Consider the following 54,758-nt stretch of genomic DNA (forward strand, 5'->3'; position numbering starts at 1 on the left):
TCTCCCCGATGGAGTTCGAACAGCAGCACCACGCAGCAGCTAAACTCTCACTCGCAGCATGAACCCCTGTGTCCACAATCCGGGGGTCACCTCACTTTGTCACGAAAACCAAGTGCGCGTGAAGCACGAACGCACAGTGCCTGCCTGTACGGATCTCCTGATACTCAGCCATAAACCAACTGTAGTACGGTGATTGTCATGCAGCTCCGGTACAGCTTCCGCATCCACCCGACGATAGGTCAGCGCGTTTCGCTGGCCCGTGCGTTCGGGTGCGCGCGGACCGTCTGGAACGATGCGCTGCGGCTGGTCCAGCCGGTCAAGGCGGCCAACAAGCTGCTCGGCAACCCGCGCAAGCGGATCGCCGAAGGCCCGTACCAGCGGATACCGAAGAGCGCCGATCTGTCGAAGCTGCTGATCACCGAGGCGAAGAAGGCCGAGGAACGGGCCTGGCTGGCCGACACGTCCCCGGTCGTCCTTCAGCAGGCCCTACGGGACTTCGACAAGGCTTGGGCCGCGCACGAGGATTCCAAGTCGGGTAAGCGCACCGGCCCGCAGATCGAAGAGCCCCGCTTCAAATCCCGCAAGAACAACCGGCAGGCGATCCGGTTCACCGCCAACGCGAGGTTCTCGATCACCGGTCAGGACCGTCTTCGCCTGCCGAAGATCGGTGACGTCAAGGTCACCTGGTCGCGTCGGCTGCCGTCGGACCCCACGTCGGTGACGATCATCAAGGACCCCGCCGGACGGTACTGGGCCTCTTTCGTGGTCGAGACCGAGCCGCAGATCCTGCGCGAGACCCTTGTGGACGTGGGCATCGATCTGGGGTTGACCCACTTCGCGATCCTGTCCGACGGCCGGAAGATCGACAGTCCGAAGTTCCTGCGCCGGGCCGAGAAGAAACTGAAGAAGGCCCAGCGCCAGCACGACCGAAAGGCCAAGGGAAGCAACAACCGGGCCAAGGCCCGCGTCAAGGTCGCCAAGATCCACGCCCACACGGCCAACGCCCGACGCGGCTTCCACCACAAGCTGAGCACCGAGATCATCGGCGACAACCAAGCCGTCTATCTCGAAACGCTCACGGTGCGCGGACTCGCCCGGACTCGCATGGCCAAGTCCGTCCACGACGCCGGATGGTCCAGCTTCGTCAGCATGCTGGAGTACAAGGCGATCAAGCACGGCCGGACCGTCATCCGGGTGGACCGGTTCTTCCCTTCGTCGCAGATCTGCGCGGACTGCGGGCACCGCGACGGCCCCAAACCGCTCCACGTCCGGACGTGGACCTGCACCAACTGCGGCACCGCCCACGACCGGGACGTCAACGCGGCCCGCGCCGTCAAGTTCGAGGGACGCCGTATCCGGGCGGCCCAGCAGCACATACCGGGGGACGTACCGGCCCTCACCGGGTGACCGGGTGAGGTAAACGCCTGCGGAGCCTGGTAAGACCCACCGGTCGGCAATCGGAGGGCACGGGCGCGACTCCCCACCAGGGGAAGGAACCAGGAACCAGGTAGCACGCCCTCGCGGAGCGGTTGCGCGGGACGCGCTAGGAATCCCCGACGTTCACGCCGGGGAGACTGGGAGTCAAAACTCCCACCCGCGTTTCCTCGGCCACTACCACGATGCCGCGCAAGGCCACCGAGATTTCGTCGCGTACCTTGACGACGGCCTGGAGGCGTACCTGCGCGGCTACCTGTTCTGGCTCGACCGGCAGCGCGAGCCCCGGCCCGGCGAAGCCCTTCCCCGCCTCTAGTGTCCACTGCCTGAGTGATCTTGGTTGGTACGTCATGATGCGGTGATACGTCGCCATGAGTTGTCCGACGTCCGGCGGGAGTTGGTGCGGCCATTGCCGCCCACGTCCGTGACGGGCTGTCCGTACTCCTCAGGCGGGCGTGACCCTTTGACGATGCCTAGGAGGTAGCCGTGGGTGAGGAATTCGAAGAGCCGCTGGAGCTGTGGGCGGCGCGGCGCGAGGCACTGCGCCGCCCGGTCGGCGAGCGCCGTGTGGTGCGCGCCGACGGCCTCCGGCGGGCCGCGCACGTCGACCCCGCCGTGCCCCGCGTGGTGGAGGAGTGGGACGGCGTCCAGTGGGTGATCGTCGCCACCGCCGAGGACTACGCCGCCGGGCAGCGCGCCTCCCACGGCATCCGGGATGCCCACACCCGGACGCCTGCCGGGAACGGGCCCGGAACCGGTGGCAGCATCCCCGCTGCGGGGACCGGCCGGCACCGCAAGCCCTGACAGAAGTCCTCGACGCTCCGCACTTGGTACGGGGGCTTCTCCGGTATTTCTGACGGAGCGTCAGAAATGAAACACCTGGCTCTTTGCTGGCCGGCTTTCGTCCACTCCTGGCAGCCCTGCGACTCGAGACGGGGTTCGACCTCAATCAGGGTGCGGTTGCCTACCACTGGCAGGTCAACAGGTACGACACCTGGGGCTCGGACTCCCATTCGTGGAGCGGCGGCCTGGGGTTGACACCTCCTGGACCGGCGAGTGGGAAATCGCACTGCTGCACGACCGTGAGGACCACCTCAGGCGAGTCATCGCGTACGTCGCCCCAAAACCTGGTTGAGCGCACGACAGCGGTGGTCAGCCGACCGTTCGTTTGCCGGGACCCGACGGTTGGGCAGCGGGCGATCGGGGTCGAGGCCCGTCGCTTGAAGGTTCGGATGGAGAGTCCTGGACGGCGGTCTGCCTGGGGGAAGAAGTCCGTGCTGGTCTCCCGTCGGAGCGGACGGCCGTCGTCGCCGTGCATTCCGGAGAGGGCAGAGCTGTCTTCCCGTCAACTCTGCGCGACTGCTGAGACGGTAGGGAGCTGGGCACGACCGCGACAATGAGGCCCGCGTCAGTCTCAACGCCGCCGGATTCCACCCGGAGGTCGTCACCGGCGACGGCGCCAAGGGCTGGGGCAGGCGAGCCCCCTACGCGCGTACCGTCGCCACCTGCGCAGTCCGGCGCGTCCCACTCCCGTGGATCGAGCAGACGCGCCCCGGCGGCATCATCCTCACGCCGTGGGACAACCCGTGGATGTGCTGGGGCCTGCTGCGCCTGGTAGTTGGTCGGAATGACGTCGCGGTGGGCAGGTTCTCCCCGTACTCCGCGTTCATGCTGATGCGCACCCAGCGCACCTCGCTGCGCATCCACGGCGACGTCGTCCGCGAGGAGCACGAGCCGGACGGGTCGACGTCGACACTGCCGCGCCGGGATGTGGTCTGGGGTGACGCCGGGTTCGCCGTCGGCATGCGCCTGGGCGACGTCGCCCACACCTGGGAGGACGCGCCCATGGAGGGTGTCCATGACCGGCTCTGGCTGACCACCACCGACGGGACGTCCTGGGCTGCCGTGGACCACGACGGGGGCGACGACGACGTGTTCACCGTCTCCCAGCACGGCCCGCGCCGGCTGTGGGACGAGGTCGAAGCGGCGTACGCCTGGTGGGTGGAGAACGGCCGTCCCGGTCCCGGCCGGTTCGGTCTCTCGGTCGCGTCCGACGGTGGTCACCGCGCATGGCTGGACCGGCCGGTGGATGACTGGCAGCTGTAGCCGGCGCTCTGTGGTCGGCGCCCGGCTCAACGGCCGCCCGCGCAGGCGCTCGGCCGGGAACCCCGGCCGAGCGCCTGTGGACTGACCACGTGGTGCAACGGCCCCTGGAGACCGCCCTGTTGCGGGGGCCCGCAGCACATCTGACGGAGCGTCAGGCCGCGACGGCCTCCAGCGCGTAGTACAGGAACGGGCAGGGCAGCGGCGTGACCTTGGTGAGCCGCAGGCCGGAGGCCGCGAACAGCTGCTCGAACTCGGTGAGGGTGCGCTCGCGGCCGGTGGTGACCACCATCATCTCGATGTCGAAGATGGCCGCGCCCAGGGCCTCGAGCGGGTCCTCGTTCTGGCGGCCCTCGGACAGCACCGAGGAGAACACCACGACCCGGCCGTTCCTGGCCAGGCCGGACCGGATGTTGTCCAGGATCTTCTTGCTCGACGCGTCGTCCCAGTCGTGCAGGATGTTCTTCAGCAGGTACCCGTCGGCGCCGGCCGGGACGGAGTCGAAGAACGAGCCGGCGGTGATCTCGCAACGGTCGGCCACCCCGGCGTCCTTGAGCACCCCGGGGGCCTCCAGGACGCCGTCCGCCGTGTCGAAGACCGTCCCGCGCAGGGCGGGGTTGGCGGCCAGGATCGCGGCCAGGTGGGTGCCGTTGCCGCCACCGACGTCGATCACGTGCCCGAACCCGGTGAAGTCGAACCCCCTGGTGATCGCGGGCAGTTGGACGGCGCTGCCGGCGCCCATCGCCGCGTGGAAGCGCCCCGCCAGCTCCGGGTCGCCCCCGAGGTGGTCGAAGAGGCCCTTGCCGTGCACCAGGTTGAACGCCGGCTTCCCGGTCCGCACCGACTCCTCCAGCGCGCCCCATGCCTGCCAGACGGCCGGCGCCGCGTGCATCGCGTCCAGCGGCGCGGCCTGCACCGGCGAGTCGCTGCGGTACATGCCGCCCAGCACGGTGAGCGAGAACCGTCCCTGCGCGTCCACCGCCAGCAGGCCCGCCGTGGTGGCGGCCCGCAGCAGGCGCAGCAGGAACCCGGCGTGGGCCCCGGTGGCGGTGGCCAGCTCGTCGGCGGTCAGCGCCGAGGCGGCGAGCGCGTCGGGGATGCCGAGCCGGGACGTGACGCCGCCGATCTGGTTGATGGCGAAGCCGAAGAGCACCGGCAGGTACTCGGCCGGCGTGGGCTGGTCGGTGCTGGAACTGCTCATGGCGCTCCCTAGGTGTGAGATGGCCGGCCCCCGGGGCCGGCCCGGTCGGTCCGGCCGGTCGCTCCGGTGAGGTCGGTCCGGTCAGTCCTTGTGGCAGATGACGAGCGTGTCGAAGTCGGCGAGCGGCCGGTGCGTCACCGTGCAGAACCCGGCGATCCGTGCCTGCCGGCCGATCTCGGCGACGGTGTACTCGCCGCCCCCGTCGGTGACCAGCAGCATGTTCAGGCTGGCGACCAGGTTCTCGGTGTTGTCGCTCCGCTCGCCGAGCATCCGGTCGTAGACCAGCAGCGTCCCGCCCGGGTTGACCGCCCGGTACGCCTTGGCCAGTAGCTCCTGGCGCTGCTGCGCGTCCCAGTCGTGCAGGATGTGGCCGAACACCAGCACGTCCGCGCCCGGCAGCGGGTCGCGGAAGAAGTCGCCCGGGTGGAAGACCGCCCGCCCGGCCTGGACCGGCCCGGCCAGGTACTCGCGGAAGAACGGCTCAAGCTGCGGCAGGTCGAACAGGTGCCCCTCCAACTCTGGCCGTGCGACCAGCAGTTGGCCGAGCAGGTTGCCCCGGCACCCGCCGACGTCCAGTAGCGAGTGGTACTCGGTGCCCTCCAGCGCGGCGATCAGCTCCGCGCCCAGGCCCTGCGTCAGGCCGTCCATCATCCGTACGAAGTGGCCGAGCGCCACCGGGTCGTCCAGCAGCGCGGTGAAGTCGCCCTGGGCCTGCGGCTTTCCGGTGCGCAGCGCCTCGGCCAGGCGCCCGTACACCGGGTAGAGGTTGAGGTGGGCCCCGCGCAGGAAGCCGCCGACCGCGCCGGGCCGCCCCGGGACGAGATAGCGGCTCGCGCCCTCGGCGTTGCCAAAACGCCCGTCGCTCTCGCGCCGCAGCAGGCCGAGCGCCGTCAGCAGGCCGAGGAAGTCGCCGAACCCCCGCCCGTGCAGGCCGAGCCGTCGGCGCAGCTCGGGTACGGTCGCCGGGCCCTCGTCCAGCACGGCGAACAGGTCGAGCTCGACCGCGGTGAGCAGTGCCTTGGCATCACAGAACTGATTGCCCAGCCGGAGGATACCGGCCGCGGTGCCGACATCCGGAGCGGTTGCAGTCATGCCGGGTCTCCTTTTCCAGGTCGCGCCATTCCGGCCGCGAATCTCGCAGCGCCGGATGGAGGATGACTAGAACCGGGCTCGTCCCCCGCCCGCGTCCCGGACCCGGCCCGTCCCCCCGGCACCCCGGGCTCGACCCGGCGTCGAGCCCGCCCCCACCGCCCCCGCCCAGAGTTGGCCCGGCGAAGTCCCGCCACGCAGACGAGAGAGGTGCCAGGTGAGTCCGAAGTGCCCGGTCAGCTACCCCTTCCCGTGGGCCCCCGCACCCGACATCCCGCAGGACTGGCGGACGATGCGCGAGGGCCCGCTGCTGGAGATCACCCTCCCCAGCGGTGACCCGGCCCTGCTGGTCACCCGCTACAAGGACGTCCGCCGCCTCTTCGCCGACGAGCGGCTGAGCCGCAACACCGCGCGCTACCCGGCCTCCAGGATCTCCGCCAACAACGACCTGTTCGGCGACCCCGAGATCGACAACGACCCGCCCCGCTACCTCGTCGAGCGCAGCATCGTGATGCGCGCCTTCAGCGCCCGCCGCCTCGAGGCGCTGCGGCCCGTGGTCCGGCAGATCACCGCCGACCTGATCGACGAGATGGAGGCGGCCGGCACCCAGGGCGAGCTGATGGAGGCCTTCGCCTTCCCGCTGCCGATCCTGGTCATCTGCCACATGCTGGGCGTCCCCCCGCAGGACCGGGACAAGTTCCGCTCCCTGATCGACGGTTTCCTCTCCGTCAGCCGCCTGCCCGACGAGGAGGTGGAGCGCTGCCGGATCGAGTACTGGGACTACCTGACCGAGCTGATCGCGGCCAAGAAGGCCGACCCCGGCGACGACCTGATCAGCGAACTTCTCCGGGTCAGCGCCGAGGACCCCGAGAAACTGACGGACTATCAACTCCAGCACTGGATCAAGACACTGCTGATCGCCGGCTACGTGACCACCGCCTCGCAGATCGGCACCGGCATGGCCGTCCTGCTGCACCGCCCGGCGGTCGCCGACGAACTCAAGGCCGACCTCTCACTCGTCCCCTCGGCGGTCGAGGAACTCCTGCGCTACCAGATCATGGGCACCTCGCTCGGCTCCCTGCGCTACGCCGTCGACGACATCGACCTGCTGGACGGCACGATCATCCCCAAGGGCTCCACCGTCCTGCTCTCGGTCGAGTCCAACATGGACGAGGAGGTCTTCGCGGACCCCACCGAACTCGACATCCACCGCGAGGACAACCACCACATGACCTTCGGCGCCGGCATCCACTTCTGCGCCGGCGCCGCACTGGCCCGGATGGAACTGCAGGAGGCCACCGACGGCCTGCTGCGCCGCCTGCCGGGCCTGCGCCTCGCGGTGCCCGGGGAGAAACTGGTCCGCCCGGTCGGAGGATTCCTGGCCGGCTACGACGACATCCCGGTGAGCTGGTGACCTGCCGTGACTGAACTGCGGGTGACGGCCGACAACGAGACCTGCGTGACCAGCAGCCTGTGCGTGTTCCGGCTGCCCCAGGTCTTCGACCAGGACGCCGAGGGCCGCGTGGTCGTCCTCGACCCGAACCCGCCGGCCGAACTGCGCCGCGACCTGCTGCGCGCCAGGCGCGGCTGCCCGACCCGCTCGATCAGGGTGGAGGGCGAGGGCGTGCCGCAGGAGGAGCCGCTGGGCTGAGGGGCCCGGCGGCGGTTACCCCTGCGGGGGGACGAGGGTGGGGCGTGGCCGGTCGACGGCCACGCCCCACCTGCGTACGTCCCCCTACGTCCCCGCTCGTCCCCGCTCGTCCCCGCACGGGCACGCCCGCCCGCTCAGCCGCCCTCGGCGAGCCGGGTGGCGTGCTCGTGCTGCTGGCGGGTGGCGAAGCGCAGGAACTCGGTCATCCGGGCCAGCGTCGGGACGTCCAGTCCGCGCAGGTACTCGGCGCCCTCCTGGGCGATGGGGGCGAAGATCTCGGCGACCATCGCGTAGCCCTTCTCGGTCGGCTCGACGGTCACCCGGCGCCGGTCGGCGGTGTCCCGGGTGCGGGCCGCGAAACCGGACCGCTCCAGCCGGTCGATGGCCGTCGTCACGCCGCCGGTGGTCAGACCGGCCGCGGCCGCCAGCTCGCCGGGGCTCATCGGGGTGGGGCTGAAGAGCAGCTCCAGGCAGCGCAGGTCGGTGCGGTTGAGCCCCAGCCGGTCCGCGACGCGCTGGTCCAGGGTGTCGCTGGAGCGCTGGAACTCCTGCATGACGTGCCCGAACTCCTCGATCAACTCCTCACGGGCGTCGGTCACCTGCTGCTCCTCGTGCTGCTTGTTGCGCTGCTGCGCTGCCACGGCGGGTCCCCTCCAGGATTTGTCTTGACATTCTAGCGAACTCGGTCGTACCTTAATCCCAGGGAAGCCGCTAGAGAATCTAGGGGCTAGATCACCTACTTAATCGAACTTCTAGCGTCCGGTCGAAGGAGCCCCCCATGACCAGCCTCTCCAAGGCCAGCCTCCCCAAGGCCGCCGCCCGCCTGGTGTTCGTCCCGCAGGTCCACCACCTCACCCTCGACGTCGACGCCACCCTGGAGACCCTCTACACGACCCGCTTCGACGGGCCGGCCTCCCGGATCACCGACGAGGGCGACGGGACCGTCACCATCACCCGGCGCGGCGCGATGCACCCCTTCGACCTGGCACGCCGCAGCGCACACGTCACCCTCAGCCCCGACGCCGCCTGGGACATCGAGATCCGCGGCGTCGCCACCCACGTACAGGCCGACCTGACCGGCCTCCCACTGCGCTCCATCACCATCACCGGCGGCATGAGCGACGTCCGGATCGTCCTCCCGCACACCGACCACGTCGTCCCCGTCCACTTCGCCAGCGGCGTCCGCAAGACCACCCTGCTGCGCCCGGTCTCCACCCGCGCCACCCTGCGCGGCGACCGGGGCTTCACCAGCCTCTCGCTGGACGGACGTTGGGTCGGCACCCTGGTCGAGGCCGACTGGCAGAGCGCCGAGCCCCCCGAGACGACACCCGGCTGCTACGACATCACCCTCGCCTCCGGCAGCAACCACCTGACCATCGCCTGACCCGCCCAACCCCCATGCACCGCACACTCGAACAGGAGAGTCCTCCTATGTCCAACGCCCCTCTGCACGTCCTGGTCATCGGCGCCGGCTTCGGCGGCCTGACGCTCGCTCACGGCCTGCGCCGCGCCGGAGTCTCCGTCGCGGTCTACGAGAAGCACCGCAGCCGCACCGACGGACTGTTCGGCTACCGGGTCGGCATCGACCCCACCGGGAACCGGGCCCTCAAGGAGTGCCTGCCGCCGCAGCTCTTCGACACCTTCCTGGCGACCTGCGCCCGCACCCCGATGTACTTCAACGTCCTGACGGAGAAGAAGAAGAAGACGGCGGCCGTCCCGCTGCGCGGCGACGCCGACCTGATCAACTCCGAGCGCTCGGTCTCCCGGCAGACGCTGCGGCAGGTGCTGCTGACAGGCCTGGAGGACGCGGTCCACTTCGGCAAGCAGTTCACCCACTACGAGCAGCGCGCGGACGGCACGGTGGAGGCGTTCTTCGCCGACGGCAGCTCGGCCACCGGTGACGTCCTGGTCGCGGCGGACGGCGCGCACTCGGCGGTCCGGGCCCAGTACCTCCCGCACGCCAAGCTCAAGGACGCCGGCATCATCACCATCGGCGCCAAGGTGCCGATGAGCCGCGAGGCGCTGGCGCTGCTGCCCCGGGAGTCGCAGAAGGGCCTGTCGCTGGTCTTCGCCCCCAAGGGCTTCATGTGCATCTGGCACGTGATGGAGTTCCGCTGGGACGAGCGCGGCGGGATCAAGGACAGCGCGGCGGGCAACGACGCGGAGCTGCTGCGGTCCTGGCCCGGGCTGCTGTTCGACAACACCCGGGACTACATCTCCTTCGGCATCTGGGCCTCCACCGACAAGTTCCCCGCCGACGTGATGCAGCTGCGCGGCAAGGCCCTGATCGACCTGGTGCTCAAGCTCACCCCCAACTGGCACCCGGACTTCCGCAAGCTGTTCTCGATGGCGGACCCGAGCACACCGTTCCCGCTCAAGATCGCGACGTCCGAGCCGGTGCCGAGCTGGAAGCCCACCAACGTCACGCTGCTGGGCGACGCCATCCACACCATGACACCCGGCCAGGGCGTGGGCGCCAACACCTCGCTGCGGGATGCCAGCCTGCTCTGCCGGGCGCTGGCCTCCGCGCAGAACGGCACCAAGGACCTGATCGGCGCGATCGGCGCCTACGAGGCCGAGATGGTCCCCTACGGCTTCGCCCGGGTCAAGGACTCCCTGGCGGAGAACGGCACCTCCGGTGACGACCCGCTGCACAAGCCGGTGATCGGCCGGGCCGTCCTGGCCGGCGCCCGGACCTACTTCAAGGCCATCGACAAGATCCCGTCGATGCAGCGCAAGTTCCTGGACGACCTCTACACCTACCGCGGCGCCGAGGACGACACGGCCGCGTAGCGGCGGCACACCAACACCGACACCGCCGAGGACGGGCGGGGCAGGCCGAACCGGCCTGCCCCGCCCGCCGCTGTGCGGTGACCGCACCAGCCCGGGGGCCCTGTCCCTTTCGTCAAGCGGCTCATCCGCCGACCTGTCGCCGCCCACGCATCACCGCCCTGATCGGCGGTCAGTCCGCGTCGGCTGCTGCCTTCCACATGGACCGGAGTTGCGCGTCGATGTCGCCGGCCTGGCGAAGACCCGCCTGGTAGGCCGGTACCCAGGCCGCCAAGTCGCCCGGGTCCGAACCGAAAGCGCGCACCGAGGCCGGATCGGGGCCGATGGTCACCACGGCGTCGGCCCCCACGGCCGCCAGCTGCTGGTCGAGTGGCTCGCGGGGAAACAGGTGGGCCATCGGCTCGACCACGACCAGCGTGCGGGCTCCGGCGGCGAGATCGGCGTTGGGGCCCGCTCGCAGCGCACCGTCCATGTACCGCCGGCCGTCGATGGCAACGGGCGGCGCGGCCCCGGGGAAGGCGCTGCTCGCCGCCACCGCGTGCACCAACGGCACGCCGCTGTCGCGGTCCCACACCACGGGCTCACCGGTGGTCGCGTCCACGGCGGTGATCAGCAGTCGCCGCTCCGGCCACGCGTCCGCACCGATCAGGGCGGCGCGCCCCGCGATCAGCGCCTCATCGGCCCGCGGATCGGTGCTGTCGAGCGCGAGCCGGCCGACGCGGCGCCTGGCCTCGCCGGGTTCCAGGCTGCGGTCGCCGAGCACGGCGAACACCGCGCCCGTCCGCGCGGGGTCCGCCTTGAGCCGGTGGGCGGCCGGGCGATCCGAAGTCGCGAGCCGCCCCGGGTCCTGGCCGGTGGCGAGTAGCGCGCCGACGATCGCGCCGGACGACGTGCCGACGGTCAGGTCGGCCTCGCCCAGATCCACGCCATCGCGGTGCAACCCGTAGGCCAGCCCTGCCATCCACGCCGTGCCGACGTGACCCCCGGGGCCCAGGACGAGTGCCCGGTCGAAGGTGTACATGCTGGTCTCCCCTCGTTAGTGAAACAGTCGTACCATATACTCGCTGACGCTGTCTCAATTCCGAGCCGCTGAGAGGAGAACCACCATGGGGCGACCCGCAGATCCCGCCCGGCGCGAGCGCACACTGGCGCGGGCGACCGACTACGTGCTGGCGCACGGCCTGGCCGGGCTGAGCCTGCGACCCCTGGCCGCGGCCCTCGACACCAGCCCACGGATGCTGCTCTACGACTTCGGCAGCAAACAGGAGTTGGTCGCGGCGGTCCTCGCTGAAGCCCGCCGCCGGGGTGCGGTGCGCCTGACCGAACACCTTCCGGCGCAGACGGGCTCCGTGCAGGAGCGACTGCGTGGCATCTGGGCGTGGATGAGCGCAGACGAACGTGCGCCGTTCGTCCGGCTGTTCTTCGAGGTGCACGCCGACGGCCTGGTCCACCCCGAGAACTACCCCGACCAGGGGCAGGCGATCACCGACTGGTTCGACACTCTCGGCGCCACCTTCCGCGACGTCTCCACCGGTCCTGACGACACCGTCACGCCCACGTTGGTCATGGCCGTCGTCCGGGGCCTGCTGTTCGATCTCACCACCACCGGCGCCCGCCACCGCACCGATCGTGCGCTGGACCGCTTCGCTGAACTCCTCCACCGCAGCGCGGACGAGCCCGACGCCCACCCCCACCCCGGCCGGCAGGTCGTCGTCACCCGCGCCCAGCCGCACCGGGGCAACGACCGGCCGAACTGACGAGCGGGCTCTTGGCGTCAGCCTCTGGTCAGGCAGAAGGGATGCCCGGCAGGGTCGGTGAAGACCCGCCACCTGTCGCCCCCCGGTTGGTACCCGGGCTTGACCGCGCCCAGCTCCAGGAGCAGGGCCTCACCCTCGTCGAGGTCGTCGACCGCGAAGTCGAGGTGGAATTGCTGCGGCGCGGCCTGGTCGGGCCAGCGCGGCGCCTGGTAGTCGTCAACCCGTTGGAAGCCGATGAAGAGCCCGTCCTCGCGGGTGAGTCCAGCGAAGTCATCGTCGGACTCACGGGCGAGCGCGAGCCCGGTGGCCCGCGCATAGAAGCCGGCCAGCGCCTGGGGATCGGGGCAGTCGAGTGTTATCGCCGTCAGCTTCATCTTCGGGGGCACGGCAACTCCGTCTCGGCATAACGCTCACGGGCACAGGTCGCGTCCCACCGTACTGACCGGGCTGCAGACTTGGCGACCCGGCTCCGCGTCAACGCCGAACCGCAGCGCAGCTACGACGCCGGGGAACAACCGATCCAGCGAAGCGCGGCCGACGTTGTGCACTTGCCACAGCCGCACCGGCTCCGCGCCAGTGGTCCGGTGGTGACTGAGCGTCAGGGATGGCACGGTCGCGCGTTTCCAGGACGTACTGGCGGGGCTGGCGCAATCCGGCTGCGGTCGCCATGATGGGGAGCGAGGGAACCTCCCCGGGGGCCGTCGACGCGGAACGTCGAAGCCGGGCCCGCGCCTACACGCGTGGGGGCCCGGGGAATGGATCCCTCCCATGGACACGATCCTCCTCACCGTAGACGCCGTACTCGGTGTTCTCGGCTCTGCCCTGTCCCTGTCGGTGGAGATTGTCCGGGCGCGACGGCGTGCCCCCGCTCAGCAGCCCAACTGCCCCCAGGGGCAAGCGCAGTTGCCAGGCCGGGGCGACGACGTGGACCCCCGCCTGCCCGGACAGCACCGCGACGCCGAACGCCTCGTCCGCGACCCCGCCACCCACACCGTCTGGTACACCGGCGACCACTGCACCGACTTCCAGCAGATCTCCTCCGGCTGCTCCTGAGCCACCGCCGCCACCGGCCGCCCCGACCCGGCCACCGCCCTCGCCGCCCTGCCGGCGCCCCCGCACCGGCGGCTCCGCAATGTGCCGAGCCCCCCGTACCTTCCGTGCCCTCGAGCGGGCGCGGGTGGTAGGGGGCTCGGTGTACCGGAAAGCCGTCAGACGTCGCCGAAGGCGCCGTCGCGGGTGGCTGCGACGAACGACTGCCAGGCAGCGGCGGAGAAGACCAGCACGGGCCCGTCAGGGTCCTTGGAGTCGCGGACCGCCCCGGGGTTCGCGTCGTCAACCTCGATGCAGTCTCCACCGTCCGCGTTGCTGTGTGTGCTCTTCCGCCACTGGCGGACAGTCTCGTCAGGCTGCATCGCGTTCGTACCCCTCTTGTGCTGCGTTGATCATCGCCACGGAGTCCCCGGGTGACAGAGCTTGTGCCCTGAGCAAATCGTAAGACTCACGGAGTACCGCGAGTTTCTCCGGCTCGTCCTCAAGCTCTCCTGAGCGGCTTCCCTCAACGTAAGCGACCAAGGAGCGTTCTGAAGTAGTCAGCAGCGTAAGGGAACCGCCGAACTCGGCATGCTGCCCGGAAGTGAACGGGAGAACCTGAATCGTCAGCGTAAGGGAACCGCCGAACTCGGCATGCTGCCCGGAAGTGAACGGGAGAACCTGAATCGTCACATGGGACAGGGTGGACATGGTGAGCAGCGCCGCCATCTGGTCGCGCATCACGTGCGGCCCCCCGATGGTTCTCCGCAGCGCTGTCTCATCCAGGATGAACCAGTACCGACCAGGCGTGACACCGTGCAAGCGCTTCTGCCTGTTGAGTCGTGCCGTGACCTTGTCGTTCAGTTCCTGGTCGCTGCCATGCGGGTTACCCGTGGCCATCAAAGCCCGCGCATACGACTCGATTTGCAGCAAGCCCGGCACGGCAGCTGTATAGCTCTCGTGGACGGCGGCGTGTGCCGCCAGTTGCATGAACCGCTTGTATCTGTCCGGGAATTCCTCCTTCCGTGCGAGCGGGTACAGGCGGGTGAACACACCGTCCGTCCCGAATGCCGAGTCGAGGGCCGCCGACAGCTCCGGAGGTGGCATGGACTCGGCGGTCTCGACGCGCCCCAGCACGCTTTTGCTGTGGTTCACGATCCCGGCGAGCCGTACAAGGGACATGCCCGCCTGCTCGCGCCTGCTGCGCATCTCGTAGCCGTACAGGTCCCGGGCCGATCGTTCGGGCTGCAACGGCTTTGGTTCGAACGGCATTTCGGCGCCTCATCTCGATGTGTCCCACCGTCAGGAACCGGGACATCTCACCTCTCGCCACCGTACTACTCCGCGCCGATGCTAGGTAGCAGAAAGCGACGATGGCCCATGGGAAGGAGTGCGTAGCAGTGACCGGACTGGAGAGCGAGAGGGGGCGGCTGATCAGCCGTCACCGGACCATGGCGGAGGAGGCGGCCGATGCCCTGATGGCGGCGCTCAGGCTCGCGGACCTGCCGCCGCTGGTGTCACTGTCCCCGGTGTACGCCACGGGGCACGAGTACGGCGGGCACGTGGCACTCGGCGGAGCCAACGCCCGGACCGTGATGGCGATCGCGCAGTACATCGCGGAGCACGCCGAGTGCACCGGCCGGATCATCCCCGGCGAACTGCTCACCCTGCGCCGGGAGTTGAGCACGTGAATACGACCGTCGGCGGCCCCGAGTACCTGCCGGCCTGGGCGTACCTGCTGGGCGGCCCCAGGCCGATGGACCGCGACGACCCGGAGTCCGCCGAACGCCCGCCGCTCGACCCGGAAGAGCACGCGGGCAGGCCGCTCGACCCGGAGCAGCGGGAGCGGCGCGCCGACCTGCTGGCCCGCACCCGCGAGGCCAACCACCTTGCCCGGTACCCCTGGTGACCAGGGCCGACGCCTCAGGGACACCCCTGCGGATCCGTCTGCGCAGGCCACGGTACCTGGCGGTGGTCGAGCGCGCTGCCGAAGTGCGCCGTGTCGGCAAGGCGCGGCTGGACGACGCGCTGTTCAACGTTGTCCGGGAAGCGCTCCCGGAGCGCTCGCCTACGAGATTGCGGAAGCGGCACAGCTGAGCCCCGCCCCGATCGGGGCGACCAGAGACCGCGCTCCCCACGGCCCCGCAATCGGCCGGAGTAGCGCCCGGGCGGCTTGCTGGACAGCCCCTGCAGAGTGCGACGCGTCCGAGGCCCCGACTGGTCGTCGTCCTCAGTGGCTTCTCGCTGTCCGGATGCCCGGTCACGCCCTCGTGCGGCCCTCTCATGCACTGCCACCTCGCAGAGATGAGGAACGAATGAGCATTGCGATCGACCTCGAAACACCCGTGAATCGGCTCCGTGCGGCCCTTTGCGCCGCGCTGGACGGCCCGCTGACGACCGGTGCGGACAACGCCAAGGACCTCCTGATCTCGCCCACCCGGCTGCGGGAGCACCTGGAACTGCACCACGGCGCCCAGACCGGACGCATTCGGATCACCGGGACGCTGGACCGCAGACTCGTACTGATTGAGCGTCAGGACCGCCGGTGGGTGGTCGCCGACCTCTCCGGCCGCCCCCACGACACCCGGCACTGGCCGGCCTGGCTGGCCGGGCACATCGACATCAACACCCCTGCCTCGTGGCTCTCCCTCGCTGATGTCGATGACTACGCCGCGTACCGGTTCTCCCGGCCCCGCACGCTCTTAGCCGCTCTCTACCATCCGGAGCACTTCCCGCTGCCCCGCTTCCCGCTGGGCATCAGCGACGTGGCCCGCGCCGCGCGCTCCACCCTTACCGGAGGCGTCGAACTCTGCGACATGCAGCTCGGCGTGACCCTTGCCGATCTCGTCGAGCAGGTCACCACCGACCCGCCGGACATCCTCGGTATCTCCGCGACGTTCGGCCAGCACGACCTGATGACCGAACTCCTGGACGCCGCCTACGGGCCGACCACGCCGCCGCTGATCGTGGCCGGAGGAAGCCTCACCGCCCGCAACGAAGCCCTGCTACTCGAGACCTACCCGGACCTGCTGATCGCCCGAGGCGCGGGGGAGTCGACCATCAAGGATGTCCTCGCGCACTGGCACGGCGACATCCGCCGCGAGGAGATCCACGGCATCGGCTACAACGGGGCCTCGCGCGGCGCCGGGACGATGGCGATCGGGCGGCGCCGGACCGCGAAGCCGGTCAGCAGCTCGCAGGACGACATCCTGTTCGAGCTGGACCTCCTCCCCGACACGTTGGAGCTGGGCGGCGTCGGCCAGTGCGAATCCTCGCGGGGCTGCACGAACTTCTGCTCGTTCTGCCCCCGCGGGCACAAGGGCCAATGGCATGGCGCGCAGCCCGACAGGCTCCCGTGGCTGCTGGGCGAGATCGGCCAGGTCTACGACCGTTATCCGCACGTCTCACGGACGCTGTACCTGGTGGACGAGGAGTTCATCGGGCGCGGCCAGGATGCCGTGCCCCGTGCCCTGGACATGGCCCACACCCTGCACGACGCCGGATTCAAGTGGGAGACCAGCTGCCGCATCGACCAGGTCGCCCGGCCAGACTGCGACCGCAACTGGCACATCGAGCGGGCCGGCATGTGGCGCACGCTCATGGAACGGGGCCTACGCCGTTGCCTGTTCGGCGTCGAGTCCGGCGTGGACTCGATCCTGACCAGGTTCAACAAGGAGACGACCGGCGACCAGAACGCCCAGGCGATCCGTACCCTGTCCGCCCTCGGCGTGCCGACCCGGTTCACCTACATCTCCTTCGACCAGCTCATGACGTTCGATGAGCTGCGGGCCACGTACGACTACCAGGGCCGCACCGACCTCCTCCTTCGTCCGATGCCGGGTGTCGCGGTCGAGGAGATCGTCGAAGGCGTGCAGGACCCGCAGTGGGTGGCGGCGAACTCCAGTGGCCGGCCTTTCCACAGTGCGATCTCCTACCTGCTGGTCAGCATGGAATGCCTGGTCGGCGCCGCCTACACCAGGCAGGCCCAGGCTGCCGGACTGACCGGTGAAGTACGGCCCTCGATGGGCCGGGTGGACTCCCAATTCGCGGACTGGCGGATCGGGGTGGCCAGCGAGTGGGCCCAGCTGTGGGTGGACCGGAACTTCGCCCTCGACTACACCTTCAAGTCGCTGGAAAAGGTCCTCGACGGCGCGCCGTGGCAGGCGGTCCGCAGTGCCCGGGTCGTCCTCAAAGACGCCGCGTACACCGTCTTCGGGCACCTGGTCCGTTCGATTGAGGACACCCCGGAGGCGATCGGTGCTGATGGCGGGCCGGCGGCACTGTCGGGCCGGATGCAGGGGCTGCTGGACCTTGAGATCACGTCGCTGGCCGACCGTATGGCCGCAGTGGTCGAGCAGGTACGCCAGGAACTGCTCGGGAGCCACGTGTGGGTGCTGGACTTCGAGCACGGCCGGTGGGTCCACCAGGGCGAGTGGCGGCTGATCAACGCGTCGGACCCGTGCGGGACCTGACCTTGGTGGGCTGCTCCGGAAGCTGAGGCAGCCCACCGAGAGGTCACGCGTCGGCCTTCTCCGGGATCGGCACCCAGTTGAACTCTGGGCAGAACCGCCGGTAGGTGACCAGCTTCCAAGCGGCGTACTCGTCCAGTCGGCCGGCGGCTCGCAGGAGGTGCTTGACCCAGGTGTGGCAGATCCGCTCCTCCTCGGTCATCGTCCCGCCGATCTGGTCGAGCATCCGGCACGCAATCTCGAAGTCCTCGACGGTCAGCGCGCTCAGGTCGGTCTCCACGCCGTCCACGGTGAAGGAGAACACCAGCCGAGTGGTGGAGAACGAGGTGTAGCGCTCACCGAGGAACGTCGTGCGGTCGGCGAGGACGCTCATCAGGCGCTCGCGCTCGGCGACGGGGAATCCGATGCCGAGGTCCAGGTCCGATGCCTCGAGGTTGACGCCGATGCCGAAAGAGCCGACATCACGGGACTCGTGCCCGGTCCACTCGCGGACCAGGTCAGCGGCCTTGGCCCGGACGGCGTGAAGCCGGTCGTCGTGCGCGCGCATGGCGGCGTAGAAGAACACGGCACGCCCGTACTCGGCGTCGGGGAAGTCGGATCGTTCCGCCCAGCCCTTGGCGGTGATTGTGTCAAGGTCCAGAGCTGCGGGGTGGGGTGCGTGAGTCACAAGGAGACCCTAGCCATCCCGTATCCCGGTATGCAGCGGTTTGCCAGGAAAACGACCATAGGAGAAGAAGATGACTGATCGGATCGAAAACCGTACACTCGCCGGCCAGTTGATCATCAACCCCGTCGGGGTGGGGTGCTGGGCGATCGGCGGCCCGGACACTAACCTCGGCCTGCCGATGGGCTGGTCCACCGCTGACGACTCGCAGTCCCTGCGCGGCCTGGAGCGGGCCTTCGAGCTCGGGGCGAACCTTCTCGACACCGCCGACGTGTACGGGCACGGCCACTCCGAGCGGATCATCGGACGGTTCCTGCGGACCGTGCCCCGCGACCAGGTGGTCATCTCCAGTAAGGGCGGCTACTTCGCCGGAACGGCCGAACACGCCTATAAGCCCTCCCACATGGCACGCCAGCTGGCCACCACCCTGGAGAACCTGGGCACCGACCGCCTCGACGTCTACTTCCTGCACAACAGCGAGTTCGGCCCCGGTGATGTCTACCTGGACGAGGCGTTGGAGCAGATGCGGGACTTCCAGCGCCAGGGGCTGATCAAGACGATCGGGATGCGTGGGCCGCACCGCTTCGCCACCGAGCGCCTGACCGTCCCGAAGGAACAGCGCGGCGACAAGCACGCCCGGTTCCGGGAACTGTTCGAGCGCATCCGGCCCGACTACCTGGCCGTGCGGTACAACGCGCTGACACCACCCGCGCCGGCCGGGAGGGACGACATCTTCGCCTTCGCCGCCGCGCACGGCTGCTCGGTGCTGGTCAACAAGCCGCTGTCCCAGGGCCTGCTGACGGGCAAGTACGACCCGGCCGCGCCGCCGGTGTTCGGCGACGGCGACCACCGGCGGCGCAAGGCGTGGTTCACCCCTCGCGCACTGCGCACGATCCAGCAAGGCATGGAGCCGCTGCGGGAGCGGTTCGGCACCGAGCGCGGCGATCTGGTGCGGGTGGCGATCCGTTACTGTCTCCAACGCGCCGACAACGCCGCAGTGCTGGTGGGCTTCACCACGCCTCAGCAGGTCGAGCAGAACTACCAGTGCCTGGGCGAGCCCCTGTCGGAGGCCGACATGGTGTTCATCCGGGAGACCTCCGGCGCGCTCCAGAAGTCGTTGGACGCCTCCGGTGAGGTCTTCCTCGACGAGTTGGAGACCCCGCAGTGACCACTTCCACGGATCAGCTGTCCCTGTTCACCAGCCGGGCATCCGGGATCGAGCCGTCCAGCACCGAGCTTCGCGCGGTCATCTTCAACACCCAGCACGCGGCGGCGACCCGCGCCCGCGCGCAAGTGGACTGGCTGGCGGCCCAGCAGGGAGCCGATGTGCTGGTCCTCACCGAGGTCGGCGCGGGCCCCGGTGGCGACGCCCTGGTCCGGGCGTTGGGTGAGGCCGGGTACCGGTCGGTGGTCGCACCGCAGGGCGGTGGGGACTACCGGACCGTCCTGGCCGCGCGGGCGGCCGGCCTGAGCGCGGTGTCGTCCCCGGTGACGGTGATGCCGTACCGCTTCCCGCTCGCACGGCTCACCGTCGCCGGTCGTACCGTCACCATCGGCGGCCTGTACGTCCCTTCGCGGGGTTCGAAGGAGCGACGCAACGAGGACAAGCGGGCCTTCCAGTCCGCCGTGGCCGCCGCGCTGCCGACACTGGTGAAGGAGACCAGTGGCCTGTTCGTGCTGGCCGGAGACCTCAACGTCCTCGAGCCCGGTCACGAGCCGCATTACGCCGTCTTCGGCGCCTGGGAGTATGACTTCTACCGCGCGTTCGCGGGGGCTGGCCTGATCGATGCCTTCCGCACACTGCATCCCGACGCCGCCGAGCACAGTTGGTTCGGGCGCGGCGGAAACCCTTACCGCTTCGACCACGCCTTCGCCCCGGCCGCCCACCAGCACCTGATCCGCTCGTGCTCCTACCTGCACGAGCCGCGCACCGCCGGTCTGACCGACCACTCCGCCATGGAACTGACGATCGCTCTGAAGGACGAAGGGAAGCCGTGATCGGCTCGGACAGCGCGCGCCCCGCGCCCAGGAGACCGCTCAGCATGTCCTGATGCGCGAAGCTGTCGTCAACACCAGCGGCCTGGCCGCCCGGATGCGCGCCGCCCAGGACGCGCTCCGGGACACCGTCGGCTGACGACAAGGAGAGGGGAACCGATGGATTCCCGCGCGGCGCTGATCGTCGTCGACATGCAGAACGGATTCCTCAACGACCACACCCGGCACCTGGTCCCCGTGGTCGCCGACCTCGTCGATCAGTGGACCAAGGCCGGTCGGCCGGTCGTGTTCACTCGCTACCTCAATTATCCCGGCAGCCCGTTCGAGCGACTCATCCACTGGACCCGCCTCCGGGACGCCCCCGAGACGGACCTCGCCCCCGAACTCCACGACCGCGCCCACCGCGCCGCCGCAGTCATCGACAAGCCTGCCTACAGCTGGTTCACCCCCGAAGGAATCGCGCTGGCCGCTGCGGAAGGCTGGCGCGACCTCATCTTCTGCGGCGTGGCCACCGAGAGCTGCGTCCTGAAGTCGGCCGTCGATGCGTTCGAACGCGACTTCACCCCATGGGTCGTCACCGACGCCTGCGCCAGCGACGCCGGCCCGGACGTTCACGACGCCGGACTTCGCATCGCCCGCCGCTTCATCGGCGCCGGCCAGCTCATCACCACAGCCCAGCTCCTTGCCCGCCTCACCGAGCCCGCTCCGGACTAGGACATGACCGCCATCCAACCCCCGCCCAGCAGCGATCTGATCATCATCGGCGGCGGACCCGCCGGCTGTGCGGCCGCTGTTATGGCAGCCGGCGTCGGCATGCACTCCGTCCTGATCGAGCCGAAGTCCCTCTGCCACACCTTGCATCGCATCCCCGCGATCAACAACGTCCTCGGTGGCCACAGCACTGGCCCACACCTCGCCGACGCCGTCACTGCCGACGTCCAGCGGGCCGAGCTCTGCCAGGTTCTGCACGGTCGGCACGTCGAAGCCGCAGCAGCGCGCCTGCGGACACCGGCCCCGTCATCCCCGCGACGCGTCCGCCCGGGCCCCCGCGCCCACCGCCTCCGGCGTGGCGGCCCGCTGCGCGTCCTCGGGTGCGCCGCTCGCGGCGGGGCGGGGGAGCAGCGGGGTGAGCAGCAGGACGACCAGGAACGCGCCGGCGGGCCAGCGCAGGCTGCGGGAGGCCGCGTCGGCGAAGTCGGCCCGCATCGCGGCCCGGACGGCCGGGGCGGCGACGCCGTCGGCCTGGCCGTCGCGGCAGCCGGCCGGGACGGCGTACGGGTCGAGTGCGCCGGTCCGCTCGACCACGCAGCGTCGCAGGCCCGCGACCGCCGCGTCCTGGGCGGCAGTTGACGTACCGTCAGCTGTCAGGGTGGCCCGCAGAGCGGGTTCCTGGGCGCGGGCGTGGGCGGCGCCGCCGGTGCCCAGCAGGCCGAAGAAGACCAGCCCGATCAGCCCGACCCCGGCCGCCGACGCGAGGTAGACCGCCGCGTTGGCCAGGCCGGCGCCGCTGCCGGCGTCCCGGCGCGGGACGCCGGCCAGGACCAGGTTGATCAGGATCGGCACGATCAGGCCGAGCCCGCAGCCGATCGCGGTCAGGCAGCCGAACAACGGCCAGAAGCCGAGGGGGTCGTGGCCGATCACCACGCTCAGCAGCAGGGTCGCGCCGGACACCAGGACGCAGCCGGCCGCCAGCAGGGCGCGGCCGATCCGGGGCGCCAGGGAGACGGCGGGCACCCCGAACAGGCACACCCCCAGCACCCAGCCGGTCATCGCGCAGCCGGTCTTCAGGGCCGACCAGCCCAGGCCGATCTGGGTCTCCCAGATCACCGGCATCTGCTGCGAGAGCAGCGCCGCGTAGACCAGGAGCAGCTGCACCATGCCGGAGGTGAACGAGCGTTGGCGGAACAGCGCGACCGGGATGAGTGCGCGCTGCGGCCCGCTGCGGCCCTGGTGCCAGGCGATCAGCAGGGCCAGTGGCAGGACCGAGGCCAGTGCGACCAGCATCCAGGCGGGCCAGCCGGCCGCGCGGCCCTGCTGCAGCGGGTACACCAGCAGGCCGGACAGCAGCGCGACCAGCAGGACGCCGGTCAGGTCGATCCGCAGCGGCACCTCGGACCTGGACTCGGGCAGCAGCAGCATGGTGCCGGCCAGGACCAGGACGCCGACGGGTACGTTGATCAGGAAGATCGCGCGCCAGCCCAGTCCGAGCAGGTTGTCGGTGGCCAGGAATCCGCCGAGCACCGGGCCGGCCAGCTGGGCCAGGTTCATGACGGTGCCGTAGACGGCGAAGGCCGCGCCCCGGCGGGCGGGCGGGAACAGCAGCTGCAGTACCGCCAGGACCTGGGGGACCATCAGCGCGCCGAAGCCGCCCTGGACGAACCGGGCGGCGATCAGGACCCCGGCCGACGGCGCGAGCGCGCAGCACGCCGAGGCGAGGGTGAAGCCGGCCACCCCGATCAGGAAGACCCGTTTGCGGCCGTAGATGTCGCCGAGCCGCCCGCCGGGGATCAGCAGGACGGCGAACGCCAGCGCGTAGGCGGCGACGAACCACTGGGCGGCCGCGTAGCCGGCGTGCAGGTCCCGCTGGATGGCGGGGGCCGCGACGACGGCGATCGACAGGTCGAGCATGTCCATGAAGGCGGCGAACAGCACCACGAGGAGCGCCGGCCAGGCGCCCCGGGGGATGGCCTCGGACGGCCCGGGGATGGTACGCGTACGCATGGGAACCCTTCTGCAAGCGGCCCCGGGCGGGCTCGGCGGGGACCTCGGTCAAGGGACCCGCCGAGCCCGGGTTGAGCTTGTGTCAGACCTCGATGTCAGAGACCTCGATGTCAGAGACCTCGATGTCAGAGACCCCGGGGTCGGAGAGGCTGGTGTCAGACCTCGATCTGGATGCCGTAGTTGCGCAGCCAGAAGTCGAAGCCGAGGGCCATCTCGATGTTCATCCGGCTGTGCCACTGGTGGGCCACGCCCGACGCATCCTTGACGGACTGCCAGGCCGCGTCGACGTCCAGGAACGGCAGGACGGGCGAGTTCGGGTCGCTGAGGACGGCGGAGAACTCGCGGTGCAGCGCCTGGGTGTAGGTCGGGTCCTGGGTCACCGGGTAGGGGCTCTTGGGGCGGTCCAGGATCGACTTGGGCAGCAGGTCCTTGGTGGCGGCGCGCAGCAGGCTCTTCTCCCGGCCGTCGAAGATCTTGTACTCCCACGGCACGTTGTAGACGTACTCCACCAGCCGGTGGTCGCAGAACGGCACCCGGGTCTCCAGGCCGGAGGCCATCGCGAGGCGGTCGCCCCGGTCCAGCAGCATCGGCAGCCAGCGCGACAGGTGGGCGTAGCTGAGCTCGCGCATCCGGTGCTCGCGGGGGCTCTCGCCGTCCTGGTGCGGCGTCTCCAGCTGGGTCTGGCGGTAGTTCTCGTCGTAGTAGCCGGTCATGTCCAGCTTGCCCAGCAGGTCGGTGCCGAACAGCCCTCGGCCCTGGCCCTTCTTGCTGCCCTCCTGGCGCCGCTCGGCGGCGATCCAGGGGAACGTCTCGATGCCGACGAGTTCCTCGTCGTGCAGCCACTTGAAGCCGCCGAAGATCTCGTCGGCGGTCTCGCCGGTGAGCGCGACGGTGGAGTGCTCGCGGGTGGCCCGCAGCATCAGGTAGAGCGAGGTGTCCATGTCGCCGAGCGAGGTGGGCATGTCCTGGGCGATGATCGCCGCCTGGCGGGCCGCCGGGTCGATCAGGTCGGCGGTGCCCAGCACGATGTCGGTGTGGTCGGCGCCGACGTGGCGGGCCAGCTCGGCGGCGTACGGGCCGTCGGGGGTGTCGCGCTGGTCGTCGGGGCGGAAGTTCTCGCTGTACCCGACGAAGTTGGCGGTGATCGTACGGACCGCGTCGTCGCCGGCCTCGGCGCGGGCGATCGCGGCGAGCGCGGTGATCGAGCTGGAGTCGATGCCGCCCGACAACGCGGTGCACAGCGGGACGTCGGCCACCAGCTCGCGGGTGACGATCTCCTCCAGCATGGAGCGGACCGTGCGGATCGTGGTGTCCAGGTCGTCGGTGTGCTCGCGCGCCTCCAGCGCCCAGTAGCGGCGCAGTACGGCGCCCTTGCGGCTGAGCGTCAGGGTGTGGCCCGGCGGCAGCTCGCGCAGCTCGCTGAAGACGCTCTGCCCGGGGGTCTTGGCGGTGGAGAACAGCTCCCGCAGGCCGTCCGCGTCCACCGTCCGCTTGACCAGCGGGTTGGCGAACAGCGCCTTGGGCTCGGAACCGAAGAGCAGCCCGCCGGGGAGCGTCTTGTAGAAGACCGGCTTGATCCCCATCCGGTCGCGGACCAGCAGGAGTTCCTCGCTGCGCGGGTTCCAGACCGCGAACGCGAACATGCCCTCCAGGTGCGTCGCGCAGTCGGCCCCCCACTCCACGTACGAGCGCAGCACCACCTCGGTGTCGCTGCGGGTACGGAAGCGGTGGCCCCGGCTCTCCAGCTCGGAACGCAGCTGCTTGAAGTTGTAGACCTCACCGGTGTAGGAGAGGACCGCCAGGGTCCGGCCGTCCTCCTCGGCCACCATCGGCTGGATGCCCCCGGCGAGGTCGATGATGGAGTTCCGGGTGTGCCCCAGCAGCGCGTGGGTGGAGACCCACACCCCGCGGGCGTCGGGACCCCGCTTCTCCAACGCGTCGGTCATGCGGTCGAGGGTCAGCCGCTCCTCCGACAGGTCGCAGCTGAAGTCCACCCAGCCAGTCATACCGCACATACGGAAACTCCCTTGTTCATCTCGGTCTCGGGGGCGGCCCGGCCGGCGCGGCTGCCGCCGCCTGCGGTGCACCCGGGGCCGGGAAGGTCTTCGTGGATTCGTGGACCTGAAGGACGGCAGCAGCCTGCCGCGCCGGGCTGGAAGCGGGCTCGAGCGGTACTCGACGTCACGGCCGCGCCTCTTGCGCCTCTTGCCCAACGGCGCCGGCCGCTCGCGCGCGGCGGTCGGCGGGTTCCCGCCGGGCCCGGGGGACAATCCGGGTGCAGGCGGCCTCCGCGCCCGAAAGGCAGCACCATATGAGCAGCAGACTGATCGTCACCGCGTTCGTCACCCTGGACGGTGTCATGCAGGCCCCCGGCGGCCCGGGCGAGGACACCGACGGAGGTTTCGAGCACGGCGGCTGGCAGGTCCCGTACGCCGCCGACGATTTCGGGGACCTCATGACGGGGCTCTTCGAGCGGACCGCCGACCATCTCCTGCTCGGCCGCAGGACCTACGACATCTTCGCCGGCCACTGGCCCCGCGTCACCGACCAGAACAACCCGATCGCCGTGCGGCTCAACGCCATGCCCAAGTACGTCGCCTCACGCACCCTGACCAGCCTGCAGTGGCACAACTCCCACCTGCTGAAGGGCGAGGCCGCGGAGTCCGTCGCCCAGCTCAAGGAGCGGCTCGACGGCGTGATCATGACGCAGGGCAGCAGCCACCTCATCCGCACCTTGCAGCGGCACGACCTCGTCGACGAATACCGGCTGCTCATCAACCCGGTGATCCTCGGCACCGGCAAGCGCCTCTTCAGCGAGGGCGCCACCCCCACCGCCTGGGCCCTCAAGGAGTCCCGCGCCACCAGCACGGGCATCCAGTACTGCGTCTACGAGCGGGCGGGGAAGCCCGAGTACGGATCCTTCCTGCTGGACGACCAGGAGTAGCGGCCGCCCGACACACCTCGCCGCGCCCGCCGTGCGACCGCCCGGTCCGCGCTGTTGCCGCGCACGGGCGTTCAGGTCTTCAGTGGGTTGCCTGGGTCGCTGTGCCGACGAGCTGGAGAATCGCGTGGCCCCACGGGGTCGCCGCGATCAGAACGCCGAACACGACGCAGGTGAGCGCGGTCAGCTTCTCGTCGGCCCGAGTGCGGGCCTCGGTCCGACGCGCCAGCCGGACAAGGATGATGATCCCAAGAAAAACAGACGCGCTGACGGATAGTTGCATGTCCCCACCCCCGGTAGACGATCACCAAAGCCTAGGGCCCCGAGCCGGAACCGGGGGCTCGTTCGCTCAGCTCGCCCCACCACAGGCTGCTACCCGGGCGGTGATCAGCAAGGTGCCGAGAGCACCCCGCTCCGGGGAGGGGAGCACCCGGGCCCGCACGTTGCTGAAACCGTGGCGCTTGAGCACGTCCGACCACTGCCCGGCGGTGTACTGCCAGCGGAGCATTGTCAGCTCGTCCTCGCGCCCCTCCAGCCACGCGCCGCCCATCTGCTGGGGGCCGTACTGGTCCGGGCCGGGCTCGCGGTGGGAGAAGGCGAAGACGCCGCCTGGGGCGAGCCGCCGCGCGATCCGGGGGAACAGCTCGTCGGGGTCGGTGAACCACACGGCGCCCCAGGTCGAGTAGATGGCGTGGAAGGGCCGATCGTCCTGGTCGAGGAAGCCGCACGCCTCGGCGTGGACGAACTCCAGGTTCGGGAGGTCGTTCCAGAACTCGCGCGCCCGGTCGACCTGGACGGCGGAGAAGTCCACGGCGGTGACCTCGACCCCGCTGCGAGCCAGGAAGGCGGCGTTCTCGCCCTCGGCCGGCCCCAGGTCCAGCGCGGTCTTCGGCTCGCCGAGGATCTCCGCACCGGGGCCGCCGTCCGCGAGCCCGGTCCAGTCGAACCGGTGGGCGGCAGGCCGCTGCCGTCCAGGGCGGTACTTGTCCCAGTACTCGGCGAGGGTGGTGGGCGCACTGTGCTCAGGGGTCGCAAAGCTCATGTCGCCGAACGCTACTCACACCCGCACTTGATCGCCAATTCGCCTGATTTTGCCCGGGGTTGGGAGAAAATTGGCATGCCGGAGACCGGCACCCGCGTGGGGTGCCGGCCTCCGGTTCGCTCACTCGCTCAGTGGCTCAGTGGCACTTCTGCCCCGGCGCGCACGGCGAGCACTTCGCGGCGTCCTTCTCCCACAGCGGCCAGTCGACCGCGAAGCCGAAGGTGGCGATGACCTCGGCGGTGCGCATCACCGTGCCGTCGGCCTTGCGGTCGATGTGGGGGATGTCGGCCTGCAGGCGGAGCGCCGCAGCCTCATCCTCGGGAGCAGCCCGCTGCCGGGGGGCGTGGCGACGCCCCCCCGGAGGGCGGCCGAGTCAGGCTGGTGCTGACAGTCGGTCGGCGAGGAGGAGTGCGAGCGGCCCGCCCTGGAGGAGGAAGCGTCCGTCATCGATGGCGGCGATGGCGTCCTGCATCGGCCACCACATGAGCTTGAAGCCCTCCTCGTCGGATGCGAGTTCCTGCGGGCCGGTGGTCAGGTCGCGGGCCTCGAAGAGGTGCAGGCGGGCGGTCGAGCCGGGGACGATGGCGTAGGAGCCGAGGGGGCGCCAGGTCTCGGCGGTGATCCCGGCTTCCTCGCGCAGCTCGCGCCGCGCGCAATCCTGCGGGGTCTCGTCGCCTTCCTGGCGCCCTCCGGGGAGGAACAGGTACTCGCCGCCGTGCCGGGGGAACGGCGCGGTCAGCAGGGCGACCAGGCCGTGTGAGTCGCGGGCGACGATGACGGCCGCGTCCCGGGTGGGCAGCTGGGTGTTGGTCATGGACGGAGCGTAGGACGGGTCAGACCACCGTGCAGGCGAACGGCACGTTCGTCACCGTTGGGTGGACGATCCCGCGTCCGTGGTAGCCGTCCTCCCCGAATGCGTCGCCGTGGTCGGCGCACATGATGACCAGCCACCGCTTGGTGCCGGTGAGGCCGTCGACGAGGTTGCCGAGGTGTTCGTCGGTGTAGGCGAGGGCCGCGCTCTGGGACTGCCAGGAGTCGGAGCTGTCGCCGAGGTAGTGGCCGTGGGGGACGTGGGTGGCCGAGACGTTGACGAACAGGAAGAGCGGCCGGTCGGCGCGGTCGGCGGCGACGTCGAGGGCGTGTTCGACCTGGTAGCGGGTGGAGTCGGGCTCGGGTGAGCAGAACTCCGGCCGCCAGTGGTCCTCGTCGAACAGGTCCGGCAGGACCGAGCCGAGCGGCGTCTCGCGGGAGAAGTAGGTCACGCCGCCGATGCAGACCGTGCGGTAGCCGTGCTGGCCGAGGCCGGTGAGGAGGTTCGGGGCGTCGAACACGAACGTTCGCGGGTCGACGGTCTTGAAGGCCGGCGGACGGCACTCCCACAGGCGCGGGGGCTGCTGGGGCTGGGGGAGCTTGGGCAGGAACCCGGAGAAGAACGCCATGTGCGCGGGGAGCGTGAAGGTGCCGGGGGTGCGGCGCTCCTCCCACTGGCCACCGGGCAGTAGGCCCGCCAGGCGGGGAGTCCGGCCGGCATGCGTAGTCGCCCTGGCCACGTCGTAGCGCAGGGAGTCCAGCGTGACGAACAGGATGTTCGTCCCGGTCCTGACGATGGTCTCGGCGTCGATCACGGTCATCCTTCCGAGGCGGCGAAGTGCTGGGCGATGTCGGGCCGGTGGACGACGCGGCCCCGGGCGGTGTCGTTGACGGGGATGGGCACCTTGTCGCGGGCGATCAGGTCGCAGATCCGCTCCAGCCCGGTGCCCTCACTGATCGGCGTGCCGTCGGCGGCGAACAGGCGGATGGTCACCTCAGCGCCGACGGTGGTGATCAGGGCGCCGGGAACCTGCAGGGTGCGGATCGCGTAGGCGAGGAGGTCTTCCCCACCCTCGCCGAGGACGGAGATGGTCGCCGCGTAGTGCTGGCAGTTGACGGCACCTCGGCAGAACTGGCCGGTGTACTCCTTGGCCAGCTCGGTGCCGTCGTGGACCAGGGCGACGCCGTGGGAGCGGGTGACCAGGACGAGACAGGAGCCGACCCACCAGGCGACGCCGGGGTGGATCTCGGCGCGGTGCCGGCCGTGGACCAGGTCCTCGGCGAAGACGGTGGGCAGGTCAACGGGGTTGAGCACGGCGGCTGTCCTCCAGCAGGGTGTGGATCTCCTCGGCCAGCTCCTCGGGCGTGCGTCCGTCGGTACTGATCTGGACGCCGGTCGGGTCGGTCGCGGCGAACAGCCGGTACAGCTCCTGCACGTGGGGCAGCAGACCAGGCCGGCGGGCCAGGAACCGGTCGGTGGCCGCCCGGTGGGGGCGGGTGTCCATCCGGTGCCGTATCTCCTTCTCGGAGGTCTCCAGGTACACCGTCAGGTCGGGCCTGGGCAGATACCCGAGGTAGGGGCTGAACGCGGCGATCGCCACATCCAGGTCGAGCCGGTTCACGGCGGCGTGGTTGACGATCACCGAGGCGATCCACCGGTCCGCGATCAGGTTCCCGCTGACGAGGCGGCGGCGGGCGAAGTCGGCGGAGTCCAGCGCTCCGGCCAGGTGGAAGGCGAACTGGGTCAGGGCCCCGCCGTGGTCGTTGACGTAGCCGATGAGGCCGGCCAGGGGCTTCGGGATGACGTGCATGGCGTCGGCGCCGAGCCGGGCGGCGAGCAGCCGGGTGAGCGTGGACTTCCCCGATCCGCTGATCCCTTCGAGGACGAGCAGGGCGCCGTTCCGGCCGGTGACGGGCGGTTGGTAGCAGGGGTGCAGGTCCGGGCTCACAGTGTTCCCTCAGTGAAGGCGGCGATGTGAGCGGCCACGGAGGTCGCGACAGCGGCCGGGGCGTCGGCGTGGTCGAGCAGCGGGTTGAGGTCGAGCCGCAGGTCCTCGCGCAGCAAGCACGGCATCAGACCACCGGCGTGGTCGAGCCGCAGGGCCCAGAAGCCTTCGACGCACTGCGGCCGGACCGGGCAGGAACCGCACTGGCCGACGTGGTGGCGGCCGAGCTCGCGGTGGATGACCTCGACCTCCAGGTCGTCGACGGTGAAGACACGTCGGCCCTGGCCGACGCCTGCGGTCTCCACCCGCTCGTCTGTGGTCATCGAGCGGAGCATGGCGACCAGTCCGTCGGCGGAGACGGAGGTGGCGCCGGTGGTGGCGTTGAAGCCGGTGTCCACCAGCTCGATGAACTGGACGGGCAGACGGTTGGTCAGCGCGTAGTCGAGGATCGCGGGGAGCTCGTGCTCGTTCTGCCGTTGGATCAGGGTGTTCAACTCCACCTGCTCGAAGGCGGTTCGGGCAGCGGTGATGCCGTCGAGCACGGCGGAGACCGGCAGCCGGGTGCGGGCGATCTCGCGGAAGGTGTCGTCGCTGAAGTAGTGGAGCGACACCTTGATCTTGCGGAGCTCGGTCTTCCTCAGCCACGTCAGGTGCCGGGCGACGAGGATGCCGTTGGTGATGAGGCTGAACGTCACGTCGGGCGCGGCGAACTGGCCGACTCCCTCCAGGACGGGCCGGGCGATGTCGGACATCAGGGGCTCGCCGCCGGAGAAGTAGACCCGCTTGAGGCCCGAGCGGATCAGGGAGCCGGTGATCGCGATGTAGTGGTCGGCGCACAGGACCCGTCGGCGGGGCTGCTGGGATCGGTCTTCCCTGGTTGTGCCGGGCGGCACGTCGCCCTCGTTGTGGCAGAACGTGCAGCCGATGTTGCAGTGGGGGCTGAGGGACACGCGGAGCTGTCCGCGAAGGGCCGCGAAGTTGTGCAGGGCGGTCAGGCCGACAGCCGGGTCCGGCGGGGACGAGAGACTGAGGAGGGTCACGACACGCTCCTGTTCGGAGGGACTGCGAAGAGTGCCTGCTACGCGACGGGTGTGTCCGGCGCGGTGACGGTCGGGGATGCCGAGACGGGGCTCGCCTCGGCGTGGTGGACGGTCAGGCCGAGCAGGCCGACGCCGACCAGATTCAGCGCGGCCCAGGAGGAGGCCAGGAACGTCCCCAGCCGGTCGCGGTCCGGGGCGGCGTGACGTGCGCGCGGCGGCGGACGGTAGGCGGGGGCGGGGCTGGTGCTGTGCGTCGGCATCAGCGGGCCTTCGGCAGCAGGGAGTTGGTGGATGTCCCCAGTGAACTGCCGGGCCCAAGGCCGGTTCCGTAGCCGGACTACGGGTCGTAGTCCGGCTACGGGTCAGACGGTCTGGACGCCCGTGCGGGCGGCGAACTCCCGGACGCCTGGCAGCTTGCGGTCGTGCCGCAGCAGGCCGGTGGCAAGGTCGCGGACGACACCGCGACGGATCTCCTGCGGGGCGGCCTGCTCAGCGGCCAACAGCGCCCTGAAGCACTGCTCGGGCCTGCCCCACTGGTCGAACGCGCGGGCCACATCGGTGAAGAAACGGGCCTGCCGCTCGGCGGTCGGCAGCGTGGCGGGGTCGATGGTGGCGGCCAGCTCGATCGCCCGGCCGGCATCGCCGAGCTCGTAGTGCACCGACACCTCGTGCAGGGCGACGCCCTGGATGCCGTCGACCAGGCCGGAGGCCCGGCCGGCGGCGGCTGCGCTGTCGGCTGCCTCGTGGATCAGGGAGTGCGCGTAGGAGCGGTCACCCGTCTTCGCGGCGGTGTACGCGGCGGTGGCGTACAAGTCGCCGCGGGTGGCCAGGCGGGCGGTCTGCGGTACTGAGGTGTCGGCGAGGAGTTCTTCGGCCGCGACCACCACGATGTCGGTGGCGCGGGACAGACTGCCCTGGCGGCGCCAGGAACTGGAGACCATGCGCTGGGCCTCGGCGGTGACCAGCGGATCGCCGCCGGCCCGCGCGGAGGTCAGCGCGCGGTCGGCGGTGATGGCGACCAGGTTGTTGTCACCGACCTTGATGCACAGCCGGACGGCCAGGTTGTAGAGCTGGGCGACGTTCCGCGAGCTCCCCTCCGGCGTGCCGACTGCCTGGGCTGCCGCGATCCGGCCGGGCAGAGCCTTGGCCAGGGCGTCGTACCGGGCGGCCTTGAACTCCTGACGGGAGGTCACCAGCGAAGCGGCGACGCTCTCCGGGGTCGGCTCCCGCCGGGGCGCCGGAATCCGGGAGGTCCCGTACAGCAGCAGGTCTTCCAGGCCGGCTAACGGCGCCTCCGAGTGCGCGGCCTGCTGGCCGACAGCTGGGGAGAACAGGGCGGCAGCCGCCAGGGCCATGAATGGGCGGCGTCGCACATCGTCCTCCTCGGCAGCTGAAGTGCTCGTCAGCGTAGCGGAGGCGGGCTTGCGTCGGCGTGATCTCACCCGGTCAGCGGCGGGCTGCGGTAACGCGATCAGCTCGTCCAGTTCGCAGCCCAGCACGTCCGCGAATCGGCGGAGCAACGTAAGGTCCTTGACCTGCTGCACGTCGCGCTCGACCTGGGACATCCAGTCCTCGCTGCGGTCCAGCTCAGTGGCCAGGCGTAACTGGGTCCAGTCCAACTGGGTGCGGCGGAGCGCGATGAACTTGCCGAACGTGATGCTGCTGGCCCCCACACTGGCCCCCGCTTCGGTATCCAATCCACTACGGACCGCTACCGTACCGAGGGCAGGGGTCAAGGTGTAGAGGAGCGAGGCACGGCGGACCACCGGAAGCGCCGCACCTGCCCCCTCGCCCCACCCGAACGGGTGATCTGCTCGCGTTGCCGCGCGATCAGGGGGGCACCAACTGCCGCCCGCTGACCGGCGGATGCGCTCAGAACGGCCAGGACTCCCGGCGCCACGCGGCGTCCACGAACGCCCACTCGTACCGCACCGCGTGGCCCGCGTTGCGGACCAGCTCGGCGCGCTCGGCCGCCGAGCTGCCGGCGGCCACCTCCTCGGCGAGCGCGAGGAACTCCTCCAGCATGCCCCGGTAGAACTCCCCGGGGTGCGCCCTGCGGACCTCCTCCGCGTAGCGCGAGCCAGGGTCGTGGCGGTCCATCAGATCGTCGGTGACCAGCATGTAGAGCCACGCCGAGGGCAGTACCGCGCCGATCCCGGCGGCCAGTGACGCCGAACCGGCGGCGCCCAGGAAGCTCACGTAGCCCAGCGTCGTCGGGGCGACCTCCGGTACCGCGCCGCCGCCGGGAAGATCCAGGCCGAGCCGCCCGGCCGTCTCCCGCAGACCCGCCAGCCGGACCGTGCAGTCCTCCAGCGCGCCCGTCGCCATCCGGCTCAGCACGGCCGCCTGCCGGTCACCGCGCGCCAGCACCGAACAGCGGGCCTGCGCCCGGCCGTAGCCGGGCAGCAGGTGGCAGGAGTCCTGCAGGGTGAAGTGCAGCAGAGCCTCACCCGGCAGCGTGCCGTCGCGCATGCCCCGGTAGTACGGGTGCTCGCACATCCGGCGCGCACCGTCGGCGATGAGCGGGCCGAGTTCCTCCCGCAGGGCGCTGCCGGCCGGTCCTGCCGCGATCGAAGTCACCATGGCGCCAAGCCTCGGCACGCCCGCTCGAGAGCGGCTCGCCCCCGGCTCGCAGCACCCCGGACACGCCCCGCCTACCTGGTGGCATCCGGCCACAGGGCCTCCGTAAAACCCGTTCGCGGACCACGGTGACCACTGCTAACCTTCCGGAGGCCGTGCGAGAGAACGAGGAGGTGGTACCCGTGAACGCAGTATCGACATGGGTGCTCCCCTCCGGGGTCACGGTCGGGCGATAGGTCGTCCGGGAGCGCCTTCAAGAGCACTCCCGAAAGGCACGACCATGCACTTCACTTCTGAGCAGCGCCTCGACGACGGCGTCCTCGAGCGCGAATTCACCCTCGGCGAGATCCCCGGCACCCTGTGGACGCCTGAATCCGCCGCACCGGCCCCGCTGATCCTGATGGCCCACAACAACGGCCTGCCCAAGGGGGAACCCCGGCTGGTGGCCCGGGCCCGGTACTCCGCGGCGCACGGCTACGCGGTGGCCGCCATCGACGCCCCCGGGTGCGGTGAACGGCCCCGCTGCGCCGCCGACGAGCAGGCCCGCGCCGAGCTGCGCCGGGCGATGCAGGCCGGCGAGCCGGTCGACGAGATCTTCGAGTCCTTCATCGGCCCGCTGGTCGAAAAGGCGGTCCCGGAATGGCGGACCACCCTGGACGCCCTCCTTGCGCTGCCCGAGATCGGCGGCCCGGTCGGCTACGCGGGGTGGACCGCCGTCGGCATTGGGCTGGCGGTGGCCGAGCCGCGCATCGCGGCCGCCGGCTTCTTCGCCGGGGGTTACGTGCCCCGCGCCCAACGCGAGGAGGCCCGGCAGGTCACCATTCCGCTGCTGTTCCTGCTGCAGTGGGACGACGAAGGGAACCCCCGGCAGCGGGCCCTGGACCTGTTCGACGCCTTCGGCACCAAGGAGAAGACCCTGCACGCCAACATGGGCGGGCACACCGGCACCCCGTGGTTCGAGAAGGAGGACGGGGACCGGTTCTTCGGCCGGCACCTGAAGTAAGGCCGGACCGCCAGGCCGGCAGCAGCCGGTAGGCGCTGCCGGCCTGGCTGCTGCTCATGCCGCTCATGCCGCTCATGCCGCTCATGCCGCTCATCGAGGACAGGCCCCCGGCCCTCCTCGATGAGCGGCGGCCGGCAGACGTACAACCACCCCGATCGCGGCGGCGCCCGGGCAGCGGCCCGGCGGGTGCCGGAGGAGCGCGGATCGCACAGGACCAGGCGCCACCGCACAGGGCGCTGTACCCGCCCGTTCGAGCGCGGCCCGCCCCCGGCTCGCAGCGCCCGGGCGGCGGCCCGCCCGGCCCCGGCCCCACCGGCGTTCGAGCCGCAGTCGAGAATCCGGCGCCAGCATCGGCTCGAAGGCGAGCCACGTCCACCGGCACGTCCCACCGGCGCGTCCCACCGGCCCGCCCCACCTGCCCGTCCCACCGGCGCGTTCCGCCGGCCCACGCGTCGGGGTGCGACCAGCCCAGGAAGAGGTCCTGACGGATGAGCACTTCCCCCGAACTGCCCGCCTTCCCGTTCGGCGACCCCCAGGGGCTGGACGTGGAGCCGCAGTTCCAGCGGCTGCGCTCCGCGCCGGGGCTGCACCGGGTCCGGCTGCCGTACGGGGTGCCCGCCTACCTCGCGGTACGCCACGAGGACGTCAAGGCACTGCTCGCCGACCGCAGGTTCAGCCGGGCGTACTCCGTCGGGCCGGACGAACCCAGGCTGCTGCCGATCGTCCAGCGCGCCAACCGGCTGAACGCCGCCGAGGGGCCCGAGCACGACCGGCTGCGCCGGCTGCTCGCGGCGGCCTTCACCGTACGCGGGGTGGAGCGGCTGCGGCCCCGCGCCGAGCGGATCGTCGCCGACCTGCTGGACACCGTGGAGAAGCAGGGCGCGCCGGCCGACCTGATGGAGCTCTTCGCGCTGCCCCTGCCGATCCTGATGATCTGCGAGCTGCTCGGAGTCCCGCCGGCCGACCGGGTCCGGTTCCGGGCCCTGGCGGAGTCCTTCCTGGCCGCCAAGCTGCACCAGCTGACGGCCGGACAGATCGCCGGCGCCGGGCAGCAGCTCAGGCAGTACCTGACCGGGCTGGTGGAGAGCTCGCACAGCGACCCGGGCGACGACCTGCTCAGCTCGCTGGCCGCCGAGGGCGAGCTGAGCGACGAGGAACTGGTCGCCATCGCGGTCACCATCCTGATCGCCGGCCACGAGGTGCTCGCCGACCTGCTCGCCAACGTCACCTACTTCCTGCTGACCAGCCCCGCCCACCACCGGCAGCTGCTGGCCGACCCCGCCCTGATCGGCCCGGCGGTCGAGGAGATGCTGCGCTACACCCCGCTCGGGTCCAGCACCAACAACCCCCGCCGCGCACTGGAGGACGTCGAACTGGGCGGCACCCTGGTGCGGGCCGGCGAGTACGTGGTGCCCGTCATCAACTCCGCCAACCGCGACGAGACGGTCTTCCCGGCCGCCGCGCAGGTGGACTTCTCCCGCGAGACCAACGCCCACCTGGGCTTCGGCCACGGCCTGCACCGCTGCCTGGGCTCGGCACTGGCCCGGCTGGAACTCCGGACGGCCCTCGGCGCACTGCTGCTGCGCCTGCCCGGCCTGCGGCTCGCGGTGCCGGCCGGGGAGATCACCTGGTGCGAGGGCGGCCTGGTACGCGGCCCGCTCACCCTGCCGGTCGCCTGGTGACCGCCAGGGTGAGCACCGCCGCCGCCGGGCGCTGAGCACACCGATACGTCCAACCGTGAACCCGATGAACCAATGAACCGATGAACCAATGAGTTGAGGAGTCGTCATGGATCTGCAGTTGAAGGGCAAGCGGGCCGTGGTCACCGGCGCGAGCCGGGGGATCGGCCTGGCCATCGTCCAGGCGCTGACCGCCGAGGGCGTCGAGGTGGTCGGCGGCGCGCGGACCATCGGCGAGGGGCTGCGCGAGGCCACCCCGCACACGTTCGCGGTCGACCTGACCACCCCGGAGGGCCCCGCGCGGCTGGTGGAGCACGCGGTCGAGACCCTCGGCGGCCTGGACATCCTGGTCAACAACGTCGGCGGCCGCACGGTCTCGGCCAACGGCTTCCTCGACCTGGACGACGACGGCTGGCTCAAGGGCTTCGACCTGAACTTCTTCAGCGCGGTGCGGGCGATCCGGGCCGCACTGCCGAGCCTGCTCGAGAGCAAGGGCTCGATCGTCAACATCGGTTCGGTCAACGGCCGGCTCGCCGCGCCCCGGCTGGCCGAGTACGGCGCGGCCAAGGCCGCGCTGACCAACCTGACGAAGGCGCTGTCGGAGGAGTTCGGCCCCAAGGGCGTCCGGGTGAACACCGTGTCGCCCGGCCCGGTGCTCACCGACACCTGGAACAGCCCGGCGCGGGCCGAGCGGATGGGCATGTCGGTCGAGGACCTGGTCGCGGCGGTGCCCAAGTGGATGGGCCTCACCACTGGTCAGATCATCGCACCGGAGGAGGTCGCCGCCATCGTCCTGCTGCTGGCCTCCGACCGGCTGCCGAGCACCACCGGCGCCGACTGGCTGATCGACGCGGGCATGCTCAAGTCCGTCTGACCCGCCCGTAGTCGGACCGTACGGAAGCGGACCGCCCCGGAACTCGACTCAGAGTTCCGGGGCGGTCCCAGGTCCGGGCAGGGCACTCACAGGTGCAGCAGGGGCCAGGCCGCGTACTCGCGCAGCCCGTAGAGCAGCGGACGGCTGCCCGACAGCTGGACGACCCGCAGCACCTCGCCGTACACCACCGTGTGCGAGCCGACCCGGTGCGCCGCGCTGACCCGGCAGTCCGCGACGGCGTGCGCGTCGTCGGCCAGCCGCGGGCCCCCGCCGTCGGGGCCCCGGAGCCAGCGGACCCGCCCGAAGCGGTCGTCGGCGCCCGACCCGAACAGCTCGGCGGCCGCCCGGGCGCGCTCGTGCAGCAGGTTCACGGTGAACTGCCCGCAGTCCAGCACGGCCGCCAGCGTCCGGGTGTCCGTGCGCAGGCACGTCAGCAGGGTGGGCGGCTCCAGCGTCACGCTGCACACGGCCGAACAGGTCATGCCGCGCGGCTCCCCGTCCGGGCCGTAGGAGGCGACGACGGACACGCCGGTCGGGAAGCCCGCCATCAGCGTGCGGAACTCCGCGGCGGCCGCCGTGGGGATCGCGCCAGTGGGAGAAGTGGTCACCTCTACGCCCTTCTGTGGACGGGTTCGCCATCGGCCGAGCTGTCCTTGCCGGCTTTGCTGTCCTTGCTGTCCTTGGCTGTCGCGCCCGAGGCTGCCGGGCCCGGCTCGGAGACGGCTCGCAGGTGCCTCGACCGTGCGTACGGGAGCGGTCCAGCGTCGTTCGACCGTACGTACGGGTGTGCTCGAGCACCGTTCGACCGCGCCTCCGTGCCGGCCGGTCAGCCTTGGCGTCTGGAGTAACACGTCTGGAGCAACACCTCCGGGGGTACGCCTCCAGGCACCCGGAACCGCCGGCACCCGGGACCGCCGGCACCCGGGACCGCCGGCACCCGGAACCGCCGGCACCCGGAACTCCCGGCACCGGAGCGACCCGGCCGGACCCGTACGCCCGGCGCGTGCGCCGCGCTCGTGCGCCGTACTCAAGCGCCGCTCGAGCCGCGCTCCACGGCTCGCCCCGAGCATCCGAGGCGGGGATTCACGCGCCGCCCGACCCGGGGCGGTGATGGACAGACGACTGCGATCGGAGGTGCCGTTCGGATGCCAGAACGATTCGGCGTGACCCCACCGCCCGGGTGGGACGACCAGGTCCTGCCCCACCACGAGGTGGTGGGACTCGGGGCCGGGCCCGCGAACCTGAGCCTTGCCGCCCTGGGCGCGGACCAACTGCCCTCCGGGGCAGTGCTCTTCGAGCGCCGGGAAGGCCCCGCATGGCACCCCGGCCTGCTCGGCGCCGGCACGCAGCTGCAGACCTCCTGGATCAAGGACCTGGTGTCGCTGGCCGACCCCCGCAACCGGCTCTCCTTCCTCAACTACCTGGTCACCACCGGCCGCATCTACGCCTTCCTCAACGCGCAGTACGAGTCCATCCCCCGCCTCGAGTACGCCCGCTACCTCGCCTGGGCCGCCGGAGAGCTCGGCTGCGTCCGCTACGGCACCCAGATCGACGAAGTCGACTTCACCGGCGGCCGGTTCGTCCTCTCCGGCCCGGACGGGCCGCTGGCCACGGCGGACCACGTGGTCTTCGGCCTCGGCACCCGGCCCGAGGTGCCGGCCTGCTTCGAGGGCCAGGACATCGAGGGCGTGGTCCTCGCCGAGCACCTCGAGTCGCACCTGGCGGCGGTCTCCGCCAAACCCTACGAACAGGTGATCGTGGTGGGCGGCGGCCAGACCGGCGCCGAATGCGTGCTCAACCTGCTCCAGCGCGGCTACCGGGACATCCGCTGGATAGGCCGCCGGCCGTGGTTCGCCCCGATGGACGACTCGCCCTCCGCCAACGACTTCTACCGGCCCACCTACCTGCGGTTCTTCCAGGGCCTGCCCGAGGGAGTACGCGAGCGCTACGCCGCCGAGCAGACCCTGACCAGCGACGGCGTCTCGATGGCCACCCTGCAGCAGCTGTACCAGGCCAACTACGAGGCCTCGCTGCGCGAGGGCCGCTCGCCGGTGATGATGCTCCCCGGCCGCAGCGTCGTGGAGGTGGCCCACCGGCACGGCACGATCGCGCTCTGGTGCGAGCGGGACTGGGGCGGCCGCGAACGCCACGCCGCCCGCTCCGTCGTCCTGGCCACCGGCCGCCGCGCCACCCCGCTGCCGCTGTCCGCCCGGCTGCTGGACCTGATGGAGACCGACACGTCCGGGGAACCGGTGATCGACTCCGACTACTCGATCCGCTGGAAGCACTCCGAGCGGAACCGGATGTACGTCCAGAACCGCAGCCGGGTCGGCCACGGCCTGGCCGACCCCAACCTGAGCCTGCTCGCGGTACGGTCCGCGGTCATCCTCAACTCCCTGCTGGACCGGCAGGCCTTCGCGATCCGGGACGAGCAGATGAGCACCGTCTGGGCCTGACCCCGGGCGTCCGGCGGCACACCACCGCCGGACACCTGAATACCGGGACACCCGGGCACCCAGCTACAGGACACCGAGAAACACGCGCCGCACCGCCGACACCGGCGCGGCGGGGGCAGCCGCCCCGGCCGGAGCGGCCGCGGCGGAAAAGAACTGAGGGGAAGAATTCGAGATGACCGACTCACCGTTCCACGTCATCGTCATCGGGGGCGGCACGGGAGGCATGGCCCTGGCCCACGGGCTGAAGGCGGCGGGGATCAGCGTCGCCGTCTACGAGCGCGACCGCACCCGCAACAGCGGGCTGCACGGCTACCGCGTGGGCATCAACCCCGACGGCAGCCGGGCCCTGAAGTACCTCCTCCCCGGCGAGCTGTTCGACACCTTCCTGGCCACCTGCGCCCGGGGCCCCAAGTACTTCAGCTTCCTCAAGGAGAACCTCAAGCCGAGCATGACCCTGCCCCTGGTGGTGGAGGACGACCCGGTCAACACCGAGAAGTCGGTCAGCCGGATGACCCTGCGCCAGGTCCTGCTGACCGGCATCGAGGACATCGTCCACTTCGACAAGACCTTCACGCACTACGAGAAGGAGGAGGACGGCCGGGTCACCGCCTTCTTCCAGGACGGCAGCAAGGCCACCGGCGACCTGCTGGTCGCCGCCGACGGCGCCAACTCCCGGGTGCGCCAGCAGTATCTGCCGCACGCCACGGTCGAGGACGCCAACATCATCTCCATCACGGCCAAGGTCCCGCTGACCCCCGCGACCAAGGCCCTGATCCCGGAGAAGGTCTTCCAGGGCATCGGCCTCGTCGTCGCGCCCAAGGGCTACAGCTGCATCCTGCACTCGATGGAGTTCGGCTGGGACCCGGACGGCAAGGTCAAGAACAACATCGGCGGCAACGACGCGGCCCTCATCGAGCAGTGGCCCGGCCTGCTGTTCGACAACACCCGCGACTACATCAACTGGGGCTTCTGGGCCTCCACCGACAAGTTCCCCGCCGACATCATGAAGAAGCGTCCCGAGGAGCTCATCAAGCTGACCCTCGACATGACGACCAAGTGGCACCCCGACCTGCGCAAGCTCTTCAGCCTCGGCGACCCGCAGACCTGCTTCGCCGTCAACATCCGCACCTCCGTGCCGATCGACCAGTGGAGCCCCAGCAACATCACGCTGATCGGCGACGCGATCCACACCATGACTCCCGGCCAGGGGGTCGGCGCCAACACCGCGCTGCGCGACGCCGCCCGGCTCTGCCGCAACCTGATCGCCCACCGCGACGCCCGGATGACACTCCTGGAAGCCGTGCTGGAGTACGAGACCAAGATGGTCGAGTACGGCTACGCGGCGGTCAAGGAGTCCAAGAAGCAGACCAGCGGGGACCAGCCGATCAACAAGCCCTACATCGGCCGGCTCGCACTGCTGGGCATGCGCGGCTACTTCTGGCTGGCCGGCCGGGTCCCGGCCCTGCGGCAGAAGATGGCCGAAGACCTGTACCTCGACCGCGGTGGCAACCGCGAAGAGTACTGACCGAAACACCGAACCGAAGTTCACCGAAAGGGACATGAAGAGTGGATCTGGGACTGCAGGACAAGCGAGTCCTCATCACCGGCGCGACGCGCGGCATCGGCCGCGCCACCGCCAGGGCCTTCGCGGCCGAGGGAGCGAAGGTCGCCATCACCTACAACTCGTCGGCGGACGAGGCGCAGAACGTGGTGAAGGAGCTCGGCGGCTCCGAGCGCGCCATCGCCGTGCAGTGCACGCTCGGTGACCCCGCCTCCATCAAGGCGGCCGTCGAGCACGTGGAGGGCGCCTGGGGCGGCGTCGACGTCGTCGTCGCCAACGCCCAGTCGTTCTCCTGGGTCAACCCCGACGAGCTGCCGGCGTTCGAGAACCTCCCGGTCGACGAGTGGTTCCCGCAGCTGCGGGACAACGTCGAGGGCCACATGCTGACGGTCCGTCACGCCCTGGGCGGCATGCGCGCACGCGGCTGGGGCCGGATCGTGCTGCTCTCCTCGGTGACGGCCGACCACGGCTCGCCCGGCTCGGAGATCTACAGCGCCGCCAAGGCCGCCCTGCACGGCTTCGCCCGCGGCCTGGCCTGGACCCGGGACGGCGTCCTGGCCAACGTCGTCTCCCCGGGCGGCACACTCACCGAGAGCCTGCAGGCGGTGGACCCGGCCATCATCGAGAAGTCCGCCCAGGAGGCCCCCAGCGGCCGCCTGGCCACCGCGGACGACGTGGCCCGCGTCATCGTCTTCCTCTGCTCGGAAGCCAACGGCAACGTCAACGGCGAAATCGTCCGCACCGCCGGCGGCCGCTGACCGCACACCGCACGCAGAGTGGGGCCGGCCTGGTGGCCGGCCCCACTTCGCGTGCTGCGCGGCCGGGGGAGTGCGAGCGAGCCGAGCCGGTGCTTGTCCGGCCGTCAGGCCAGTCGCCAGGACCGGCTGCCGGGGGTGTCGAGCCACAGCAGCTGGCTGTCCGGCGTGACGGACAGACCGTACCGTTCCCGGCGCGGCTGGCCGCTCTCCTGGTAGATCACGTAAGCCTCTTCGACGATGTCCCACAGGCGACGGGGACCGGCCTGCCGTGCGGTGCCGCCCTCGACCCGCGCCCACGATCCGGCCCCGTCCCAGAACTCGCACGCCCGGACGGACCCGTCGGGGGCGTGCTCGAACCTCTGGAAGACGCCGGGCAGCACAAGGCTCAGCAGGAAGTGCAACCCGTCTTCGCGCAGGGCCTCCGGGCTCACGCCGGTACTACTCGACAGATAGCTGTCCGGGGCGGGCGGCATGACGTTCGACGGGGCGTACGAGGCGTCTCGGGCCACCATGAAGAAGGCGGAGTCGGGCAGGAACCGGCCCTCGGCGGTCCCGTCCGCTTCGACGACCAGGCGTACGATGCCGCCACCCATCGGGCACACGATGACGCCGCCCGGCTCGGTCTCCCGGAGCCACGCGGCGGGAATGCTCTCGAACGCGCACGTGGCGATCAGCCGGTGGCACCGGGGCACTCCCGGCAGAGCGGCCCGGCCGTCCCCGGCGATGACCAGCGGGGTGTGGCCGAGTGCGGCCAGGCGCCTTTCTGCGGCGCGGGACAGTGCTGCGTCCACTTCGACGGTGACGACGTTCGCGCTGCCGACCCGGTGGCACAGCAGAGCGGCGTTGTAGGCCGTGCCGGTGGCGATCTCCCGTACCCGGTCGCCGTCGCGCACGTCGAGTGCTTCGAGCATCAGGGCCATCAGGGTCGGCATCGTCGACGAGCTGGTGGCGACGTCGTCGGCGCTGAACTTGATCAGCAGCGAGTCGTCGCTGTAGACCGTGGGCAGCCAGTCGGGGTCTCCCTCGGCAAGGGCCATGACGCCGTCCTTCGTACGGATCTTGAAGGACGGGACGAACGGCTCTCGGGGCACGGTCGCGAAGGCGTCGTACCAATGGGCGGAGGTGATCGCTCCACGGGCGCGGAGCCTGTCGGCGAGCGAGCGGCGGAGCTCGGTGGGGGAGACGGTCGTGCTCATGTGTCGGTTCCTTCGAGCAGGTCGGCGAGGGCGTGGGTGATGGGGCCGCGCAGGTCGGGGATGAAGCCGAACTGGCCGTTCGGGTTCAGGTCGATCAGGTGCCAAGTCCCCTTGTAGTCAACGAGAAAGTCCATGGCCGCGTACCGCAGGCCGAAGGCGCTCATCAATCCTCGGACGCCGGCGGCGACGGGGGCCGGGACGGGGCACGTCTGGTAGGAGAGACTGGGATAGTCGGTGCGGAAGTCGACGCGTGAGGCGTCTGATCCGGCGTGGATCTCGGAGGCGAACATCTGGTTTTCGACGACGGTCAGCCGGACCTCTCCCCGGGCCTTGTCGATCCACTCCTGGAACTGGTGAGCCGTCCGGGAGACGTCGGTGGTGATCTCGTCGGCCGTCACACGGGTGGTCCACAGCGCGCGGCGTTGGCCATCCTGCTCGGGAGGGAAGGCGCTCCCGACCGGCTTGTACGCGGCGACCTGCCCCGGCAGGGCGTTGATGAAGTCGCGCGCCTCGCCGGGCTCGTTGGTGATCAGCGTCCGGGGTACCGCCAGGCCGCACCGGACGGCGGTGGCCAGGGCCACCGGCTTGCACGCCGCCCGGGTGTTGTCGCCCGGACGGTTGACCCACCGGCAGTCGAGCGACGCCAGGACACCGCTGAATCCGGCGCGGGCCTCCGCCCGCGACCACTCGGCGTCCTCTACGCTCATGCCGGCCGCGAACCGGAACGGGTCCGGGCGGCGGTAGTACACCGACCGGATCTGATCGAGGGGAAGGCCCTGGCGCCGGCCGCGCACCCGCCCCTGCCACTTCCCCTGGCCGCCGCCGATCGTGAAGGCTATCGCCGCCTTCTCGGGGAAGTCGCCCGGGTCGAGGCGCACCAGGGGGACGCCTCGCTCGTTCAGCTCGGATATCACCAGGTCAGTGGTCGGGTCGAGATCGCAGGTCAGCACCAGGACCGTCATGGGATTCCTACCTCTCGGCGGTTACTGGTCGACGGTGGGCGCGGAGTCGGCGTCGGGCCACTGCTGGTGGTCCGTCGTCGTCGTGTACGACGTGGGGGAGGAGGACTGCGTCGTCATGGACGGCTCGTGGATGAACGGCGTCCCCTCCTCGGTGAGGCTGAGCTGCCGGTCCGGGCACAGCGTCAGCGGCGGGATCACGTCCTCCTCGCGCGAAACGATGGGGACCGCACGGGTGAGGCCGAAAGGACGCACTTGGGGCCCGCCGTGCGGGCGCTCGAGGGTCGTGGTGCTCATGGGGTCCTCCGTTGCTGGTTGGTGCGGTGAGTGGGCGCCTGCCCCAGCAGGGCGCCCGGTCCGTCCAGGTCGCCGGACGGAAATCTGTGGGTGGTGCCGGCCGTACGCGACCGCCGGTGCTGCCCGTTCACGGCCTCGCGCCCGTCCGCAGCTCGAACCAGACGACCTTGCCGGGTGGTGCGTAGGTGACGCCCCACTGGTGGGCGAGCTTGGCGATCATGGAGAGGCCGGCTGGACCGACATCGCCGCCGCAGCCGACCACTACCGGTCACGCCACCGCACTCCTAAAGATCACCTGCTGAGAACGCATCAGCCCTGCCTGGGGGCGTAGTTGTGCCTGGCGGTAGCGCTCATCCTTGGTCACTCTCCTTCACCAGCGAGGTGGGGGTCGAGACAAGACCGTAGGAGCGTCGGCCAGCGACACTCAACGAAGTTGCTCAGAGTTGCTGGAAGTCTCCTGAGAGAGGCTTCGGTGCTGTCGGGTGCTTGACCTCGGGGTAGTCGCGGGGCGAAGGTCAGAGGTGGCATACGGCCGGATCATGGGGGGAGCAACATGCGGCAACACAGCAGCGACGGCGACGACTTAACCGCTACGTTCTTCTGCACGGACCCCAACTCTCAGGGCGGCGTCGAGTGCGAGACGTTCTACGAGACCGACCGTGCCTCTTGGATCGTGCAGCTCAAGAAGCGCGGACCGAAGGTTCGGGATCAGCTCGTCGCATTGGCCGATGACGAGACGTTCGGGGAGATGTCCGGGCGGACCATGGATGTGTTCGTGCGGAAGTACGTCAGGGAGCGCTATGGAATTGATCTCGGCATCACGCCGACTTGAGCTGCTGTTCGGTGAGCCCGCCCAAGAAGTCCGGAAGCTGGAGCTACGGGACTTCTACGAGGTAGACCGCCCACTGTTCGAGGCGTGGCGCTCAGACGACCGTGAGACGGTCGAGGAGACGATGCGTGGGCATCGTGCGTTTCTGGCCGGGAAGGCCGCTCTCGGCTTCCCTTACCGGCGCGTGCGAGTCATCTCCGAGCCGCTCTCGGAGTATCAGCGGATGGCAGTCGAGTTGGCCGACCCCGAGGAAGGTCTTCGGTGGCTTCCCCGCCCTCTCGTGTCGGCGGTGCCGTTGCCGGGGAACGACTGTCTGATCCGGGATGACCTGGTGATCTTCAACCTCATCGGGGGAGACAACCAGCAGACCGAGATCCAGCTCTCAACCGATCCGGACGTGGTCGGTTTCTGCAATGACGCGTTCGAGCGGGCATGGTCGCTCGGTGTCCCCAACGGTAAGTACAAGCCCTGACGACATGTCGGACCAAGAACCATCCGCGTCTGCGAAGCGCGCATTCGGAACCCAGCTCAAGGAACTACGCCGGGACACCAACCTCTCGGGCGTCGAACTCGCGCGGCGCTGCGGTTGGCACAAGACCAAGGTGTCGAAGATCGAGCACGGCACACAGATCCCGACCGAGGACGATATCCGAGCGTGGGCAACGGCCTGCGGCGCCGAAGGGCAGATCCCCGAACTCATCGCGGTGAGTCGTGAGATCGAGCAGATGTGGACCGACTACAGGCGGTGGCACCGACCGGGGATGAAGCGTCTCCAGTTCCAGGCCATGGACCTCTACACGAAGACCAAGCTCCTCCGCGTGTATGAGTCACTGTTCATTCCTGGTTTCCTACAGACAGTCGAGTACGCCAAGGCGCAGTTCACCATCCATGCCAAACTGCACGGTCTACCGTTGGGCGATGTTGGGGAAGCCGCGCAGAACCGCATGGTCCGTAAGCGGTTCCTCGGTACCGGAGCGCCCATATTCTCGTTCATCTTGGAAGCGTCCGCACTGACGAACAACACGGGCGGCGTAGAGGTGATGAACGGCCAACTTGACCACCTACTAGAGGTGATGAAGCTCCAGTACGTGTCCATCGGGATCATCCCCCAAGGCCGGGAGCGGTTGCTCTACCCGGGTGAAGGCTTCTACCTGTTTGACGAGAGCTTGCTCAAGCAAGAGTTCTGGTCGGGGGCGTTCCAGACGTCCAGACCCGAGAACATCACGTACTTCATGCGCGTTTTCGCTGCTCTGCGGGATCAAGCCGTATTCGGCGATGCCGCCCGAAACGAGATCGAGGCGGCCCGTAGCCGTCTTCAAGGGACCTGAGGACGGAAGCCCACGAGTGCCAGATGGGCGGGATGCACCAGGAAGCCGAACCGTCAACTCGGCGGTGTGTCGCTGCAGGTCAGGAGCAAAGAAGGCTGGTGCCCGAGTGGAGAGTTCAAGTCCCCCTCGGACACCAACTGTGAGCCCACGGGTTCCAGCGAAGTGCTGGTTGAGCCTTCGTCCCGCCTGGTGGCTCAGCCAGTGGCGCTGATGACGACGAGGATGAAGTCGGCCGGAACCGCTTTGCCAAATTGGTCCACCTGTCCGAAGGCCACCTCGCGGCCCAGCGTCCGGGACAGGCCGTCGACACCGCCGGTCAGGCACTCGACCTGTACGGGGCCGTGAACTGCCCCCCGTTGGGCTGTCCGCCTGAACCGCTTCCGCGACAACGTGGCCGGTGCCGCCCTTCCCGAGACGGCCGCGTTCGTGGAACGGTACGACTGGCCAAGGGTCCAGCCGCTGACCGCAGTGATCGGCTCCGAGGCCGGACAGACTTGGTACACCACTGGTGTACCAGCGGTGTACGATCGCGGTATGGCTGATGCGACGATCAAGGTCTCCCCTGATACGCGTGACCGGCTGGCCGCTCTCGCGGCGGCCGGCGGTACCACGATCGGCGCCCAGGTGGCTCTGCTGGTGGAGCGGCAGCCCACTGCGGAGCAGATCGCCGAGCAGATCGCCGAGGGCCGCCGGCTGCTGCGGGAGCACTTCGGGATGACCCTCACCGACGCGGAACTGGACCAGGGCCCGGACCTGCTGCAGCGGGTCTACGGCATCGCCGCGGCCGACACGCGCGCCAAGGTCGCCCCCCGGCGCAGCGCGTGATCATCCTGGATTCCAGCGCCCTGGCCGCGCTGGCCGCCGACCACCCGCGCCTGCACCGGATCGTGGACTCCGCCCTGCGCAGCCCGTTCCAGCATCTGCTGGTTCCGGTGCTGTGCCTGGTCGGGGCCGAGATCAAGGACGAGGGCGCGGCGCACGCGGTCCTGGCGCTGCCCGCGCTCGAGTTCGAGCCCCTGGACGCGAGTACCGCCGTGCTGGTGGCGACCATGGTCCGCGACGGGTACGGCGGCCAGGATCTGGCCCACGCCATCACCACGAGCCTGCCCACCCCGGCGCGTCCGCTGCAGCACCTGATCCTGACGGCCCGTCCGGAGCTGTATCCGCCCGGGATCGCCACCGTCGACATCGACGACCCCCGCCTGGAGCCGTAGGTGCCGCACGCACCACACGGCCCTCCGGGTTCTGGGCGACCGGACCGCTGAACTCGCAGTCGCAGCCTGACCTGCCGCCGGAGGTCGGTCCCGGGCCGGGACCGGTCGGTCAGGCAGTCGTGGCGGATGCGCCGGCCAGGAGTTCGCAGTCGTCGAAGTTCATGCAGCCGCAGGCCAGGCAGGCGGCGACCGCTTCGCGCAGCCGCTGGGTCTGCTGGATGACCTGGTCGATCGGCTGTATCCCCCTCGCCCGGGCGATCGGTGTACTCCACCCCGCGCTCTACCTCGCGCTGCTGGCCGGCTCGTCCCTGCTGCACGCCTGGGGCGGCAGCGCGAAGTACGCCCTGGCCGCCCAGGTCCGCCCCGCCGAACAGCGCCTGGCGGCCAACTCGCTGCTCAGTACGAGCGCCTGGGTGTCCACGATCGTCGGCCCGGCGCTCGCCGGAGTCCTGGCGGCAGCCGTCACCCCGGCCTGGATCATCGGCCTGGACGCCCTGTCCTTCGCCGTACTGGCCGTACGCGCCGGGCGCCTGGGCGGGCCGGGCCGCAAGGCGCCGCCAGGACGTCCGGCCGGGCCGCCGGCCGGGTCACCGCCCGGTGCCGTGCCCGGCGCGGGCCTGCGCGTCCTGCGTGCCCGGCCCGAACTGCTCGGCCTGCTCGCGGTGACCTGGCTGTTCAACCTGTTCTACGGGCCCGTCGAAGTCGCGCTGCCGCTCTTCGTCGGTGAGGACCTCCACGCCGGCGCGGGTGTCCTCGGCCTTTACCGGGCGGCCTTCGGCATCGGGGCGGTCACGGGCGCGCTGGCCGTCGGCGCCCTGCGGCGACTGCCGCTGTGGCCGGTCCTGCTGGGCATCGTCGCCGGTCAGGGGCTGGCCATGCTGCCCTTCGGACTCCACGCGCCGGCCGGGTTCTCCCTCGCGGGTTTCGCCCTGGGCGGTGTGATCTACGGTCCGTACAGCGCCTTGGCCTTCAACCTGTTCCAGGACCTCACCCCGGCGGCCGCGTTGACCACCGTCCTCGCCCTGCGCGCAGCCGTCCTCCTGACGGCGTCACCTGTGGGCGCAGCGCTGGGCGGGCCGCTCACCGTCGCCCTGGGGCCCCGCCGGGTCCTGGCCGGCACGGGCATCGCCATGGTCATCGTCGCGGCCTGCGCCACGGCGCTGTGGCTGCGAAGGACGAAGACGGCACCGGGTCCGCGCCACCCTCCCGCCGGACCGACGGCACCCCGCGAGCCGGTCTGCGGGAGTGTCGCCGGCTGACCCGTCGGCTGACCCGCCGTCAGCTCCGCGTCAGCTCCGGCCACCGGGCTGCCTGGCGGCTGCCGGTGCCCGCGAGGTGGGCGAGGAGCAGCGGGTTGACCTGGTCGGCGTTGGCCTCGGGGAGCCAGTGGGGGGCACCCTCCAGGGGGACGAAGCGGTAGGGCGCCTTGACGTACTCGGCCGTCAGCTCGGCTGCCTCGCGGCCGAGCGCCTGGTCCTCGGTGCCCCAGACGTAGAGGGTGGGCACAGTGATGTCTCCGGCGGGCACCCGCAGATCCTCGCTGATCGCCCGGTACCAGTTGAGTCCGCCGGTGAGCGCGCCCTGGGTGAGCCTGCGGACGTTGGACTCGACCTGCTGCTGGGACAGTGCGCCCCGGTAGATCGCGTGCAGCGCGGCCGCGTCGTCCGCGAGCATGCCCTGCTCGGCCACGTGGCCGGGGAGGCGGAAGTGCCGGATGTACTGGGAGCGTTCCTGCTGGCCGCCGCCGCTGTTCAGGGCGCGGTACAGGGCGAGCGGGTGCGGGGTGGCGAGCACGGAGAGCGTGTGCAGCCGCTCGGGGTGGGCGGCGGCCAGTGCCCAGGCGACCAGGCCGCCCCAGTCGTGCGCGACCAGGTGGAAGCGCTGCGCGCCGAGGGCGTCGGCGAAGCCGAGTACGTCCGAGATCAGTTTCTCGACGGCGTACTCCTCGACGGCCTCGGGGCGGGCGCCGGGGGAGTAGCCGCGCTGGTCCACGGCGACGGCCCGGTAGCCGGCCTCGGCGAGGGCGTGGATCTCCTCGGTCCAGCAGTCCGCGAACTCGGGGAAGCCGTGCAGCAGCAGGACGAGTTCACCGTCGGCGGGACCGGCGGTCAGGGCGTCGAAGGTGTGGGGGCCGACCACAAGTCGGGTGGCGGTCACGGTGGGCATGGGGTAAATCCTGTCAGTCGGGCGTCATATGACGGAGTCTCCGGTCCGTCAGCACTTCGTTCACTATCCGGTACGCGCACCGGTGGCCGGACGGCAGGGGCCGCCACCGGCGCGGTGCGATCGCCGGCGGGCGCTCCCGATGAACCCGGCCCGCGCGGGAGGGGTCAGCTGAGGCGTTCCCTGAGCTGGGCGCTGACCGCACACAGCACGCGGAGCGGGGCCGGCCACCATGGCCGGCCCCGCTCCCCGTGCGCCGCACCGGGCACTGGCAGCCAGTGTCCGAAAATTCGCCGCAGTGGTGGACCTTGCCTTTTCCCTGGTCAGGGGCGTCCGAGTGCTCGGTAGGTCCAGCCTGCCGCCCGCCAGCGGACGGGGTCGAGGGTGTTGCGGCCGTCGATAACACGGGGAGCGGCGACGCGGGCGGCGAGGGAGCCGGGGTCGATACTGGTGAACTCGGGCCACTCGGTCAGGTGCAGCAGCAGGTCGGTGTTCTGGGCGGCGGCGGCCGGGTGGTCGGCGTATTCGAGCTGTGGGTGGGCCTTGCGGGCGTTGTCCATCGCCTTCGGGTCGAACACGGTGACGGTGGCGCCGCGCTGGTGCAGGGCCTGGGCGACGGCCAGGGCCGGGGAGTCGCGGATGTCGTCGGTGTCGGGCTTGAACGCGGCGCCCCAGACGGTGATCCGCTTGCCCTTGATGACGCCGTCGCACTGCTCGAAGGCGAGGTCGACCATGCGTTCGCGGCGCCGGTTGTTGATGGCGTCGACCTCGCGCAGGAAGGTCAGGGCCTGGTCGACGCCGAGTTCGCCGGCGCGGGCCATGAAGCCGCGAATGTCCTTGGGCAGGCAGCCGCCGCCGAAGCCTAGGCCGGGCCGCAGCCCCCGGCGGCCGATCCGGATGTCGTGGCCGAGCGCCTCGGCCAGCAGTTGGACATCGGCGCCGGCGGTCTCGCAGACCTCGGCCATGGCGTTGATGAAGGAGATCTTGGTGGCGAGGAAGGCGTTCGCGGCGGACTTCACGAGTTCGGCGGTGGCCAGGTCGGTGACGATGGTCGGCGTTCCGGCTTCGATGATCTTGCCGTAGGCCTGGCGGAGTACTTTCTCGGCGCGGGTGTTCTCGCTGGTGAAGCCCATAACAATGCGGTCGGGGTGCAGGGTGTCCTCGACCGCGTGGGACTCGCGCAGGAATTCGGGGTTCCAGCAGACCTCGACCTGGTCGCCCGCCGGGGCGAACTCGCGCAGGATGTCGATGACCTGGGGCGCGGTGCCGACCGGAACGGTGGACTTCCCGACGATCACGGCCGGGCCGCGCAGGCGGGGCGCGAGTTGGCGGACGGCGGCGAACAGGTGAGTGAGGTCGTAGGCCATCTCGCCGGGCTTCTGGGGGGTGCCGACGCCGATGAAGTGCAGGTCGGCGAAGGCGGCGGCCTCCGGGTAGGAGGCGGTGAACCTGAGCCGACCGGTGGCGGTGTGCTTGGCCAGCAGCGGGTCCAGGTTGGGCTCGTAGAACAGGGCCCGGCCCTGGCTGAGGGCAGTGACCTTGTCCGGGTCGATGTCCAAGCCGAGGACCTGGTGGCCGAGTTCGGCCATCGCGGCGGCGTGGGTCGCGCCCAGGTAGCCGCAGCCGATTACGGTGAGCTTCACGAAGCTTGTCCTTCCGGAAGGGGGGTGGGTGCTGCCCGGCCCACCCCCCTGGAGGACCGGGGGTCAGGCGGGCCGGGCGGCGAGGTAGCGGTGGATGCCGTCGCGGACGAACGGCGGGATGGTCAGGACGGTCAGGTGCTCGGGGTCGAAGAACTGGAGCTTGACGCCCTCGGCGAGCGGCAGTGCGGTTTCGTCGCCGTCCCAGGAGCCGGCGAAGAAGGTGATGATCTGCCCGGAGCCGAAGGAGTCCTTGACCTCGAACAGCTCGACCAAAGTGCTGTCGGGGGTAAGGCCGGCTTCCTCGTCGAGCTCCCGGACGATCGCCTCGGCCGGGCGCTCGCCGGGGTCGCAGCCGCCTCCGAGCAGGCTCCAGTGGTCGGGCCAGGCGATGCTGCCCAGGTCGTCGCGCAGGTGCATGAGGAACTGGCCATGCCGGTTGGCGATGATCGCGACCGCGCCGCGCGGCTCGGCGGCGGACGGCTCGTCGGGGAGAGTTGGGGAGTCCATCCGCCCACCGTAATGACCTGACGGAGGGTCATGCGGCAGCCCTCACCCGTTGGTCGGAGAACCAGGCGGCCGCCATCAGAGCCTGCATCCGGGTCCGGTCGAACCGCCCACCCGGCTTCAGGCCGCCTTCCAGCAGCGGCCGCAGACCGCGCGGGGCCTCGGCGAGGGCGGTGGTGATGTGCGCGGTCGCCCACGGCTCCAGCGGGCCGCTGAGCCAGCTGGGGACCGGTGAGGCGAAGCCGAGCTTGTCCCGGCTGCCCCAGACCTCCGGCGGCAGCCCGAGGGCCTTGGCGGCGTCCCGCAGGATCCGCTTGCCCGCCGCCGGATCGGCGATCTTGTGCTCGACCGGGAGGCGGTAGGAGAACTCGACCAGGTCCCGGGCCAGGAACGGCGAGCGTCGCTCCAGGGCGAACGCGGAGGCGAGCTTGTCCGAGGTCATCACCAGCGGCCGCCAGGCAGTCGCCAGGTCCGCCAAGGTCAGTCCCCGGGCCAGGTCACCGCCGGCCCGCTCCAGGGCGTCGGCGACCAGCTCGCGGGCCCGGCCGTCGGGGTCGGTGCCCCGCAGGATCAGCCGGACGATCGCCTCCGCCGCCCCCAGGGGCTGGTCAGCGGTGTGCAGGAGCTTGGAGGCCAGCGGCCGGTAAGCCTCCAGACCTGCCGTCAGCACTGCATCGGGGCCGAACAGGACGAGCGCGTGGCGGACGTAGCCCATCAGGAACTCGTCCGGGCCCAGCCCGCCGACCACCACCCGAAGGCCGCGCTCGGCGACCGCCCGGTAGGCCATGTGCTCGGAGAACGTGGACGCGTTGCCCATCGGGTAGTCCAGCGCGGCCATGATCTCCGGCAGCGACCGCGTGAAGTCGTCGATCGTCGGCTCGATCACCAGCAGCTCGGCACCGATGTCCCGGGCTACGACAGCGGCGAGCTTCGACTCGTCCAGCCGGCCCTGGCCCGGGTAGCGCACTGTCACGCAGACCGGCGGACGCATGAGATAGGCCAGCACCGACGAGTCCAGCCCACCCGAGAGCAGGAGGGCGAAGTCCCCTCCCGGGGCCCGTAGCGGAATGCGGTCGGCCAGCAGGACCGAGAACCGGGCCAGCGCGGTGCGGTAGTCGCCCTGCCAGGGCTCCAAGCCCTCCAGGCTCCACCAGCTCTGCTGGTCCAGCGAGCCGGTGGCGACGTCGAAGGCCAGCAGGGTGGCCGGGGCGAGGAGCTGGATGCCCTGGAACGGGGTGTCGACGCCGGTCGGCGTCTCGATGGAGAGCATCTCGGGGCGGACGACCAGCGGTGCGGTGCCGTAGCCGGTCAGGGTGGTGACCTCGGAGGCGAACGCGAGCCGCCCGCCGTCCAGCCGCCAGTAGAGGGGCTTCTCGCCGAGCCTGTCCCGGGCCAGGAACAGCCGGCCCTCGCGCGGGTCGTAGGCGGCCAGGGCGAACATGCCGTCCAGCCCGTCCAGGCAGGCGGGGCCGAGCTTGGCCCAGGCCCGCAGCACCAGGTGGGCGTCCGTCTCACCCGGCTCCAGTCCGATGCCCCAGGCCACGGCCTGCTGCCGGTAGTTGTAGATCTCGCCGTTGAACGTCAGCAGCACCCCGGTGGCCTGGTCCCGGTAGGGGCCGGGCTGGGCGGTGCGGTCGACGATCAGAAGGGTGTTCATGGACAGCACCGCCCGGCCGTCGGCCGAGGCGAGCTGTCGGGTGCCGTCAGGCCCGCGATGGTGCTGGGCCAGTCCCATCGCGGCGACGGTGCTCTCGTGCCTTACGGCGTCCGGTCCGGCCAGTCCTGCGATTCCGCACATCTGCCTTCACCCCCGAGAGTGAATCGGTGGAGGCCCCCGCCGGGAGGTAGTGCCCCAGGTCCCGGCGGGGGCCCGGAACACCAGACAACCGCGCGGCGGCGGACAGGGTCAGGGCTCGCAGGGGGGCTCACAACTCGCGAAACCGGTTCACCGCGAGCGGCGAAGGCAATACCCTCGGTGATCCGGCGTCAGATGCCGGGCGTACGACTTCTCGTGCCCAGTCGAGTACCAAACCGCCGCAGACCCGTGCGGGACTCATGAGGGGGACGCTGTGGCGTCGACCACCCGCCGGACCAGGCCACCGAACGCGGACCTGGCCCGGATGATCGAGATGTGCGGCGGCGCCAGCCACAAATCGCTGGCCCACCGCGTGAACCAGCTCGCCCACGAAGCCGGGCTGACCACGAATTACACGCACACCTCGGTCGCCAACTGGTGCCGCCGGGGCATGGTCCCCGACTGGCCCGTGCCCAAGCTCCTGGCCCAGGCGATCGGCGGGCGGCTCGGGCGGCCCGTGCAACTGGCAGAGATCGGCATGGCGGACGCCGAGACACCGGACGCCGATGTGGGGTTGGATTTCCCGCGAGACCCCGCCGACGCCGTGCGCGTCGCCACTTCGTTCTGGAGTTCCGTGAACCGCCGCGACTTCCTCACCGGATCCAGCTTCGCCGTCTCCGCGTTCGCCACGCCCGTCACCCGCTGGCTGGTTACCCCCGCCGACGAGACCGCCGCCCACCGTGGCAGCGTGCGCGTGGGCGCCGCCGACCTCGACGAGCTGCGGGACGCGGCCGGCGACGCCCGCCGCTGGGACTCGAAGTACGGTGGCGGGAACTGGAAGGCCAACTCCGTCACCGCCTGCCTGCAGGAGCGGGCCGTCCCGTTGCTGAACGGCTCGTTCAGCGACAGCGTCGGCCGCGAGCTGTTCTCGGTGACCGCCGAGCTCTCCCGGCTGGCCGGCTGGACCGCCTTCGACGTCGGCCAGCACGACGCCGCCCAGCGGCACTTCATCCAGGCCCTCCGTCTCGCCCGGGCCGGCGGCGACGTCCAGCTCGGCTGCTACGTGCTGACCACCATGGCGATGCAGACACTGCTGCGCGGCTTCGCCGGTGAGGCCATCGACATGACCCAGGGCGCCTTCCAACGGGCCAAACACGAAGCGGCACCACGGGTGCTGGCCTTCACCAAGCTCATCGAGGCCCGCGCTCACGCCCGCGACAACAATGCCAAAGCGGCC

58 protein-coding genes and 2 pseudogenes (1 of these 60 running past the window's edge) are annotated in these 54,758 nt (G+C 70.6%); 31 read left to right on the forward strand and 29 right to left on the reverse strand.

The genetic code is table 11. The features are described 5' to 3' along the window. Positions 1 to 198: 198 nt before the first annotated feature. The gene (locus P3T29_RS25695) at positions 199 to 1,407 is read left to right on the forward strand and encodes an RNA-guided endonuclease TnpB family protein (protein WP_280719003.1); all 1,209 of its coding nucleotides are present in this window, start codon (positions 199 to 201) and stop codon (positions 1,405 to 1,407) included. A gap of 136 nt (positions 1,408 to 1,543) precedes the next feature. On the opposite strand, the gene P3T29_RS25700 is transcribed toward P3T29_RS25695, so the two are convergent. Next, positions 1,544 to 1,786, reverse strand: coding sequence for a hypothetical protein (locus P3T29_RS25700; protein ID WP_280719004.1), 243 nt, complete (start codon positions 1,784 to 1,786; stop codon positions 1,544 to 1,546). Between the two features lie 134 nt (positions 1,787 to 1,920). On the opposite strand from P3T29_RS25700, the gene P3T29_RS25705 reads away from it, so the two are divergent. The 3 genes and pseudogenes from P3T29_RS25705 to P3T29_RS25715 all read left to right on the forward strand — a co-directional run bounded on the left by P3T29_RS25705 (position 1,921) and on the right by P3T29_RS25715 (position 3,540). Further along, complete coding sequence (locus P3T29_RS25705; RefSeq protein ID WP_280719005.1) at positions 1,921 to 2,238, forward strand: DUF6087 family protein; 318 nt, start codon at positions 1,921 to 1,923, stop codon at positions 2,236 to 2,238. A 645-nt stretch (positions 2,239 to 2,883) separates the two neighbouring features. Further along, positions 2,884 to 3,000, forward strand: a pseudogene (locus P3T29_RS25710) (methyltransferase); the annotation flags it as partial. A 72-nt stretch (positions 3,001 to 3,072) separates the two neighbouring features. After that, positions 3,073 to 3,540: a hypothetical protein gene (locus tag P3T29_RS25715; protein WP_280719006.1), complete on the forward strand. Its 468-nt coding sequence runs from the start codon at positions 3,073 to 3,075 to the stop codon at positions 3,538 to 3,540. 151 nt (positions 3,541 to 3,691) lie between these two features. Here P3T29_RS25715 and P3T29_RS25720 read toward each other — a convergent pair whose 3' ends face one another. Then, positions 3,692 to 4,738, reverse strand: a complete 1,047-nt coding sequence (locus P3T29_RS25720; RefSeq protein ID WP_280719007.1) for a methyltransferase — start codon at positions 4,736 to 4,738, stop codon at positions 3,692 to 3,694. Positions 4,739 to 4,819: 81 nt separating this feature from the next. Continuing rightward, the gene (locus P3T29_RS25725; protein WP_280719008.1) at positions 4,820 to 5,830 is read right to left on the reverse strand and encodes a methyltransferase; all 1,011 of its coding nucleotides are present in this window, start codon (positions 5,828 to 5,830) and stop codon (positions 4,820 to 4,822) included. A 214-nt stretch (positions 5,831 to 6,044) separates the two neighbouring features. On the opposite strand from P3T29_RS25725, the gene P3T29_RS25730 reads away from it, so the two are divergent. Further along, complete coding sequence (locus P3T29_RS25730; protein WP_280719009.1) at positions 6,045 to 7,241, forward strand: cytochrome P450; 1,197 nt, start codon at positions 6,045 to 6,047, stop codon at positions 7,239 to 7,241. 6 nt (positions 7,242 to 7,247) lie between these two features. Then, the gene (locus P3T29_RS25735; RefSeq protein WP_348532866.1) at positions 7,248 to 7,478 is read left to right on the forward strand and encodes a ferredoxin; all 231 of its coding nucleotides are present in this window, start codon (positions 7,248 to 7,250) and stop codon (positions 7,476 to 7,478) included. 134 nt (positions 7,479 to 7,612) lie between these two features. Here the strand turns inward: P3T29_RS25735 and P3T29_RS25740 are convergent, their stop codons facing one another. Continuing rightward, positions 7,613 to 8,119, reverse strand: a complete 507-nt coding sequence (locus P3T29_RS25740) for a MarR family transcriptional regulator (protein WP_280719010.1) — start codon at positions 8,117 to 8,119, stop codon at positions 7,613 to 7,615. A gap of 137 nt (positions 8,120 to 8,256) precedes the next feature. Here P3T29_RS25740 and P3T29_RS25745 point away from each other — a divergent pair, with 137 nt between their 5' ends. Together P3T29_RS25745 and P3T29_RS25750 are read left to right on the forward strand one after the other, a co-directional pair. Beyond that, positions 8,257 to 8,862 carry a hypothetical protein gene (locus P3T29_RS25745; RefSeq protein ID WP_280719011.1) on the forward strand — a complete coding sequence of 202 codons (606 nt, stop codon included), beginning with the start codon at positions 8,257 to 8,259 and terminating at the stop codon, positions 8,860 to 8,862. A gap of 47 nt (positions 8,863 to 8,909) precedes the next feature. Beyond that, positions 8,910 to 10,271, forward strand: coding sequence for an NAD(P)/FAD-dependent oxidoreductase (locus tag P3T29_RS25750; protein WP_280719012.1), 1,362 nt, complete (start codon positions 8,910 to 8,912; stop codon positions 10,269 to 10,271). Positions 10,272 to 10,440: 169 nt separating this feature from the next. Here the strand turns inward: P3T29_RS25750 and P3T29_RS25755 are convergent, their stop codons facing one another. Further along, positions 10,441 to 11,289: a patatin-like phospholipase family protein gene (locus tag P3T29_RS25755; RefSeq protein WP_280719013.1), complete on the reverse strand. Its 849-nt coding sequence runs from the start codon at positions 11,287 to 11,289 to the stop codon at positions 10,441 to 10,443. A gap of 85 nt (positions 11,290 to 11,374) precedes the next feature. On the opposite strand from P3T29_RS25755, the gene P3T29_RS25760 reads away from it, so the two are divergent. Then, on the forward strand, positions 11,375 to 12,025 hold the full coding sequence (locus P3T29_RS25760; protein ID WP_280719014.1) for a TetR/AcrR family transcriptional regulator: 651 nt from the start codon (positions 11,375 to 11,377) through the stop codon (positions 12,023 to 12,025). Positions 12,026 to 12,042: 17 nt separating this feature from the next. Here P3T29_RS25760 and P3T29_RS25765 read toward each other — a convergent pair whose 3' ends face one another. Continuing rightward, positions 12,043 to 12,411, reverse strand: coding sequence for a VOC family protein (locus tag P3T29_RS25765; protein WP_280719015.1), 369 nt, complete (start codon positions 12,409 to 12,411; stop codon positions 12,043 to 12,045). Between the two features lie 382 nt (positions 12,412 to 12,793). Between P3T29_RS25765 and P3T29_RS25770 the strand changes: the two genes are divergently transcribed. After that, positions 12,794 to 13,078, forward strand: coding sequence for a hypothetical protein (locus tag P3T29_RS25770; RefSeq protein WP_280719016.1), 285 nt, complete (start codon positions 12,794 to 12,796; stop codon positions 13,076 to 13,078). Between the two features lie 155 nt (positions 13,079 to 13,233). Here the strand turns inward: P3T29_RS25770 and P3T29_RS25775 are convergent, their stop codons facing one another. Both P3T29_RS25775 and P3T29_RS25780 read right to left on the reverse strand, forming a co-directional pair. Further along, on the reverse strand, positions 13,234 to 13,437 hold the full coding sequence (locus P3T29_RS25775; RefSeq protein ID WP_280719017.1) for a DUF397 domain-containing protein: 204 nt from the start codon (positions 13,435 to 13,437) through the stop codon (positions 13,234 to 13,236). Beyond that, positions 13,427 to 14,326, reverse strand: a complete 900-nt coding sequence (locus P3T29_RS25780) for a helix-turn-helix transcriptional regulator (RefSeq protein ID WP_280719018.1) — start codon at positions 14,324 to 14,326, stop codon at positions 13,427 to 13,429. Before P3T29_RS25780 ends, P3T29_RS25775 begins: the two co-directional genes overlap by 11 nt. A gap of 128 nt (positions 14,327 to 14,454) precedes the next feature. On the opposite strand from P3T29_RS25780, the gene P3T29_RS25785 reads away from it, so the two are divergent. The 3 genes from P3T29_RS25785 to P3T29_RS25795 all read left to right on the forward strand — a co-directional run bounded on the left by P3T29_RS25785 (position 14,455) and on the right by P3T29_RS25795 (position 17,526). Further along, positions 14,455 to 14,745, forward strand: a complete 291-nt coding sequence (locus tag P3T29_RS25785) for a hypothetical protein (protein ID WP_280719019.1) — start codon at positions 14,455 to 14,457, stop codon at positions 14,743 to 14,745. Then, positions 14,742 to 14,963, forward strand: coding sequence for a hypothetical protein (locus P3T29_RS25790; RefSeq protein WP_280719020.1), 222 nt, complete (start codon positions 14,742 to 14,744; stop codon positions 14,961 to 14,963). The genes P3T29_RS25785 and P3T29_RS25790 overlap by 4 nt, the downstream gene beginning before the upstream one ends. Before the next feature lie 406 nt (positions 14,964 to 15,369). After that, on the forward strand, positions 15,370 to 17,526 hold the full coding sequence (locus tag P3T29_RS25795) for a radical SAM protein (RefSeq protein ID WP_280719021.1): 2,157 nt from the start codon (positions 15,370 to 15,372) through the stop codon (positions 17,524 to 17,526). A gap of 43 nt (positions 17,527 to 17,569) precedes the next feature. Here P3T29_RS25795 and P3T29_RS25800 read toward each other — a convergent pair whose 3' ends face one another. Next, positions 17,570 to 18,190, reverse strand: coding sequence for a hypothetical protein (locus P3T29_RS25800; protein ID WP_280719022.1), 621 nt, complete (start codon positions 18,188 to 18,190; stop codon positions 17,570 to 17,572). Between the two features lie 70 nt (positions 18,191 to 18,260). Here P3T29_RS25800 and P3T29_RS25805 point away from each other — a divergent pair, with 70 nt between their 5' ends. The 4 genes and pseudogenes from P3T29_RS25805 to P3T29_RS25820 all read left to right on the forward strand — a co-directional run. After that, on the forward strand, positions 18,261 to 19,355 hold the full coding sequence (locus P3T29_RS25805; RefSeq protein ID WP_280719023.1) for an aldo/keto reductase: 1,095 nt from the start codon (positions 18,261 to 18,263) through the stop codon (positions 19,353 to 19,355). Further along, positions 19,352 to 20,185: an endonuclease/exonuclease/phosphatase family protein gene (locus P3T29_RS25810; RefSeq protein ID WP_280719024.1), complete on the forward strand. Its 834-nt coding sequence runs from the start codon at positions 19,352 to 19,354 to the stop codon at positions 20,183 to 20,185. The genes P3T29_RS25805 and P3T29_RS25810 overlap by 4 nt, the downstream gene beginning before the upstream one ends. Positions 20,186 to 20,341: 156 nt before the next feature. Beyond that, entirely contained in the window at positions 20,342 to 20,896 is a 555-nt protein-coding gene (locus P3T29_RS25815) for an isochorismatase family cysteine hydrolase (RefSeq protein WP_280719025.1), read from the forward strand. Between the two features lie 3 nt (positions 20,897 to 20,899). Beyond that, a pseudogene (locus P3T29_RS25820) lies at positions 20,900 to 21,163 on the forward strand (FAD-dependent oxidoreductase); the annotation flags it as partial. Between the two features lie 36 nt (positions 21,164 to 21,199). Here P3T29_RS25820 and P3T29_RS25825 read toward each other — a convergent pair. Further along, complete coding sequence (locus P3T29_RS25825) at positions 21,200 to 22,903, reverse strand: MFS transporter (RefSeq protein ID WP_280719026.1); 1,704 nt, start codon at positions 22,901 to 22,903, stop codon at positions 21,200 to 21,202. 155 nt (positions 22,904 to 23,058) lie between these two features. Further along, complete coding sequence (gene asnB / locus P3T29_RS25830) at positions 23,059 to 24,918, reverse strand: asparagine synthase (glutamine-hydrolyzing) (protein ID WP_280719027.1); 1,860 nt, start codon at positions 24,916 to 24,918, stop codon at positions 23,059 to 23,061. A gap of 296 nt (positions 24,919 to 25,214) precedes the next feature. Here asnB and P3T29_RS25835 point away from each other — a divergent pair, with 296 nt between their 5' ends. Next, positions 25,215 to 25,847, forward strand: a complete 633-nt coding sequence (locus P3T29_RS25835; protein ID WP_280719028.1) for a dihydrofolate reductase family protein — start codon at positions 25,215 to 25,217, stop codon at positions 25,845 to 25,847. A gap of 79 nt (positions 25,848 to 25,926) precedes the next feature. On the opposite strand, the gene P3T29_RS25840 is transcribed toward P3T29_RS25835, so the two are convergent. The 10 genes from P3T29_RS25840 to P3T29_RS25885 all read right to left on the reverse strand — a co-directional run bounded on the left by P3T29_RS25840 (position 25,927) and on the right by P3T29_RS25885 (position 33,265). After that, positions 25,927 to 26,127: a hypothetical protein gene (locus P3T29_RS25840; RefSeq protein ID WP_280719029.1), complete on the reverse strand. Its 201-nt coding sequence runs from the start codon at positions 26,125 to 26,127 to the stop codon at positions 25,927 to 25,929. A gap of 66 nt (positions 26,128 to 26,193) precedes the next feature. Further along, positions 26,194 to 26,886, reverse strand: coding sequence for a class I SAM-dependent methyltransferase (locus P3T29_RS25845; RefSeq protein WP_280719030.1), 693 nt, complete (start codon positions 26,884 to 26,886; stop codon positions 26,194 to 26,196). 373 nt (positions 26,887 to 27,259) lie between these two features. Beyond that, positions 27,260 to 27,700, reverse strand: a complete 441-nt coding sequence (locus tag P3T29_RS25850) for an NUDIX hydrolase (RefSeq protein WP_280719031.1) — start codon at positions 27,698 to 27,700, stop codon at positions 27,260 to 27,262. Between the two features lie 19 nt (positions 27,701 to 27,719). Then, positions 27,720 to 28,517 (reverse strand): STM4013/SEN3800 family hydrolase, encoded by a 798-nt coding sequence (locus tag P3T29_RS25855; RefSeq protein WP_280719032.1) that lies wholly within the window; start codon positions 28,515 to 28,517, stop codon positions 27,720 to 27,722. Beyond that, positions 28,514 to 29,011, reverse strand: coding sequence for a hypothetical protein (locus P3T29_RS25860; RefSeq protein WP_280719033.1), 498 nt, complete (start codon positions 29,009 to 29,011; stop codon positions 28,514 to 28,516). Before P3T29_RS25860 ends, P3T29_RS25855 begins: the two co-directional genes overlap by 4 nt. Beyond that, positions 28,995 to 29,645, reverse strand: coding sequence for an AAA family ATPase (locus P3T29_RS25865; protein ID WP_280719034.1), 651 nt, complete (start codon positions 29,643 to 29,645; stop codon positions 28,995 to 28,997). Before P3T29_RS25865 ends, P3T29_RS25860 begins: the two co-directional genes overlap by 17 nt. Then, positions 29,642 to 30,682: a radical SAM protein gene (locus P3T29_RS25870; RefSeq protein WP_280719035.1), complete on the reverse strand. Its 1,041-nt coding sequence runs from the start codon at positions 30,680 to 30,682 to the stop codon at positions 29,642 to 29,644. The genes P3T29_RS25865 and P3T29_RS25870 overlap by 4 nt, the downstream gene beginning before the upstream one ends. 38 nt (positions 30,683 to 30,720) lie before the next feature. Then, positions 30,721 to 30,942, reverse strand: coding sequence for a hypothetical protein (locus P3T29_RS25875; protein WP_280719037.1), 222 nt, complete (start codon positions 30,940 to 30,942; stop codon positions 30,721 to 30,723). Positions 30,943 to 31,044: 102 nt separating this feature from the next. Continuing rightward, entirely contained in the window at positions 31,045 to 32,355 is a 1,311-nt protein-coding gene (locus tag P3T29_RS25880) for a helix-turn-helix domain-containing protein (protein WP_280719038.1), read from the reverse strand. A 199-nt stretch (positions 32,356 to 32,554) separates the two neighbouring features. Beyond that, positions 32,555 to 33,265, reverse strand: coding sequence for a TenA family transcriptional regulator (locus P3T29_RS25885; protein WP_280719039.1), 711 nt, complete (start codon positions 33,263 to 33,265; stop codon positions 32,555 to 32,557). Between the two features lie 277 nt (positions 33,266 to 33,542). Here P3T29_RS25885 and P3T29_RS25890 point away from each other — a divergent pair, with 277 nt between their 5' ends. The 3 genes from P3T29_RS25890 to P3T29_RS25900 all read left to right on the forward strand — a co-directional run bounded on the left by P3T29_RS25890 (position 33,543) and on the right by P3T29_RS25900 (position 36,818). Beyond that, entirely contained in the window at positions 33,543 to 34,265 is a 723-nt protein-coding gene (locus P3T29_RS25890) for an alpha/beta hydrolase (RefSeq protein WP_280719040.1), read from the forward strand. Between the two features lie 488 nt (positions 34,266 to 34,753). Next, positions 34,754 to 35,947 (forward strand): cytochrome P450, encoded by a 1,194-nt coding sequence (locus P3T29_RS25895; RefSeq protein ID WP_280719041.1) that lies wholly within the window; start codon positions 34,754 to 34,756, stop codon positions 35,945 to 35,947. Positions 35,948 to 36,053: 106 nt separating this feature from the next. After that, a complete protein-coding gene (locus P3T29_RS25900) occupies positions 36,054 to 36,818 on the forward strand; it encodes an SDR family oxidoreductase (RefSeq protein WP_280719042.1) in 765 nt (254 codons plus the stop codon). 86 nt (positions 36,819 to 36,904) lie between these two features. On the opposite strand, the gene P3T29_RS25905 is transcribed toward P3T29_RS25900, so the two are convergent. Further along, positions 36,905 to 37,426: a flavin reductase family protein gene (locus tag P3T29_RS25905; RefSeq protein ID WP_280719043.1), complete on the reverse strand. Its 522-nt coding sequence runs from the start codon at positions 37,424 to 37,426 to the stop codon at positions 36,905 to 36,907. A 537-nt stretch (positions 37,427 to 37,963) separates the two neighbouring features. Here P3T29_RS25905 and P3T29_RS25910 point away from each other — a divergent pair. From P3T29_RS25910 to P3T29_RS25920, 3 genes are all read left to right on the forward strand, one after another. Next, positions 37,964 to 39,274, forward strand: coding sequence for a SidA/IucD/PvdA family monooxygenase (locus P3T29_RS25910; protein WP_280719044.1), 1,311 nt, complete (start codon positions 37,964 to 37,966; stop codon positions 39,272 to 39,274). Between the two features lie 172 nt (positions 39,275 to 39,446). Continuing rightward, positions 39,447 to 40,799, forward strand: coding sequence for an NAD(P)/FAD-dependent oxidoreductase (locus tag P3T29_RS25915; protein ID WP_280719045.1), 1,353 nt, complete (start codon positions 39,447 to 39,449; stop codon positions 40,797 to 40,799). 41 nt (positions 40,800 to 40,840) lie between these two features. Next, the gene (locus P3T29_RS25920; RefSeq protein ID WP_280719046.1) at positions 40,841 to 41,593 is read left to right on the forward strand and encodes an SDR family oxidoreductase; all 753 of its coding nucleotides are present in this window, start codon (positions 40,841 to 40,843) and stop codon (positions 41,591 to 41,593) included. 104 nt (positions 41,594 to 41,697) lie between these two features. Here P3T29_RS25920 and P3T29_RS25925 read toward each other — a convergent pair whose 3' ends face one another. The 3 genes from P3T29_RS25925 to tgmA are packed head-to-tail and all read right to left on the reverse strand — an operon-like array spanning position 41,698 to position 44,045. Next, entirely contained in the window at positions 41,698 to 42,789 is a 1,092-nt protein-coding gene (locus tag P3T29_RS25925) for a protein-L-isoaspartate(D-aspartate) O-methyltransferase (protein ID WP_280719047.1), read from the reverse strand. Further along, on the reverse strand, positions 42,786 to 43,751 hold the full coding sequence (tgmB, locus tag P3T29_RS25930; RefSeq protein WP_280719048.1) for an ATP-grasp ribosomal peptide maturase: 966 nt from the start codon (positions 43,749 to 43,751) through the stop codon (positions 42,786 to 42,788). Before tgmB ends, P3T29_RS25925 begins: the two co-directional genes overlap by 4 nt. A 21-nt stretch (positions 43,752 to 43,772) precedes the next feature. Beyond that, positions 43,773 to 44,045: a putative ATP-grasp-modified RiPP gene (tgmA, locus tag P3T29_RS25935; protein WP_280719049.1), complete on the reverse strand. Its 273-nt coding sequence runs from the start codon at positions 44,043 to 44,045 to the stop codon at positions 43,773 to 43,775. Between the two features lie 553 nt (positions 44,046 to 44,598). Here tgmA and P3T29_RS25940 point away from each other — a divergent pair. The 6 genes from P3T29_RS25940 to P3T29_RS25965 all read left to right on the forward strand — a co-directional run bounded on the left by P3T29_RS25940 (position 44,599) and on the right by P3T29_RS25965 (position 48,675). Continuing rightward, positions 44,599 to 44,877 carry a hypothetical protein gene (locus P3T29_RS25940; RefSeq protein ID WP_280719050.1) on the forward strand — a complete coding sequence of 93 codons (279 nt, stop codon included), beginning with the start codon at positions 44,599 to 44,601 and terminating at the stop codon, positions 44,875 to 44,877. Then, positions 44,846 to 45,346, forward strand: a complete 501-nt coding sequence (locus P3T29_RS25945; RefSeq protein ID WP_280719051.1) for a DUF6879 family protein — start codon at positions 44,846 to 44,848, stop codon at positions 45,344 to 45,346. Before P3T29_RS25940 ends, P3T29_RS25945 begins: the two co-directional genes overlap by 32 nt. Before the next feature lie 4 nt (positions 45,347 to 45,350). After that, the gene (locus P3T29_RS25950; RefSeq protein ID WP_280719052.1) at positions 45,351 to 46,202 is read left to right on the forward strand and encodes a helix-turn-helix transcriptional regulator; all 852 of its coding nucleotides are present in this window, start codon (positions 45,351 to 45,353) and stop codon (positions 46,200 to 46,202) included. Between the two features lie 534 nt (positions 46,203 to 46,736). Continuing rightward, positions 46,737 to 47,027, forward strand: a complete 291-nt coding sequence (locus tag P3T29_RS25955; protein WP_280719053.1) for a hypothetical protein — start codon at positions 46,737 to 46,739, stop codon at positions 47,025 to 47,027. Continuing rightward, positions 47,024 to 47,416, forward strand: a complete 393-nt coding sequence (locus tag P3T29_RS25960) for a hypothetical protein (protein WP_280719054.1) — start codon at positions 47,024 to 47,026, stop codon at positions 47,414 to 47,416. Before P3T29_RS25955 ends, P3T29_RS25960 begins: the two co-directional genes overlap by 4 nt. A 119-nt stretch (positions 47,417 to 47,535) precedes the next feature. Continuing rightward, positions 47,536 to 48,675, forward strand: a complete 1,140-nt coding sequence (locus P3T29_RS25965) for an MFS transporter (protein WP_280719055.1) — start codon at positions 47,536 to 47,538, stop codon at positions 48,673 to 48,675. A 19-nt stretch (positions 48,676 to 48,694) separates the two neighbouring features. On the opposite strand, the gene P3T29_RS25970 is transcribed toward P3T29_RS25965, so the two are convergent. The 4 genes from P3T29_RS25970 to P3T29_RS25985 all read right to left on the reverse strand — a co-directional run bounded on the left by P3T29_RS25970 (position 48,695) and on the right by P3T29_RS25985 (position 53,524). Beyond that, positions 48,695 to 49,582, reverse strand: a complete 888-nt coding sequence (locus P3T29_RS25970; RefSeq protein WP_280719056.1) for an alpha/beta hydrolase — start codon at positions 49,580 to 49,582, stop codon at positions 48,695 to 48,697. A gap of 320 nt (positions 49,583 to 49,902) precedes the next feature. Then, positions 49,903 to 51,222, reverse strand: a complete 1,320-nt coding sequence (locus P3T29_RS25975; protein ID WP_280719057.1) for a UDP-glucose/GDP-mannose dehydrogenase family protein — start codon at positions 51,220 to 51,222, stop codon at positions 49,903 to 49,905. 63 nt (positions 51,223 to 51,285) lie between these two features. After that, positions 51,286 to 51,729: an NUDIX domain-containing protein gene (locus P3T29_RS25980; protein WP_280719058.1), complete on the reverse strand. Its 444-nt coding sequence runs from the start codon at positions 51,727 to 51,729 to the stop codon at positions 51,286 to 51,288. 28 nt (positions 51,730 to 51,757) lie between these two features. Further along, complete coding sequence (locus P3T29_RS25985; protein ID WP_280719059.1) at positions 51,758 to 53,524, reverse strand: asparagine synthase-related protein; 1,767 nt, start codon at positions 53,522 to 53,524, stop codon at positions 51,758 to 51,760. A 271-nt stretch (positions 53,525 to 53,795) separates the two neighbouring features. Between P3T29_RS25985 and P3T29_RS25990 the strand changes: the two genes are divergently transcribed. Further along, positions 53,796 to 54,758 carry the 5' portion of a sporulation protein gene (locus tag P3T29_RS25990; RefSeq protein WP_280719060.1) on the forward strand. Its footprint extends 429 nt past the window's final position, so only the first 963 of its 1,392 coding nucleotides appear in the window; it begins with the start codon at positions 53,796 to 53,798; its stop codon lies off the right edge, out of view.

It is taken from the genome of Kitasatospora sp. MAP5-34 (assembly GCF_029894335.1).
GTDB lineage: Bacteria > Actinomycetota > Actinomycetes > Streptomycetales > Streptomycetaceae > Kitasatospora.

Bases quoted from the DNA above. Each gene is read 5' to 3' on its own strand.
- P3T29_RS25695 (WP_280719003.1), top strand. From the start codon at position 199: ATGCAGCTCCGGTACAGCTTCCGCATCCACCCGACGATAGGTCAGCGC.
- P3T29_RS25700 (WP_280719004.1), bottom strand. From the start codon at position 1,786: ATGACGTACCAACCAAGATCACTCAGGCAGTGGACACTAGAGGCGGGG.
- P3T29_RS25720 (WP_280719007.1), bottom strand. From the start codon at position 4,738: ATGAGCAGTTCCAGCACCGACCAGCCCACGCCGGCCGAGTACCTGCCG.
- P3T29_RS25725 (WP_280719008.1), bottom strand. From the start codon at position 5,830: ATGACTGCAACCGCTCCGGATGTCGGCACCGCGGCCGGTATCCTCCGG.
- P3T29_RS25745 (WP_280719011.1), top strand. From the start codon at position 8,257: ATGACCAGCCTCTCCAAGGCCAGCCTCCCCAAGGCCGCCGCCCGCCTG.
- P3T29_RS25750 (WP_280719012.1), top strand. From the start codon at position 8,910: ATGTCCAACGCCCCTCTGCACGTCCTGGTCATCGGCGCCGGCTTCGGC.
- P3T29_RS25755 (WP_280719013.1), bottom strand. From the start codon at position 11,289: ATGTACACCTTCGACCGGGCACTCGTCCTGGGCCCCGGGGGTCACGTC.
- P3T29_RS25760 (WP_280719014.1), top strand. From the start codon at position 11,375: ATGGGGCGACCCGCAGATCCCGCCCGGCGCGAGCGCACACTGGCGCGG.
- P3T29_RS25770 (WP_280719016.1), top strand. From the start codon at position 12,794: ATGGACACGATCCTCCTCACCGTAGACGCCGTACTCGGTGTTCTCGGC.
- P3T29_RS25775 (WP_280719017.1), bottom strand. From the start codon at position 13,437: ATGCAGCCTGACGAGACTGTCCGCCAGTGGCGGAAGAGCACACACAGC.
- P3T29_RS25780 (WP_280719018.1), bottom strand. From the start codon at position 14,326: ATGCCGTTCGAACCAAAGCCGTTGCAGCCCGAACGATCGGCCCGGGAC.
- P3T29_RS25795 (WP_280719021.1), top strand. From the start codon at position 15,370: ATGAGCATTGCGATCGACCTCGAAACACCCGTGAATCGGCTCCGTGCG.
- P3T29_RS25805 (WP_280719023.1), top strand. From the start codon at position 18,261: ATGACTGATCGGATCGAAAACCGTACACTCGCCGGCCAGTTGATCATC.
- P3T29_RS25815 (WP_280719025.1), top strand. From the start codon at position 20,342: ATGGATTCCCGCGCGGCGCTGATCGTCGTCGACATGCAGAACGGATTC.
- P3T29_RS25825 (WP_280719026.1), bottom strand. From the start codon at position 22,903: ATGCGTACGCGTACCATCCCCGGGCCGTCCGAGGCCATCCCCCGGGGC.
- asnB (WP_280719027.1), bottom strand. From the start codon at position 24,918: ATGTGCGGTATGACTGGCTGGGTGGACTTCAGCTGCGACCTGTCGGAG.
- P3T29_RS25835 (WP_280719028.1), top strand. From the start codon at position 25,215: ATGAGCAGCAGACTGATCGTCACCGCGTTCGTCACCCTGGACGGTGTC.
- P3T29_RS25840 (WP_280719029.1), bottom strand. From the start codon at position 26,127: ATGCAACTATCCGTCAGCGCGTCTGTTTTTCTTGGGATCATCATCCTT.
- P3T29_RS25845 (WP_280719030.1), bottom strand. From the start codon at position 26,886: ATGAGCTTTGCGACCCCTGAGCACAGTGCGCCCACCACCCTCGCCGAG.
- P3T29_RS25850 (WP_280719031.1), bottom strand. From the start codon at position 27,700: ATGACCAACACCCAGCTGCCCACCCGGGACGCGGCCGTCATCGTCGCC.
- P3T29_RS25855 (WP_280719032.1), bottom strand. From the start codon at position 28,517: ATGACCGTGATCGACGCCGAGACCATCGTCAGGACCGGGACGAACATC.
- P3T29_RS25875 (WP_280719037.1), bottom strand. From the start codon at position 30,942: ATGCCGACGCACAGCACCAGCCCCGCCCCCGCCTACCGTCCGCCGCCG.
- P3T29_RS25885 (WP_280719039.1), bottom strand. From the start codon at position 33,265: ATGGTGACTTCGATCGCGGCAGGACCGGCCGGCAGCGCCCTGCGGGAG.
- P3T29_RS25890 (WP_280719040.1), top strand. From the start codon at position 33,543: ATGCACTTCACTTCTGAGCAGCGCCTCGACGACGGCGTCCTCGAGCGC.
- P3T29_RS25895 (WP_280719041.1), top strand. From the start codon at position 34,754: ATGAGCACTTCCCCCGAACTGCCCGCCTTCCCGTTCGGCGACCCCCAG.
- P3T29_RS25900 (WP_280719042.1), top strand. From the start codon at position 36,054: ATGGATCTGCAGTTGAAGGGCAAGCGGGCCGTGGTCACCGGCGCGAGC.
- P3T29_RS25910 (WP_280719044.1), top strand. From the start codon at position 37,964: ATGCCAGAACGATTCGGCGTGACCCCACCGCCCGGGTGGGACGACCAG.
- P3T29_RS25915 (WP_280719045.1), top strand. From the start codon at position 39,447: ATGACCGACTCACCGTTCCACGTCATCGTCATCGGGGGCGGCACGGGA.
- P3T29_RS25925 (WP_280719047.1), bottom strand. From the start codon at position 42,789: ATGAGCACGACCGTCTCCCCCACCGAGCTCCGCCGCTCGCTCGCCGAC.
- tgmB (WP_280719048.1), bottom strand. From the start codon at position 43,751: ATGACGGTCCTGGTGCTGACCTGCGATCTCGACCCGACCACTGACCTG.
- tgmA (WP_280719049.1), bottom strand. From the start codon at position 44,045: ATGAGCACCACGACCCTCGAGCGCCCGCACGGCGGGCCCCAAGTGCGT.
- P3T29_RS25940 (WP_280719050.1), top strand. From the start codon at position 44,599: ATGCGGCAACACAGCAGCGACGGCGACGACTTAACCGCTACGTTCTTC.
- P3T29_RS25945 (WP_280719051.1), top strand. From the start codon at position 44,846: ATGGAATTGATCTCGGCATCACGCCGACTTGAGCTGCTGTTCGGTGAG.
- P3T29_RS25950 (WP_280719052.1), top strand. From the start codon at position 45,351: ATGTCGGACCAAGAACCATCCGCGTCTGCGAAGCGCGCATTCGGAACC.
- P3T29_RS25955 (WP_280719053.1), top strand. From the start codon at position 46,737: ATGGCTGATGCGACGATCAAGGTCTCCCCTGATACGCGTGACCGGCTG.
- P3T29_RS25970 (WP_280719056.1), bottom strand. From the start codon at position 49,582: ATGCCCACCGTGACCGCCACCCGACTTGTGGTCGGCCCCCACACCTTC.
- P3T29_RS25980 (WP_280719058.1), bottom strand. From the start codon at position 51,729: ATGGACTCCCCAACTCTCCCCGACGAGCCGTCCGCCGCCGAGCCGCGC.
- P3T29_RS25985 (WP_280719059.1), bottom strand. From the start codon at position 53,524: ATGTGCGGAATCGCAGGACTGGCCGGACCGGACGCCGTAAGGCACGAG.